Origin of the sequence: Bradyrhizobium erythrophlei (assembly GCF_042430365.1) — a bacterium.
Lineage (GTDB): Bacteria > Pseudomonadota > Alphaproteobacteria > Rhizobiales > Xanthobacteraceae > Bradyrhizobium > Bradyrhizobium erythrophlei.
In genome coordinates this window covers 1-46,399 of the sequence record NZ_JBHMET010000008.1, presented here as the reverse complement: position 1 = coordinate 46,399, position 46,399 = coordinate 1, and the positions used below count along the sequence as shown (strand labels likewise).

Annotated in this window: 37 protein-coding genes; 16 read left to right on the top strand and 21 right to left on the bottom strand. The window is 65.2% G+C overall.

Translation table 11 applies throughout. The annotated features are described in order from the left end of the window. Positions 1 to 573: 573 nt before the first annotated feature. Entirely contained in the window at positions 574 to 1,464 is an 891-nt protein-coding gene (locus ACFFWD_RS01005) for a sigma-70 family RNA polymerase sigma factor (protein WP_376960521.1), read from the bottom strand. Between the two features lie 19 nt (positions 1,465 to 1,483). After that, complete coding sequence (locus tag ACFFWD_RS01000; RefSeq protein ID WP_376960519.1) at positions 1,484 to 1,792, bottom strand: hypothetical protein; 309 nt, start codon at positions 1,790 to 1,792, stop codon at positions 1,484 to 1,486. Between the two features lie 181 nt (positions 1,793 to 1,973). Here ACFFWD_RS01000 and ACFFWD_RS00995 point away from each other — a divergent pair, with 181 nt between their 5' ends. Further along, positions 1,974 to 3,407, top strand: a complete 1,434-nt coding sequence (locus ACFFWD_RS00995; protein WP_376960517.1) for a DHA2 family efflux MFS transporter permease subunit — start codon at positions 1,974 to 1,976, stop codon at positions 3,405 to 3,407. A gap of 105 nt (positions 3,408 to 3,512) precedes the next feature. Beyond that, the gene (locus ACFFWD_RS00990; RefSeq protein WP_376960515.1) at positions 3,513 to 4,787 is read left to right on the top strand and encodes an NAD(P)/FAD-dependent oxidoreductase; all 1,275 of its coding nucleotides are present in this window, start codon (positions 3,513 to 3,515) and stop codon (positions 4,785 to 4,787) included. Positions 4,788 to 4,891: 104 nt separating this feature from the next. Here ACFFWD_RS00990 and ACFFWD_RS00985 read toward each other — a convergent pair whose 3' ends face one another. From ACFFWD_RS00985 to ACFFWD_RS00970, 4 genes are all read right to left on the bottom strand, one after another. After that, complete coding sequence (locus tag ACFFWD_RS00985; RefSeq protein ID WP_376960513.1) at positions 4,892 to 6,721, bottom strand: caspase family protein; 1,830 nt, start codon at positions 6,719 to 6,721, stop codon at positions 4,892 to 4,894. Positions 6,722 to 6,940: 219 nt separating this feature from the next. Next, on the bottom strand, positions 6,941 to 8,152 hold the full coding sequence (locus ACFFWD_RS00980) for an ABC transporter substrate-binding protein (protein ID WP_376960529.1): 1,212 nt from the start codon (positions 8,150 to 8,152) through the stop codon (positions 6,941 to 6,943). Between the two features lie 89 nt (positions 8,153 to 8,241). Beyond that, positions 8,242 to 8,565 (bottom strand): 2Fe-2S iron-sulfur cluster-binding protein, encoded by a 324-nt coding sequence (locus tag ACFFWD_RS00975; RefSeq protein WP_376960511.1) that lies wholly within the window; start codon positions 8,563 to 8,565, stop codon positions 8,242 to 8,244. An 11-nt stretch (positions 8,566 to 8,576) separates the two neighbouring features. Continuing rightward, a complete protein-coding gene (locus ACFFWD_RS00970) occupies positions 8,577 to 9,794 on the bottom strand; it encodes a cytochrome P450 (RefSeq protein ID WP_376960509.1) in 1,218 nt (405 codons plus the stop codon). A gap of 82 nt (positions 9,795 to 9,876) precedes the next feature. Between ACFFWD_RS00970 and ACFFWD_RS00965 the strand changes: the two genes are divergently transcribed. Continuing rightward, positions 9,877 to 10,401: a MarR family winged helix-turn-helix transcriptional regulator gene (locus ACFFWD_RS00965; RefSeq protein WP_376960507.1), complete on the top strand. Its 525-nt coding sequence runs from the start codon at positions 9,877 to 9,879 to the stop codon at positions 10,399 to 10,401. 503 nt (positions 10,402 to 10,904) lie between these two features. Here ACFFWD_RS00965 and ACFFWD_RS00960 read toward each other — a convergent pair. Beyond that, entirely contained in the window at positions 10,905 to 12,767 is a 1,863-nt protein-coding gene (locus tag ACFFWD_RS00960) for a feruloyl-CoA synthase (protein ID WP_376960505.1), read from the bottom strand. A gap of 230 nt (positions 12,768 to 12,997) precedes the next feature. On the opposite strand from ACFFWD_RS00960, the gene ACFFWD_RS00955 reads away from it, so the two are divergent. Together ACFFWD_RS00955 and atzF are read left to right on the top strand one after the other, a co-directional pair. Further along, positions 12,998 to 13,456 (top strand): MarR family winged helix-turn-helix transcriptional regulator, encoded by a 459-nt coding sequence (locus ACFFWD_RS00955; protein ID WP_376960503.1) that lies wholly within the window; start codon positions 12,998 to 13,000, stop codon positions 13,454 to 13,456. 226 nt (positions 13,457 to 13,682) lie between these two features. After that, entirely contained in the window at positions 13,683 to 15,476 is a 1,794-nt protein-coding gene (atzF, locus tag ACFFWD_RS00950; RefSeq protein ID WP_376960501.1) for an allophanate hydrolase, read from the top strand. 166 nt (positions 15,477 to 15,642) lie between these two features. Here the strand turns inward: atzF and ACFFWD_RS00945 are convergent, their stop codons facing one another. From ACFFWD_RS00945 to ACFFWD_RS00900, 10 genes are all read right to left on the bottom strand, one after another. Then, positions 15,643 to 16,380: a GntR family transcriptional regulator gene (locus ACFFWD_RS00945; RefSeq protein WP_376960499.1), complete on the bottom strand. Its 738-nt coding sequence runs from the start codon at positions 16,378 to 16,380 to the stop codon at positions 15,643 to 15,645. A 16-nt stretch (positions 16,381 to 16,396) separates the two neighbouring features. Continuing rightward, positions 16,397 to 16,789, bottom strand: coding sequence for an oxalurate catabolism protein HpxZ (gene hpxZ / locus ACFFWD_RS00940; RefSeq protein WP_376960497.1), 393 nt, complete (start codon positions 16,787 to 16,789; stop codon positions 16,397 to 16,399). A gap of 2 nt (positions 16,790 to 16,791) precedes the next feature. After that, entirely contained in the window at positions 16,792 to 18,189 is a 1,398-nt protein-coding gene (locus ACFFWD_RS00935) for an AtzE family amidohydrolase (RefSeq protein ID WP_376960495.1), read from the bottom strand. A 7-nt stretch (positions 18,190 to 18,196) separates the two neighbouring features. Then, complete coding sequence (locus tag ACFFWD_RS00930) at positions 18,197 to 18,376, bottom strand: DUF4089 domain-containing protein (protein WP_376960493.1); 180 nt, start codon at positions 18,374 to 18,376, stop codon at positions 18,197 to 18,199. Between the two features lie 18 nt (positions 18,377 to 18,394). Continuing rightward, on the bottom strand, positions 18,395 to 20,215 hold the full coding sequence (locus tag ACFFWD_RS00925) for a dipeptide ABC transporter ATP-binding protein (RefSeq protein WP_376960491.1): 1,821 nt from the start codon (positions 20,213 to 20,215) through the stop codon (positions 18,395 to 18,397). Positions 20,216 to 20,237: 22 nt separating this feature from the next. Next, positions 20,238 to 21,137: an ABC transporter permease gene (locus ACFFWD_RS00920; RefSeq protein WP_376960489.1), complete on the bottom strand. Its 900-nt coding sequence runs from the start codon at positions 21,135 to 21,137 to the stop codon at positions 20,238 to 20,240. A gap of 10 nt (positions 21,138 to 21,147) precedes the next feature. Continuing rightward, a complete protein-coding gene (locus tag ACFFWD_RS00915; RefSeq protein ID WP_376960487.1) occupies positions 21,148 to 22,161 on the bottom strand; it encodes an ABC transporter permease in 1,014 nt (337 codons plus the stop codon). Positions 22,162 to 22,500: 339 nt separating this feature from the next. Continuing rightward, positions 22,501 to 24,123 carry an ABC transporter substrate-binding protein gene (locus ACFFWD_RS00910; RefSeq protein ID WP_376960485.1) on the bottom strand — a complete coding sequence of 541 codons (1,623 nt, stop codon included), beginning with the start codon at positions 24,121 to 24,123 and terminating at the stop codon, positions 22,501 to 22,503. A 247-nt stretch (positions 24,124 to 24,370) separates the two neighbouring features. Then, on the bottom strand, positions 24,371 to 25,648 hold the full coding sequence (locus ACFFWD_RS00905) for a 2-hydroxycarboxylate transporter family protein (protein ID WP_376960527.1): 1,278 nt from the start codon (positions 25,646 to 25,648) through the stop codon (positions 24,371 to 24,373). Between the two features lie 323 nt (positions 25,649 to 25,971). Then, positions 25,972 to 27,486 (bottom strand): porin, encoded by a 1,515-nt coding sequence (locus ACFFWD_RS00900; RefSeq protein WP_376960483.1) that lies wholly within the window; start codon positions 27,484 to 27,486, stop codon positions 25,972 to 25,974. A gap of 442 nt (positions 27,487 to 27,928) precedes the next feature. Here ACFFWD_RS00900 and ACFFWD_RS00895 point away from each other — a divergent pair, with 442 nt between their 5' ends. The 3 genes from ACFFWD_RS00895 to ACFFWD_RS00885 are packed head-to-tail and all read left to right on the top strand — an operon-like array spanning position 27,929 to position 31,075. Beyond that, the gene (locus ACFFWD_RS00895) at positions 27,929 to 28,606 is read left to right on the top strand and encodes a response regulator transcription factor (protein WP_376960481.1); all 678 of its coding nucleotides are present in this window, start codon (positions 27,929 to 27,931) and stop codon (positions 28,604 to 28,606) included. Further along, positions 28,587 to 29,966, top strand: coding sequence for a sensor histidine kinase N-terminal domain-containing protein (locus tag ACFFWD_RS00890; RefSeq protein ID WP_376960479.1), 1,380 nt, complete (start codon positions 28,587 to 28,589; stop codon positions 29,964 to 29,966). Before ACFFWD_RS00895 ends, ACFFWD_RS00890 begins: the two co-directional genes overlap by 20 nt. Beyond that, positions 29,963 to 31,075, top strand: coding sequence for an ABC transporter substrate-binding protein (locus tag ACFFWD_RS00885; RefSeq protein ID WP_376960477.1), 1,113 nt, complete (start codon positions 29,963 to 29,965; stop codon positions 31,073 to 31,075). The genes ACFFWD_RS00890 and ACFFWD_RS00885 overlap by 4 nt, the downstream gene beginning before the upstream one ends. Positions 31,076 to 31,080: 5 nt before the next feature. Here ACFFWD_RS00885 and ACFFWD_RS00880 read toward each other — a convergent pair whose 3' ends face one another. Both ACFFWD_RS00880 and ugpB read right to left on the bottom strand, forming a co-directional pair. Then, the gene (locus tag ACFFWD_RS00880; protein WP_376960475.1) at positions 31,081 to 32,034 is read right to left on the bottom strand and encodes an aminoglycoside phosphotransferase family protein; all 954 of its coding nucleotides are present in this window, start codon (positions 32,032 to 32,034) and stop codon (positions 31,081 to 31,083) included. 118 nt (positions 32,035 to 32,152) lie between these two features. Next, the gene (gene ugpB, locus ACFFWD_RS00875) at positions 32,153 to 33,463 is read right to left on the bottom strand and encodes a sn-glycerol-3-phosphate ABC transporter substrate-binding protein UgpB (protein ID WP_376960474.1); all 1,311 of its coding nucleotides are present in this window, start codon (positions 33,461 to 33,463) and stop codon (positions 32,153 to 32,155) included. 193 nt (positions 33,464 to 33,656) lie between these two features. On the opposite strand from ugpB, the gene ACFFWD_RS00870 reads away from it, so the two are divergent. The 6 genes from ACFFWD_RS00870 to ACFFWD_RS00845 all read left to right on the top strand — a co-directional run bounded on the left by ACFFWD_RS00870 (position 33,657) and on the right by ACFFWD_RS00845 (position 43,155). Then, positions 33,657 to 34,652 (top strand): TRAP transporter substrate-binding protein, encoded by a 996-nt coding sequence (locus tag ACFFWD_RS00870; protein WP_376960472.1) that lies wholly within the window; start codon positions 33,657 to 33,659, stop codon positions 34,650 to 34,652. A gap of 58 nt (positions 34,653 to 34,710) precedes the next feature. After that, entirely contained in the window at positions 34,711 to 36,741 is a 2,031-nt protein-coding gene (locus ACFFWD_RS00865; RefSeq protein ID WP_376960525.1) for a sensor histidine kinase, read from the top strand. Continuing rightward, the gene (locus ACFFWD_RS00860) at positions 36,711 to 38,459 is read left to right on the top strand and encodes an ATP-binding response regulator (protein ID WP_376960470.1); all 1,749 of its coding nucleotides are present in this window, start codon (positions 36,711 to 36,713) and stop codon (positions 38,457 to 38,459) included. Before ACFFWD_RS00865 ends, ACFFWD_RS00860 begins: the two co-directional genes overlap by 31 nt. After that, a complete protein-coding gene (locus ACFFWD_RS00855; protein WP_376960468.1) occupies positions 38,456 to 39,193 on the top strand; it encodes a response regulator in 738 nt (245 codons plus the stop codon). Before ACFFWD_RS00860 ends, ACFFWD_RS00855 begins: the two co-directional genes overlap by 4 nt. A 133-nt stretch (positions 39,194 to 39,326) precedes the next feature. Then, positions 39,327 to 42,362 carry a DNA polymerase I gene (gene polA, locus ACFFWD_RS00850; protein WP_376960466.1) on the top strand — a complete coding sequence of 1,012 codons (3,036 nt, stop codon included), beginning with the start codon at positions 39,327 to 39,329 and terminating at the stop codon, positions 42,360 to 42,362. A gap of 157 nt (positions 42,363 to 42,519) precedes the next feature. Further along, a complete protein-coding gene (locus ACFFWD_RS00845) occupies positions 42,520 to 43,155 on the top strand; it encodes a LysE family translocator (RefSeq protein ID WP_376960464.1) in 636 nt (211 codons plus the stop codon). Between the two features lie 113 nt (positions 43,156 to 43,268). On the opposite strand, the gene ACFFWD_RS00840 is transcribed toward ACFFWD_RS00845, so the two are convergent. After that, positions 43,269 to 43,895, bottom strand: a complete 627-nt coding sequence (locus ACFFWD_RS00840) for a glutathione S-transferase family protein (RefSeq protein WP_376960462.1) — start codon at positions 43,893 to 43,895, stop codon at positions 43,269 to 43,271. Between the two features lie 188 nt (positions 43,896 to 44,083). Between ACFFWD_RS00840 and pyrE the strand changes: the two genes are divergently transcribed. After that, a complete protein-coding gene (pyrE, locus tag ACFFWD_RS00835) occupies positions 44,084 to 44,647 on the top strand; it encodes an orotate phosphoribosyltransferase (RefSeq protein WP_376960460.1) in 564 nt (187 codons plus the stop codon). A gap of 258 nt (positions 44,648 to 44,905) precedes the next feature. Next, positions 44,906 to 45,676, top strand: coding sequence for a DUF2865 domain-containing protein (locus ACFFWD_RS00830; protein ID WP_376960523.1), 771 nt, complete (start codon positions 44,906 to 44,908; stop codon positions 45,674 to 45,676). A 13-nt stretch (positions 45,677 to 45,689) separates the two neighbouring features. On the opposite strand, the gene ACFFWD_RS00825 is transcribed toward ACFFWD_RS00830, so the two are convergent. Next, positions 45,690 to 46,121, bottom strand: a complete 432-nt coding sequence (locus tag ACFFWD_RS00825) for a hypothetical protein (RefSeq protein ID WP_376960458.1) — start codon at positions 46,119 to 46,121, stop codon at positions 45,690 to 45,692. Positions 46,122 to 46,399 lie beyond the last annotated feature (278 nt).

The following is a 46,399-nucleotide window of genomic DNA, read 5'->3' as shown; positions in this document are numbered from 1 at the left end:
AGGGAAAGCCGGGTGCCGATCGCACCCATGGGTCCCGTGCAACAAAAAGCACGGGGGTAGAACCACAGGTGAGGCGCCGATCGCACCCATGGGTCCCGTGCAACAAAAAGCACGGGGGTAGGACCACAGGTGTAACCGGAATCCCGGCTTTCCCTGCGCGATGGTTTTACGGTTTCCTTCGTGCTCTCCCCGGCGAGACCGGGCTTGTTTGTCACCGTCTTCGCAAGGACTTCGCGTCTTGCGAGGAGACACCAACCACTGGGGCGTCAGGACCACACGACTTCGCCGTCCGCGTCACGCGCACACGTCAGTTGCGCATTCCGCGGCCACCGCATCTCACCGCAACACTCGTGACGATCGCGACGCGCCCCTCAATCGGGTGAGACGGCAAATTCATACACCGATTCTCATTTCTAAAAAACCGAAATATTTCTTTCGCGAGACCTTGCGCCGTCGGGCAAATCAGTGCCAAGGCGGCCGGGGCCGTAGGGCGGGTTAGCGTCAGCGTAACCCGCCATTCTTGGTCGACGCGAACGCGGCGGGTTACGCTGACGCTAACCCGCCCCACAAATCTCACCCCTCATCCACCACGCATTCGGCGCCGTCGATGACATACGCCGCGTGGCGGAAGTCCCTGATGGTGGCGAGCTTGTCGGCGGACCAGTCCAGCAGCATGAAGTATTTCGGCGGCCCGTTCGCCTCGTTCGGATCGAACACCAGGATCGCGGGACGCCCCTCCACCAAACCCGCCACCAGGTGCCAGTCGCTGACCTTGGCGTAATTGCCAAAGTAGCGCGACACCTCGGTCTTGCCGTTCAGCCTGGTGCGGTTGACGAGCTCGAGCCTGACGTCGTCGGCGATCATCGTGCGGATGGCGTCGAAGTCGCGGGCGTTGAAATGGCTCACATAGGCATTGAGCCTGACCCGGTTGGCCTCCGACAGGCTTGGCCGCGGCACATCGTCGGGCTCTTCGGCAAAGGCGCGCAGCTGGCTGCGCCCGCGATGCAGCGCGGCCTTCACCGCCGGCAGGCTGAAGTCCATGATGTCGCAGACCTCGGCCAGCGAACAGCCGAGCACATCCATCAGGATCACGCTGGAGCGCTGCGCGACCGGCAGCCGCATGAAGGTGCGCAGGCTGGTCGCCGCGATCTGCCGGCTCTCCACCTCATCAAGCTGGTCGGCAATCATCTCAACCTCCTCAGCCGAATGCAGCGCCTGCTGCCGGTTGCGGCGGCGCAGGAAATCCAGCGCGGTGTTGTGCGCGATGCGGAACAGCCAGGCCTCCGGATTGAGCACCGGCGCGACCGATTGCAGCGCTTCCACCGCCTTGATCAGCGCATCCTGCAGCACGTCCTCGCCGTCGATGACCGAGCCGACCATACGGGCGCAATAGCGATGCAGCTTCGGCCGCATCGCCGCGAGCAAGGCATCGACATCGATGGCGGCCAGTGAGTCGGGTGGCATTTATCCTCCGCCTGAACAGTCAGGACTCGTCCAGCATACGGTAATTGCCGACGATCCGCGCCTCACGAACCAGCGGCGGCTCGGCGCAACGGTCGCGAATGCCGTCCTGGAACGCCTGAAACGCCTTCAGCTTCGGGATCGGGCTCGAGCCGTCCTCGGCCGCGGCCTCGACGAAATGGATGAAGGTGTCGTCCTCCAGCCGCAGCGTAAGATAGCGCACGCCGCCGGGATTTGCCGCCTTCAGTTCCGCAAACACCGCCGCAACCAGCTCGGCGTTCCGATCGGCCAGCTCCGGCTTGGCCTTATACCTGATCAGGGTCCGTCTCATCCTGTGCTCCTTTGGCTCGTTCAGCGGCCGAACACCGCCGCGTCACCCCCAAGGACGTTTGCCGGCCGGTAAAGGATGCGGTCCGGCAAAAAATATTTCGCTCCGCATCCTTTGCCCGTCCGGTTTCGTCCTGGCCTGCGACGCGCGCCGCAACGGGCGGCGCGACAGACGGAGAACGACCATGCAGGCCCTTAAGCCTCGCGCCGAGCAGCGCTGGGTGCTCGGCATCACCGCGCTGGCATCCTTCATGATGGCGCTGGACGCCATGATCATCACGACCGCGTTCGCGACCATCCGCGCCGATTTCGGCAGTCCGGTGGAAACGCTGCAATGGACCGTTAATGCCTTCAACCTGACCTTCGCGGTGCTGCTACTGACCGGCGCCGCGCTCGGCGACCGGTTCGGGCGCCGGCGGATGTTCGCAACCGGGATCGCCCTGTTCGTGTTGGCATCTGCGGCCTGCGCGCTCGCCGGCAATGCCGCGGCGCTGATCGCCGCCCGTGCTCTGCAGGGCGCGGGCGCTGCGCTGGTGATGCCGCTGGCGATGGCGATCCTGAGCGGCGCCTTCGGCCGCGAGGAGCGGGCGCGCGCGCTCGGCATTTTCAGCGGCATCACCGGATGCGCGCTGATCATAGGCCCCGCGATCGGCGGCCTGATATCAGAACATCTCGGCTGGCGCTGGATCTTCTGGATCAACCTGCCGATCGGCCTGGTTGCGATCGTGCTGGTGCTGGCGCGCTTGCGCGAAAGTTTTGGCCCGGCCGCGCCGCTCGATATCACCGGCCTCGTGCTGGTCGCGATCGCGGCGCTGGCGCTGGTCTGGAGCCTGTTGCGCGGCAACGTGGTCGGCTGGACCAGCGCCGAGGTGATAGGCACGCTCATCGCCGGAATGGTGTTCGCGGCCGGCTTTGTGCTGTGGGAGTTGCGCGCCGCGGCGCCGATGGTGCCGATACGGCTGTTCGGATCGCGCGCCTTTGCTTCTGCCATGACCGCAAGCGTGCTGTTCTACGCCGCAATGTATGGCGTGCTGTTTCTGCTGCCGCAGTTCCTGCAGACCACACTCGGCTTCGATGCCTTCGGTGCCGGGCTCCGCCTGTTGCCCTGGACCGCGACGCTGTTCGTGACCGCGCCGGTCGCGGGCGCGGTGGTGAACCGGCTTGGCGAGCGGCCGCTGGTGGTGACGGGATTGTTCATGCAGGCCTTCGGGCTCGGCTGGATCGCCGTGATCGCGGCGCCCTCGATCGGCTATGCCGATCTGGTCGCACCGCTGGTGCTGGCCGGCGTCGGCGTGTCGATGGCGATGCCGGCGGCGCAAAACGCGATGTTGAGCTCGGTTGTGGTCGCCGAGATGGGCAAGGCATCCGGCATCTTCAACATGGGCCGCTTCCTCGGCGGGATGTTCGGCATCGCGGCGCTGGTGGCGACATTCTCGGCCAATGGCCGGGTCGATAGCGCGGCCCATTTCAGCGACGGATTTGCCGCGGCAATGGGCCTTGCCGCGACACTGTCGCTGGTCGGCGCGACCGCGGGCGCCTGCCTGCCCGGACGCCGGCGCGTCGCGGCTGCCGCCGCGCCGCCGGCGACAATGGCAAAGCCATTGCGCGGGGATGCATGACGATAGGGCTTCGCTATCGACCGATCGGACAATTCGTATTGGATCGGGGGCGCGAATGCCTGCATAATCCTGCGAGGAGCCAATCGAGACCGAGGGCGAATTCGCATGACAGAAGCGCCGGCCAAGCCTCATCGCGTAGTGATCGTCGGCGCCGGCTTCGGCGGGTTGGAAACCGCCTTCGGTCTCAGGGACGTACCGGTCGAAATCACATTGATCGACCGCCGCAACCACCATCTGTTCCAGCCGCTGCTCTACCAGGTCGCGACCGCCTCGCTTGCGACCAGCGAGATCGCCTGGCCGATCCGCTATCTGCTGCGCGACCGGCCCGAAGTGACCACCTTGTTCGCCAATGTCTGCGGCGTCGATGCGGCGGCAAAGCGCGTCGAGCTCGACGACGGCGACAGCATTGCCTATGACACGCTGGTTCTCGCCACCGGCGCGCGCCACGCCTATTTCGGCCATGACGAATGGGAGCCGTTCGCGCCGGGGCTGAAGACGCTGGAGGACGCCACGACCTTGCGGCGGCGGATCCTGGTCGCCTTCGAGCGCGCCGAGCGCGAGCCCGATCCTTCCAGGCGCGCAGCACTCCTCACCTTCGTCATCATCGGCGCCGGGCCGACCGGCGTCGAGATGGCCGGCACGATCGCCGATCTCGCCAAGGACACGCTGCCGCGCGACTTCCGCTATATCGACACGCGCAAGGCGCGCGTCGTGCTGATCGAGGCCGGCCCGCGCGTGCTGGCAGGCTTTCCCGATGACCTCTCGGCCTATGCGCAGCGCTCGCTGGAGAAGCTCGGTGTCGAGGTGATGCTCGGCGAGCCCGTCACCGAATGCTCGGCCGACGGCGTGGTGTTCGGCGGCAAGAAACTGGAGGCGCGCACCATCGTCTGGGCCGCCGGCGTGCGCGCCTCGCGCGCCGCCGAGTGGCTGAACGCGCCGGCCGATCGCGCCCATCGGCTGCAGGTCCAGCCCGACCTCACCGTGCCCGGCCATCCCGATGTCTTCGCGATCGGCGACACCGTCACGATCAAGGGCCCCGACGGCAATCCGGTGCCCGGCATCGCACCGGCCGCCAAGCAGGAGGGGCGCTATGTCGCCGCCCTGATCAAAGCGCGGCTCAAGGGCGAAACGCTGCCGCCGTTCCGCTACAAGCATGCCGGCAGCCTCGCGCAGATCGGCAAGAAAAAGGCGGTCATCGATTTCGGCTGGCTCAAGCTGCGCGGCACGCTGGCGTGGTGGATCTGGGGCCTCGCCCATATCTACTTCCTGATCGGCGTGCGCCACCGCATCGCGGTCGCGCTGAGCTGGCTCTGGATCCACGCCCGCGACCAGCGCGCCGCGCGGCTGATCACGCAAGGCAGCAGCAAGGTGGCGCAGTAGCGCGTCGCGTCATCGGAGCGCGCAGCGCTGGCCAGACGTTTGCGTCGCGCCGTGATGCGCGGCGAGGAGAAAGAAGATCGAGCAGCGGCCTGATGATCGTTGGATCACTTGCAGGTTTCATACTGACTATACAGCGGGTTTCCAGCCCGGCGCGCGGTGGTAATTCTGCATCCCGGCCGAACAGGGCGGCAGCCCGCTTGATCGCAGATGATTTGTCCGGACGCCCGTAGCCTGGTGGGTGCCGCCTCATTGCGCTTGCGTTCTACATCAATTTGGGGAGCGATTTTTTCACGCGACGCGACGGGCCTTTTTCCCAGAGCCTTTTCGCATTCATTGCTGTCGTTGACGCGATACCCGGCACGGCAAGTGATCCTGGTGCAGCGCTCACCATCAGCCCGGAACCCGTGATCGCAAACGAGGGGGCAAACGCGGGACGGTTTGGACTTGATCGCGTCCAGCACATCAGCGCTGGCGAGCTTCACGTCGAACCTGGTGCCTGCGTGTTGGTTGAACAGCATGAGTGAGCGTTGCGAGGCAGCGTTCCACTCACCATCCGCTGCCTCGGTAAGGCAGCCGACGCGGCGCAATTCCGACTGCACGGATTTGACCAGATCAACGCCGGAAGGAGTAGCTGCGATATCTGACAGCGGCGGAAGCGATGCGACCGTTTGCGGCTCCTGCTTTTTCTGGTCCACGGCGCTTTCGGTCCCACCTTGCCTTGCAGCAGGGTCGGTAGCGGCTTGTTCGGCCGCGCGTCGTTCGGCGGCTTTCGCTTCCGCTTCCGCCTTCTCCGAAGCGGCGCGGGTCTCCTCTCCAGCTTCCGCCCTGGCTTGTGCAAGCTGTTTCGCCTTTTCTGCGGCGATCCGGGCTTGTTCCGCCGCTTTGGCTGCTGCTGCGGCCCTTTCCTGCTCAGCTCTCTTCGCGCCCTCCGCAGCGAGCCGGGCCTTCTCCTGCTCTGCAAGCCGTGCTTTTTCCGCCGCTGCCGAGCGCGCTTCCTCCGCTGCAATTTTGTTGAGCTGACCTTTTGCCAGATCGGCATAGAAGCCATCCGGATATCGCGCGAGGAAGGCATTCCATCCATCGCGCGTGTCAAGCTGAAGGGCCAGCTCATAGTCGCGACGAACGGCATTGTCGAGGTTCGGTTGCGGCCCAACAGCGACCGGCTTTGCGGGAACGAGCGGCACATCCTCTCCGCCCAGCGAACCATAGACGTATGGCTCTTGCCTATAGCCGGTCTTCCTCAAAACATCGTCGCGCACGAAGCCGAACGCTTTGCGCAGATCAAGACCGGGTTTCGGAAGATATTCAACAAGGGCGACCGCAAACGGACTGTTCTTGAAGTCGCCGTCGGAGGCAGTAGACCCGGCTTTGGCCGCAAAGGCTATCATCGTGTTGGGGCTGCTGGGTTCGATCTTGGCCAGACCGCCGCCGATCGCGCGCGCAGCAATGGTCCGCTTCATTGTCTTGGCAAACGGATTATCGCGGCAGGCATCGAGAATGATGAGCCGGAGCTTCTTGGCCGGCTCGACCGCAAACATCAGGCGATCTACCGGCACAGTCTCATCGAGAACATCGGCATCGGTCTCGAGCGTAGCATCCGTCGGGATCAGGTAGTTATTGCCATCCAGCTCAATCCCGTGTCCCGCATAATAGATCACGGCGACATCTGCACTTCGTGCGCTCGCACCGAAGTCGCGAAGGGACCTGCGCATGTCGCTTGCATTTAAATTGAGCCGGGTTGTGACTTCGTCGAAGCCGGCTGTCTTCAACATATCCGCGATGAGGATCGCGTCATTCACCGGGTTCAGAAGTCGCGGCGCTTGCCTGTAAGCCGAATTGCCGACGACCAGCGCGATGTGCCTCTCGGCAGAGGCGGCCTCACAGCCGAGGCAGGTGATAAACGCCAACAAAACGACTGTGCGAAATATGCCCATGGCGACCCTCGGGCGTGCACCTTTCAAGATTACCTGAACGTCACTTGCTGCAACAGGCCCTCCCTAAGAGTTACCGCAGCGGCGCAAGCCGCCGATTGTCGAGACGCCGGCCTGGCTGCAGGCACCCACGGCGGTACTTGAGTATAGGCTACGCACGTCGGGATGCGTGGATGCCCGGCACGAGGCCGGGCATGACGGGTCTCTATTGACGCGCTGGGTTTACTTCAACAGCGAGCACCCGCCATCCGCGAGCGGGCGGAACGCCTCCTCCGCCGGAATGGTCGCGATCTGCTTGTAGTAGTCGTAGGGGTACTTCGACTCCTCCGGCTTCTTCACCTCGAACAGATACATCGGGTGGATGACACGGCCGTCCTGGCGGATCGTGGTCGCGCCGAACAGTTTGTCCTTGCCCTTGAAGGTCTTCATCTGCGGCACGACGAGTTTGGCGTCGTCGCTGCCGGCGGCGGCGACCGCGTTGAGATAGGCGAGCGTGGACGCATAGACGCCGGCCTGGTTGCCGCTCGGCATCTTGCCGTTCATGCCGGGTCGCGCGGCAAACCTCTTTGCAAACGCGCGGGTGTCGTCATCCATGTCCCAGTAGAAGGCCTCGAGCAGTTGCAGGCCCTGCGCGACCTTCAGCCCCATGCCGTGGATGTCGTTCACGAACAGCAGGAACGCCACCATGGTCTGGCCGCCCTGCTGGATGCCGAACTCGGCGGCCTGCTTCACCGCGTTGATGGTGTCGCCGCCGGCATTGGCAAGCCCGATCACCTTCGCTTTCGAGTTCTGCGCCTGCAGCAGGAAGGAGGCGAAGTCGGACGTGCCGAGCGGATGCTTGCTCGAGCCCAACACCTTGCCGCCGTGCTTCTCGATGTAGTTGGTCGCTTCGGCTTCGATGCCCTTGCCGAGCGCGTAGTCGACCGTGACAAAGTACCACTCCTTGCCGCCGCGCTGCATCATCGCCGCGGCCGTGGTGTTGCCGGTCGCCCAGGCGTCGTTGACCCACTGGATGGTGTTCGGCGAGCAGGCCTTGCCGGTGAGGTCGGAGCTCGCGGTCGACGATGCCAGGAACGTCATTCTGGTGTCGCGCAGGATGGTGTTGATGGCGAGGCCGACGGCGGAGTTCGGCACGTCGACGATGGCATCGACGCCCTCGACGTCGAGCCATTTGCGCGCGATTGCCGAGCCGACGTCGGCCTTGTTCTGGTGATCGGCGTAGACGATCTCGACCTTGATGCCCTTGTCCCCGCCGTTGAAATCCTCCGCCGCCATGCGCGCGGCCTCGACCGAGCCCATGCCGTTGGTGTCCTGGAAGATGCCGGAAATGTCGTTGAGCACGCCGACGCGCACCACATTGTCGGAAATCTCCGCATGCGCGACCGTAGCGGCGCAGGATAATGCCAGCGCCAGACCAACCCTAAAAGCCCTCATCATCTCCTCCGTGGTGTTCATGTGGACGCCGGCGCGCAGCCGGCGCATGTGTTACGTCAGACCCTTGAATGCGTCAGACCTTGAATGCGTCAGACCTGCCGTTCCGGCAGGCACAGCACGAGGCCGTCGAGCTCGCCCGACAGCTTGATCTGGCAGGACAGCCGGCTGTTGGCGCGGCGGTCGCTGGCGGTGCCGTCGAGCAGCGCGTCCTCGTCGTCATCAATCGCGGGCAGGCGCGCAAGCCAGGCGTCGTCGACATAGACGTGACAGGTCGCGCACATCGCGTTGCCGCCGCATTCGGCGAGGATGCCGTCGAGGCCGTTGCGGGTCGCAGCCAGCATTACGCTCTCGCCGTCAGAGGCCTCGACGCGCGTGTGCTCGCCAGTGGGGTGGATGAAGGTGATGGCAGGCATGGGTATCCTCGTCAGGCCGGCGTGATCGAAATGGGCAAGCTGTCGAGCCCACGCAGCGTGTTGTTGAAACGGCGCTTCGGCTCGCCGGTGATTTCAATTTTGCCGACGCGGCGCGCCAAGGCCGACAGCATCACCTCGCCTTCGAGGCGCGCGACGAGCTGGCCGACGCACATGTGGACGCCGGAGCCGAAGCCGACATGGCCCGAGGTGCGGCGCGTGATGTCGTAGCTATCCGGGTTATCCCAGCGCCTGGGATCGCGGTTGGCGGCGGCCAGGAACATCAGCACCTTCTCGCCCTCGCCGATCCGCGCGCCGCCGAGCTCGACCTCGCGCGTCGTGGTGCGGAAGAAGGTCTGCACCGGGCTTTCGAACCGCACGGCCTCCTCGAACGCGTTGCGCGCCAAGGTCGGATCGCTGCGCAGCTTGGTGAACTGGTCGGGAAAGCGCGCCAGGCAATAGACCGCGGCACCGATGCCGTTGACGGTGGTGTCGAGCCCGGCCGACAGCAGCGAGCGCACCAAAAGCGGCGCCTCGATCGCGGTGATCTCGCCCTCGTCGACGCGGGCATGGATGCAGGCGCCGAAGCCGCCGGGCGCGAGATTCTCGCGCTGGCACTGCTCGGCGATATAGGCCTGGTGCGGCGCGGAGCGCTCGATCGCCTCCTGACGCAACGCGTTCGGCGGGCCGAACGCATTGAACACCAGGCTCGCGTAAGGCAGCAGGTGCTCGCGCCCCTCGGGCCTCAAGCCGAGCGCATCGGGGAAGATCGAGAGTGGATAGGCTTCGGCGAGATCGGCGATCGCATCAAAACTGCGCTTTTCCAAGAGCGTATCGAGGCGCGCTTCGGCGGCGGCGGCGAAGCGGTCGCGGACCTGCTTCATCACCGTCGGCGACAGCACCCGGCTCAGCACCGCGCGGGTGCGGCTATGCGCCGGCGGATCGGCTTCCAGGATCAGGCTCGGCGGCCGCCACGGCTTCTCCCTGGCGAAATCGCTCAGGCCCACGCCGCGGCTGGAACAGAAGGTCGCGGGATCGTTCAACACCGCATGCACCTCGGCATAGCGCGCCACGCCATAGACGTTCCATGTGTCGAGATAGACCACCGGCCCCGCCTCGCGCAGCACCTCGTGGGTCGGATACGGATCGGCGAAGAACTCAAGCGCAAAGGGATCGACGCCAAGATGCGGCACGGACGTGCCGTCGCCGGCGGAGGTAGCTGTTACAGTCATTGGGCCCTCCCGAAGTTTGAACTTGTCAAGAGACGCTGCATGTCTATTGCTCCCAGGCGATTTCGCAGCGATGATTTGGCCAATGAGCAGCAATCCCCTTCCCCGGAAGCCACGCCGGACCAGACCGGTCGACGCCGCAGAGGCCGCCGACGGCCCGCTGCTCGATCTCGACCGCTACGTGCCGGCCTTCATCACGTTCATCGGCAACAAGCTGTCGAACAGCGCGACCGCCTATTATCAGAAGAATTTCGGCATCAACGTCACGGAATGGCGGATCATATCGCAGCTCGCGATCGAACCCGGCATCCCGGCTTCGCGGATCTGCCACGTGATCGGCTTCGACAAGGGGCCGGTGAGCCGCAACCTTGCGGCGATGCAAAAGCGCGGGCTGCTGACGATCCGCACCGCGCCGGACGACGGCCGCACCCATTCGATCTCGCTGACGGCCCGCGGCCGCGCCGTCCACGACAAGGTCATCGTCGCGGCGCTGGAACGCGAGCGGAGGCTGTTGTCCTGCCTGAAAAAGGATGAGCGGGAGATGCTGATCGACCTGCTCCGGCGGCTGCACGAGAATCTCGGCGCCGTGACCGGGCAAAGCCCGAACTGACCGCGCGGCGGCGCCCCGCCGGGACCCGATCGATCCGGCGGCACTCCGCGAACGCATGATTATGTTCCCGATTGCTTGCGCCGTGCTGCGCAACACTGTTCCTCCCTAGAACGCGCGGCCGTTGACCGGCCCTGCTCGCTTGCGGCGAAACTCGCACAGACTAGTTGCCTTGGCAACTAAGAATGCGAGATGCGATGGCGGTAAAACGAAGCGGGATGGGGAACCGGGGCGGACTCGCGATTAAGCCGAAGCGATCTCGATTGAATTGGCGCGTTGGCGGCCGCGAGCTCAGTTCGCCTCTCCCGCTTGCGGGGGTCGAGACGAGCAAGCTCGCTCTTAGGCCGCATCGCATCGTAGATGCGATGCGGGTGGGGGCTCTCTCCACAATACGACTCGCGGAGAGAGCCCCCACCCCAGCCCTCCCCCGCAAGCAAGCGGGAGAGGGGGCGCAGTTCCGATGCGGCCGCGACTCGCGTCCTAACTGCCTGTGTTGATGAGCAATCTCACTCCGCACACACGATCGGCTCGGCGGACACATCATCCTCCAGCACCGCCACGGCTGCCGCGCGGCGGGTCAGCACGGCGCGCTGGTTGATGTAGCCCTTGTCGGTGATCTCGCCGCCGTCGACCGAGGCCGCCTCGGCGAGCAGCAGCGCGCGTGTGGCATGGCCGGAGGAGTGGCCGCCTTGCGCCTTCAGCTTTGCCAGGCCTTGCGCGATCGCGGCACGGACCGCCGGGTGGCCGATCACGTCCTTGACGTCGGCGCTTTCGGGCAATCCTGCCGCGGCGCGGCAGGCGGCGATGTTCGGGAACACCAGGAACCGCACCTCGTCGCGGCCGTGGCCGGTCACGACAATATCCTGCGCCAGCGGCGCCAGCGCCGCGATGCCGGCGACGCGCAGCGTGCCGACGCTGACCCAGGTGCCGGAATTGAGCTTGAAGTCCTCCGCGACGCGGCCATCAAAGAACAGGCCAAGCTCGGGCCTCGCGGGATCGGCGAAGGTGACGGCATCGCCGATCAAATAAAAGCCTTCCGCGTCGAACGCCTGCGCGGTCAGCTCCGGCGCCTTCCAATAGCCCGGCGTGACATTGGGGCCGCGCACGCGCACCTCGAGCTTGTCGCCTGATGGCACCAGCTTCAGCTCGGTGCCGGGGATCGGCACGCCGATATTGCCGGAGCGCTTGGCGAGGAAATGGCAATCGGTCGCGAGGGGCGAGGTTTCGGTCGAGCCCCAGGCCGACACCATCGGCAACCGGCGACCGACGGTCTGAAGCGATAACTCCTCCAGTGCATCCCAGAGATTCTGCGGCAGCGCCGCGCCGGCGTAGAAGGCGAATTTTGTCCCCTCGAAGAATTTGCGGCGCAGCTCCTCATCGGTGCGCAACGCTGAGATCAGCATGTCGAAGCCGCGCGGCACGTTGAAATAGACCGTCGGTACCACGCTGCGCAGATTGGCCAGAGAGGTCGCAAACAGGCCCGGCGCCGGCTTGCCGCCGTCGATATAGAGCGTGCCGCCGTTACGCAGCACGAGGTTGAAATTGTGATTGGCGCCGAAGGTGTGGCTCCAGGGCAGCCAGTCCAGGATCACAAGATCGCTGCTTGCGTCTTCGAGGAACGTCCAGGTCTGCGCCTTGGCCTGCTGGCTCGAGGTCAGCATGCGCTGGGTGTTGATCACCGCCTTCGGCGTGCCTGTCGAGCCCGAGGTGAACAGGAATTTTGCGATCGTATCCGGCGTCACTGCGGCGAAGGCCGTTGCGACGCCTGATGTCTCCGGCGTCGCGGTCACGTCGCGGAACGGCAGCGCGTCGGCATCATCAGGATTGCCGCTGACGACATTGGCGTGGTGCAGCGGCCTGATCGCGGCAAGCGCCGCGGCGAACGGTTTTGTGCTCGTGACATAGATCGCGCCGGGATCGAGCAAGCCGATCATGCTCTTCAGCTTGTCGAAATCCCGGGACATCAGCGAATAGGCCGGCGAGATCGCGGCCGCGGGCACGCCGACATGCTGGGCGGCCAGCGCGAACAGCGCGTGATCGACACTGTTGTCGGAGAGGATGACGAGCGGCCGCTCAGTGCTCAGGCCCCGTGCCAGGATCCAGGAGGCCGCCGCGCGCACGGTTTTCAGCGCATCGCGATAGCTGACGGTGGTCCACGGCGCTTCGGCGCCGGCGCGCTCGCCGAGGAAGATCCGGTCGGGCGCACGCTGCGCCCAATGCTCCAGCCAGTCGCCGATGCAGCGGGCGCTTTCCTTCAGCGGCGTGGTGGAGCGGACAAGGATGCTGCCATCTAGCCTGCGATCGGCGACGATCGCGGGCGTCGCGAACAGGCTCTGCGGATCGTCACCGCTTGGTGCGGCAATCGTCATGGTTTCCTCCTCGCCGTCGCGCACGGAGATCGCGCCGCAACATCGTGCGGCGGCCCCGGCACGGGCTGGTTTGGTGATAATGTTGCGGAGACCAATTGTTGTCGTCAACAACAATCTTTCCCTTGGACGCGCGGCGCGCTACAGTTTGGGCCATGGCGGGGAAGCAACAGGCGGCGCGCAAGGCGACGAAGGCGGGAGCGGCAATACGCCGCCCCTCGGAACGGACGCGAATGGCCGATGGCAACGGACGCGGCGACGCGGCGGACGGCGAGATCGGCCTCGACGCGCTGGTCGGCCATGCCGGTTATGCGGTGCGGCGCTTCCAGCTCTGGATCTTCCAGGACTTCATCAAGACGCTCGCCGAAGTCGACATCCGCCCGACGCAGTATTCCGTGATGACGGTGATCGGCGCCAATCCGGGCCTGAGCCAGATGGCCGTTGCAAAACGGCTCGGGATCGAGCGCGCGCGGCTGGTGCACCTACTCGACAGCCTCGAGCAGCGCAACCTGGTGAGCCGCATCCCGTCCGCCACCGACCGCCGCTCCCATGCGCTGCATCTGACCGCGCGCGGCAAGGCCGCGCTGGCGCAGTTCAAGCGGCTCGCCGCCGAGCACGAGCGGCACGTCGCCGCGAAGATCGGCAAGCAAAACCGCGAACGGCTGCTCGACATCCTCGCCGACTTCACCTGACGGCTCCGGCTGCTCAAAAATCAGGCAAACGCCCTGCCCGGGACCGGTCAAACCGACCCGCGCCATTTTCGAGCGATTACCTAAGCGGCTGAGATCATGCAATAATCAGCCGGGCGGCGGGCGCAGCGCGACTGTACACAATGGCACATCGCTTGCTTCGATCAGGCCAGGATTCCCATCGCGCAAGGCGGCGTCGCCTTGCCGGTCAACGGACGAGGCAAACCACGTGACTGAAACCGTCGCCGCGATATCAGCTGCGCACCGCGCCGGCACCATGACGCCGGCGCAAACCATCGCGCGCAGCTATCAGCGCATCCGCGACCACAACGATCCCGCCATCTTCATCAGCCTGCGCGACGAGAAGGACGCGCTCGCCGAGGCCGAGCGGCTTGCGCGAAAGGACCCGAGGCAGTTGCCGCTGTACGGCGTGCCGGTCGCGGTGAAGGACAATATCGATGTGCAGGGCCTGCCGACGACGGCCGCCTGCCCCGCCTTCTCCTACATGCCGGCGCGCGACGCCACCGCGGTCGCGCGGCTGCGCGCGGCCGGCGCCATCATCATCGGCAAGACCAATCTCGACCAGTTCGCCACCGGCCTCGTCGGCGTGCGCTCGCCCTACGGCATTCCCAAAAATCCGGTGCGCGACGATCTCGTGCCGGGCGGATCGAGTTCAGGCTCGGCGGTCGCGGTGTCCACGGGCCTCGTCCCGCTTTCGCTCGGCACCGACACCGCGGGCAGCGGCCGCGTGCCCGCGATGCTCAACAACATCGTCGGCCTGAAGCCGAGCCTCGGGCTGATCTCGACCGAAGGCGTCGTGCCGGCGTGCCGCACGCTCGACTGCATCTCGGTGTTCTCGCTGACCGTCGACGATGCGATGGCCGCGCTCGGCGTGATGGCCGGCCCTGACGGCGCTGATCCGTTCTCGCGCAACCGGCCGCTCGCCAGCATGACCGCATTTCCGGCCAGGCTGAAGCTGGGCATTCCCTGGAGCGGTCAGTTGATCTTCTTCGGCGACCGCGAATTCGAGAAGGCCTATAGCGAGGCGCTGAAACGCTGGGAAGCGCTCGGGGCCGATCTAGTCGCGTTTGACCTCGAGCCGTTCTACGAGACCGCACGGCTGCTCTATGAGGGACCGTGGGTTGCCGAACGCTATCTCGTGATCCGCGATCTGCTCGCGTCGTCGCCCGAGGCGATCCATCCTGTCACGCGCGAGATCACCGCGGCCGGCGCGCGGCTCACCGCCGCCGACACCTTCTCCGCACTCTATCGCCTGCAGGCGCTGCGCCGCGTCGCCGAGCGCGCCTTTGCCGGGCTCGATGCCATCGTGTTGCCGACTGCGCCGACGGTCTATTCGACCGCGCAGGTGCTCGCCAATCCGGTCGAGCTCAACTCCAGGCTCGGCACCTACACCAATTTCGTCAATCTGCTCGATCTCTGCGGCCTGGCGCTGCCGGCATCGATGCGCGCGGACGGTGCGCCGTTCGGCATCACGCTGCTCGCGCCCGCCGGCTGCGACGGCGCGCTCGCCAGCATCGGGCGCCTGTTCCACGCCGATACCGGATTGCCAATCGGCAGCCAGTCCTTGCGACAGCCGCCGCTCGCGGCCGTGCCGGCGGCAAACGGCGACGAGATCCCAATCGCAGTGGTCGGCGCGCATCTTTCCGGCATGGCACTGAACGGCGAGTTGCAGGCGCTCGACGCGCGGCTGCTGGAAGAGACCGCCACCGCGCCGGACTACCGGCTCTATGCGCTCGACACCACGCCGCCCAAGCCCGGCATGCTGCGTGTCGAGCCGGGAATGGGCACGTCGATCAAGCTCGAACTGTGGGCGCTGTCGCCGGCCGCCTTCGGCAAATTCGTCGCCGCGATCCCGCCGCCGCTGTCGATCGGGACGATCCGGCTCAGGGACGGACGCGAGGCGAAGGGATTCATCGTCGAGCCGGCGGCGATCAACGGCGCGAGGGATATCTCGGCCTATGGCGGCTGGCGCGTGTTCATGGAGGAGAAGGCTGCGGTGTAGCCGTCGTCTTCGTAGAGTGGGCAAGGGCGCGTAAGCGCCGTGCCCACTCTACACGTTCTCCTTACCTCGTCATTGCGAGCGCAGCGAAGCAATCCATGTCTCACCGCGCCGTGAGGTGGATTGCTTCGCTTCGCTCGCAATGACGAAAAAGTAACTGTGCCGCGCCCTACACCGACACCGCATAGATCTCGTACTCCCCGCGCACCAGCTCGATGTGGGCGCGCATCGCGGCTGCGGCGCCGGCCTTGTCGCCGCGCATGATAGCGACGACAACGCGGTCGTGTTCGGCGTGGGATTTGGCGAGACGACCGAGGTTGCGAAACTGGGCGCGGCGGAACGGCTGGACGCGGACGCGGGTTGCGAGCGTGATCTCGGCGATATAGGTGTTTTGCGACCCCGCATAGATCGCGTTGTGGAAGCGCTCGTTCACCTCGTGGAAGCGATCGGGATTGCCGGTGTAGCTCAACACCCGCAGCTCTTCGTGGATCGCCTCGAGGGCGTGGCGCTCCGCCGCCGACATCCGCTCGGCGGCAAGACCGGCGCAGATCCCCTCCAGCTCCGCCATCGCCTCGAACATGCCGGTGAGCCGGTCAAGCGAAGGCTGCGCCACCACGGCGCCGCGATGCGCGCGGGCCTCGACCAGGCCGCTCGCGGCGAGCTGGCGCAATGCTTCGCGCACCGGCGTGCGCGAGACGTTGAAGCGGCGGGCGATGTCGGTCTCGTCGAGCGGCGCACCCGGCGCCAGCGTGCCGCGCACGATCTCGTCGGCGAGTTGCAGGCGGAGTTCCTCGGCGCGGGTAACCTTGTCGGTGAGCTGCGACGGGCGATCGATGCGCCGAATCACCGCCGCGGACCCGGTGCCCTGCGGTTGCGGCGCGCGCGTCGGAACGTCGTCCAGGCTCATGCCTCAGGCACCCTCTTCAAGCGACCTTGGGTTCGTCGATGATGCTGACATGGGCCGCAACGATTCTCCACCCCTCGGGGAATCGAATCCAGGTCTGCATCTGCCGCCCCACCCTGCCCGGCGCGGTCTCGCGATAGAACAGCGTCGAGGCCACCGCGGTGTCGCGGCCATAGGCCGTGATCACGGTCCTGTCCGTCTTGCGCATCAACCCGACCGGCGAACGCGCGGCGCGGAACGCCATGATCTCATCATAGCCGTAGAGATTCTCGCCGATGCCATAGCGCAGCGTGCGGCGGTCGTCGCGGAACAACTCGTCGAGCACGGCGACGTCGTTCGTCACCAGCGCCTTCTCGTAGCGTGCGAACTGCGCCGTCACCTCGGCGACCACGTCGGGAAGATCGATGTCCATTCTCAAATTCCTCTCGGCGTCGGCGCGGCGGCGACGCCCATCTGCTCCAGCGCATAGGCGACCCTGAGCGCGATGTCCTCGCGCCAGGGCGCTGCGATAATCTGCACGCCGATCGGCATCGGCTCAAGCGGCACCGGCACGGCGGCGACCGGCAGGCCGATTAAGGAGATCGGCTGGGTGTGGATGCCGATATTGGGGCGCAACGGAAGCTCGACGCCGTCGAGCTCCAGGGTGGTTTGCCCGAGCTTCGGCGCAACGCAGGGCGTCGCGGGCGCCAGGATCACGTCGACCGAGTTGAACAGCTCGAGCACCTTCGCCCGATACCAGCGGCGGAATTTCTGCGCCTTGTCGACGTAAGGCGCCGGGATCATGGCGCCCGAGATCAGGCGGTCGCGCACCGCTGGATCGAAATCGCGAGCGCGCTTGCGTAAGCGATCGAGATGCAGCGAGGCCCCCTCAGTCGTCGTGATGATGAAGGCCGCCGCGCGAGCGCGCGCGGCCTCGGGGATATCGACCGTCTGCGTCGCACCCAGTGCTTTTGCGACGCGCGCGACCGCTTCGGCGGCCTCGGGCATGACGCCCTTCTGGAAATAGCCGCCGGCGACCGCGATGCGCAAGTCCTCGATCCCTTGCTTAAGCGACGGCAGGGCCGGCTCGACCGGCCGCGTGGTGCAGGCGGCATCACCGCTGTCGGGGCCCTGCATCGCGTCGTAGGCGAGCGCGAGGTCGGTCACGCCGCGCGCGAACGGGCCGAGGTGATCGAGGCTCATCACGAACGGGAACGACCGCGCGCGCGACAGCCGGCCATAGGTGGGCTTCAGCCCTAAGATGCCGCAGAAGGATGACGGCACGCGGATCGAGCCGTTGGTGTCGGAGCCGAGCGCGATCGGCACCAGCGCGCCGCCGACGGCGCTGCCGGAGCCGCCCGAGGAACCGCCGGCCATCCGGGTCGGATCGTGCGGATTGCGTGACGGGCCGTCATGCACGTTCTCGCCGGTGAAGTCGTAGGCGTATTCGCCCATGTTGAGCGCGCCGACCAGCACGGCGCCGGCCGCCTCCATGCGTTCGATCAGCGTGGCGTCGCGCGGCGACGGTGGCAGGTCGCGGTTGATCTTCGAGCCGGCGCGGGTGGCGAGGCCCTCGACGTCGAACAGGTTCTTCACGGCAAACGGCACGCCGGCGAGCGGACCGGCCGGCTTGCCGGCGGCTATCCCGGCGTCGATTGCCTTCGCCCGGGCGCGCGCACGATCGGCGGTGACGTCGGTGAAGGCATTGAGGATCGTGTCGCGCGCGGCGATGCGCGCGAGCGCGGCCTCGGTCGCTTCAAGCGCGGTCATGCTGCGGCTTGCCACGGCCTGCGCGATCGCGGCGGCGGTGAGCCCGTCTGAACTCTCGGACATTGTGACCTCAGGCTGAAAAGATGCTGGCCGGCTCGCTCTCGTCCGGCAGCGGGAATTCGTCGACCAGACGTGCCAGCCGAAGCGAGGCCTCGAGGTTCGCGCGCACCGACGGACGCCAGGCGTCCTCGATCTTGAGCGCCATCGCCGCGGCTACGGTGTTGATGTGGTCGTCGAGGTGATCAGCCATCGTTCTGTTTCCGATTTGTCAGGCCACCGGCAGCGGCGGATGCGGGATCGCCGTCAGCAGCTCCCTAGTATAGGTATCCTGCGGATCGCCCAACACCTGCTCGGATGAGCCCTGCTCCACAATGCGGCCGGCGCGCATCACGATGACGCGATCGCACAGCAGTCGCACCACATTCAGATCATGTGACACGAACAGATAGCTCATCCCCATCGACTGCTTGAGGTCCTGCAGCAGGTTGAGCACCACCGCCTGCACAGACACGTCGAGCGCGGCGGTCGGCTCGTCGAGGATCACGAGCTTCGGATGCAGCGCGATCGCGCGTGCGATGCCGACGCGGGCCTTCTGGCCGCCGGAGAGCTGGTGCGGGAAACGATCCAACAGATTGACCGGCAGGCCGACGAGCCGCGCCAGATCCTCGCAGCGGGCGCGGAGCGCGTCGCGTCCCCTGATGTCGCCGAGCTGCATGATCGGGTCCGCGATCGCGCGCGCCGCGGTGAAGCGCGGGTTGAGGCTGTCGGTCGGATCCTGGAACACCATCTGGATGGCCTTGCGCTGCGGCAGCCGCGCAAACGCGCGCGGCATGATGGCGCCGATGTCCTCGCCGTCGAAGGTGATGCGGCCGGAGGTCTGGTCGAGCAGCCGCATCACCATCATCGACGTCGTTGACTTACCGCAGCCGGACTCGCCGACCAGCCCGACGCTCTCGCCACGGCCGACCTGAAAGCTGATGCCATCGACCGCGCGGAAAATGTCCTCCTCCACCGGCGGCTTGCGGCCGAATAATTTTCCAAGCACGGCGCTCGCGCCCTGGCGGGGATATTCCTTGACGAGCTTTTCGACGAGAAGGAGGGGTTTGAGTTTCTCGTCACCCTCGGGCTTGACCCGGGGGTCCATCGACGAAGAGTCTTGCGAAGCTTGATGGATGGCCGGGCATAGGCGAGCGGAAGCGACGCCGTCCATCGGACGGCTATGCCCGGCCATGACGGGCGTCTGCTGAGGGGACCTTGATGCCTCCTCCTCCGGCAGCAAATCCCTGAGCGACACGCCGAGCCTGGGCGTCGCGCGCATCAGCTTGCGCGTGTAGGCGTGCTGGGGATCGGCGAAGATATCCGCCGACTTCGCGGTCTCGACCACGCGGCCCTTCTCCATCACCACGACGCGGTCGCAATAGGCCGCGGCGAGGCCGAGATCGTGGGTGATCAGGATGGTCGACATCGAGCGGCGCTTGGTCAGCTCGACGATCAGATCCATCACCGCCTTCTGGGTGGTAACGTCGAGGCCGGTGGTCGGCTCGTCGGCGATCAGGAGCTGCGGATTGCAGGCGAGCGCCAGCGCGATCACGACGCGCTGGCACATGCCGCCGGACAGCTCGAACGGATAGGCGTGGTAGCGCTCGCGGGGGCGCGCGATCTTGACCTGCTCCAGCGACTCGATCGCCTTCTCGCCGCGGTCGGCGACCTGCGCCTGCTGGACGTGCTGGCGCAGCACGTCCTCGATCTGGTCGCCGACCTTCCGGATCGGGTTGAGCGCGGCGCGCGGATTCTGGAAGATCATCGAGACTTCGCGGCCGCGCAGGTCGCGCATCTGGCTCTCGGTCGCGGCCTTCACGTCGATGCCGGAAAACATCACCGAGCCCTCGGCGATGCGTCCGGCGCGATCGAGGATGCGCATCACCGCATATGACGTCACCGACTTCCCGGAGCCGGACTCGCCGACGATGCCGACGGTCTCGCCCTTGCCGACGGAGATGTTCACGTGCTGCACCGCCTTGACGATGCCGCGGCGGGTGATGAATTCAACGGTGAGGTCGCGGACGTCGAGCAGCGGCGACGCGGTCATGGGTCGTTTCTCCACCGGCGCATCACGTCCTCCGCTGCGGGTCGACGATGTCGCGCAGGCCGTCGCCGAGCAGGTTGAAGCAGAACACCGCGATCATCAGCGCTAGCCCCGGAAACAGCGCGATCCACCATTCGCCCGACACCATGAAGCCGGCGCCCTCGGCGACCATGATGCCCCACTCGGCGGTCGGTGGGCGCACGCCGAGGCCGACGAAGGAGAGGCCCGCGGCGTTGAGGATGGCGTAGCCCATGGTCAGCGACATCTGCACGATCATGATCGGCATGATGTTCGGGAGGATGTGCACCAGGAGGATGCGGTATTCACCGTTGCCCGACAGCCGCGCCGCCTGCACGAAGCCGGCGTTGCGGCGGACATTGGCCTCGGCGCGCGCGACGCGGGCATAGAGCGGAAAGTTCACGATCGCGGTCGCGATGATGATGTTCTGCACGGTGTTGCCGAGCGCCGCCACGATGCCCATCGCCAGCACGAACAGCGGGAACGCCATGATGGTGTCGGCGATGCGGCCGACGATGCGATCGGTCCAACCGCCGAAGTAACCCGCGGCAATGCCGGCGAGCCCGCCCATCAAAAACACCAGCACCACGGAGGTAACCGCGATGAAGGTGTCGAGCCGGGTCGCGACGATGACGCGGCTGAAGATGTCGCGGCCCAACTGGTCGGTGCCGAACCAATGCGTCGTCGACGGCGGCTTCAGCGCGGCCGCGGTGTCGGAGGCCAACGGATCGTACGGCACGACGTAAGGGCCGAACAGCGCGGCAAACAGGATCAGGATCAAAAGCGCGAAGGCGAAACCGGTGACCTTGTTCTCGCCGAGCACATAGCGCGTGTGCTCGATGATGGCAGATAGTCCCGACGTGCGCGCGGGACCAACGGGTTCGACTGTAGGCGCAACGCTGCTCATAAGCCTACCCCTATCCTTCGAGCCGCACGCGTGGGTCGATCACGCCGTAGAGAATGTCGATCACGAGATTGAGCAGCACGTACATGACCGCCATGGTCAGCACGAAGCCCTGCACCGGCGCGAAATCGGAGGCGATCAGCGCCTCCACCGCGTAGGAGCCGATGCCGGGCCAGGCGAACACCTTTTCGACCAGCACATTGGCGCCCAACAGGAACGAGAACACCATGCTGAGCGTGGTGATGACCGGCAGCATCGCGTTGCGGAAGGCGTAGGTGACGATCACCTTGCCCGGCGACAAGCCGCTGGCGCGCGCGGTGCGGACGAAGTCCGAGGCGAGCACCGCGAGCATCGAGGCGCGCGTCATCCGCGCGATCGGCGCCAGCGAGAAGATCGCAAGCGTCACCGCCGGCAGGATAAGTTGGCTGAGGGCTGAGCGGAACGCCTCGACGTCGCGCGTGATCACGGTGTCGATCAGATAGAAGCCGGTCACCGTGGGCGGCGCGCTATAGAACACGTCGAGGCGGCCGAGCGGCGCCGGCGACCAGCCGAGGCGGAAGTAGAAGACATAGACCAGCACGAGGCCGGTGAAGAAAACCGGCAGCGACACGCCCGCCGTCGTCGTGATGCGACAGAGGTGATCGATCCATGACCCCGGCCGCGTCGCCGCCAGCACGCCGAGCGGGATCGCGATCACGATCGAGACGAAGAGACCGAGCAAGGTCAGTTCGGCAGACGCCGGCAGGCGGTTGCGCAATTCGGTCGCGACCGGCTGGCCCGTGGTCAGCGACGTGCCGAAATCACCGTGCGCGAGATCGTTGGTGTAGCGGACAAACTGCTCGATCAGCGGCTTGTCGAAGCCGAGCTTCTTCCTGATCTGCTCGACCGCTTCCTTGGTCGCGGCGGGGCCTGCGAAATACGCCGCGGGATCGCCCGGCAGCGCGCGCGTCAGCAGAAATGTCACGATCACGACGCCGATCAGCGAGGGAATCGCGAACATCAGCCGCTTGCCGATCATGGTCAGCATGAAGGCCTCGTTGTTTCCGGCTGGAAGGCCGCAACGGGACTACCAGGGCTCCGCGGTGGCGCCGCGAAGGGGCTGGTAGGGCTCCCTCCTCCCTTGCGGGGGAGGGTTGGGGAGAGGGGTGCCGCTTGCTCCGTTGTCAGACGGGATCGATCTCCCATCGAACGGTTCGTGATGTAGAGAAATGGATTGGCGCGATCTCGCTTAGCGTCGTTCTTACGAGTATGCGGCGTACCCCTCTCTCCAACCCTCCCCCGCAAGGGGGGAGGGAGCCTGAGAAGCGTGCTCACCTCACTAACGAGATCGACACACGCGAACACGTTGCGCGCGCTTGCCACGGCCTCACCCCTTCGCCATCGCGCGGTAGTCGAGGCGGCGGTGGAACCAGTATTGGTAGCCTGACACGTTCTTCTGCATCGCGACGTTGACGAAGGGCTGGTAGAGCGGGATGCGCGGGATGTCGGCGAAGGCGAGGTCGACAAAGCCCTTCACGTCGGAATCGTAGGCCGCGGTGTCGCCGCTTGCCGCGGCGGTGCGCGCGCCGTCGATCAGCTTGTCCATCTCCGGCGACTTGTAGCTCATGGTGTTGAAGACGGAATTGTTGCCGTGATAGCACCAGTAGAAGAAGTATTCGGGGTAATCGAGCCAGCCCGAGAACACGTTGGTGAAGAGCGGCATCTCCTTCTTGTTCAACTCGGTGCGCCAGTTGGCGCCGGGCACCTTGTTGATCATGGCCTTGATGCCGAGCTGCGCGAGGCTCTCCTGCACCAGGACGCAGAGCGGCTCGTTGACGCCTGCGAAATTCAGGTCGAACGAGATCGTGGTCTCGAAGCCGTTGGCGTAGCCGGCCTCGGCCAAGAGCGCCTTCGCCCTCTCCATGTCGGTGACGAATTTCGTGGGCTGCGGCCAGGCGACCTCGGTCGGCCTGTCCTTCCGCGCGCCGAACATCGGATTGCCGAGGCCGAACAGCACCGCGTCCATGATCTTCTGGTATGGCATTGCATAGGCCATCGCCTGCCGCACCTTCGGATTGTCGAACGGCGGCCTGGTCACGTTCATGCCGATGTACTGGATGCCGTTGGAGAACGGCAGCGAGACCACGTTGAGCTTGCCGTTCGCCTTCATCTCCTGGAAATCCTTGAACGGCAGCTCATAGGAGATGTCGGCGTCGCCGCGCTCCAAGAGCGCACGGCGGTTGCCGGCCTGCGGCACCATGCGCCAGATCACGCGCTTGATCTTCGGCAGCGGACCACAGACCCAATCGTCGTTGCGCTCCATGATCACTTCGGTGCCGGCGGTCCACTTCGTCACCTTGTAGGCGCCGGAGCCCGCGGTCTGCTGTTTCGTGAACTCGAGCCCCCACGGGTCCTTCTCGCTCGCGTTCTTCTTGACGAGCTCGGAGTTGACGACGCAGGGCACGATCACGGCGAGATCGGGGATCGTCAGCCTGTCCTTCCTGAGGAAGTCGACGCGCACGGTGGTATCGTCGACGACGACGAACTGCTCGGGTTTGGTCAGCGAGCCCGCGCTCATCTGGAAGGTCGGGAAGCCGCCGACCGAGACCGCGCGATCGAGCGACCATTTGACGTCCTTCGCCGTCACCGGCGTGCCGTCATGAAACTTGGCGTTCTTCCTGAGCTTGAAGGTGACCGACATGTCGCCGAGGTTCATGTCCTCGGCGAGCTCGCCCTTGAACTTGTCGCGGTCGTAATAGGGCACGCCGCCGGGGCCGCTCTTCATCTCGTGGCTGATCAGCCGGTCGTAGCAATTCCACGACACCTCGTAGCCGGGCACGTTGGTGCCGACGCCATGGATATCGAGATTGTTGGGGCCGCCTTCCGAGACGATCAGCAGCGTCTCCGAGCGCGCGTCGGCCTTGGCCGGCGAGAAGATCGCGGGCGCGGTCGGCGCCAGCGCGCCCGCCGCGAGCCCGGACACCGATTTGAGGAAATCGCGACGCTTCATGTGATGCTCCAACGCCTTTTGCAAAACGGCTTTGGAACGGAGATCGCAAGGTTCGTGCCAATCCCTAGCGGTGGGCGAACCATTCTCTAAGATACTGACGTTGCTATCGAATTCAGCCAGGAGACAATACAAACGGCACGAGCTTAGTGGCGCTTCCTTGCATACAATGATACAGGTTTGCCTGTTCAATAAGCAGATCGATTCGGGCGCCGTTTCGTGCGGCGCCCGGCGGATTGCGCCGCTAAACTCAGGCGATCCATCGCAACACGACGAGGACGGCGGTGACGGTGATCGCGCCGCCGATGCGGGTCGCGATCTGTGCAAATGGCATCAGCTGCATCCGGTCCGCGGCGGTCAGGATGGCGACGTCGCCGGTGCCGCCCTGTCCGGAATGACAGGCATTCACGATCGCCGTCTCGATGGGATACATGTTCATCATCCGTCCGACCATGGCGCCGGTCACCATCAGCGTGAACACGGTGGCGACAATCACCGTCAGGTTCGTCACCGTGAATGCCGACATCAGCTTGGCCCACGGCGTCAGCGAGACGCCGATCGCAAACAACAGCGGATAGGTCATACCGATCTGGACAAACCGGTAGACGATCAGCCCGCCCGACTGAAGCCTCGGCGAGACCGCGCTCGACACCTTGGCGGCGACCGCAAGAAACAGCATCGCGACCGGCGCCGGCAAGCCGATCAGATGGAAGAGCATGACACCAAGCAAGTAGAGCACGATCGCCGTCAATCCTGCGGCCGCGATGGCGTGAATATCGAGCGAGAAGGATGTGTCGTCACGCGTCTCGATCGCGGCAAGGTCAATGCCGTCGGCGGCGGCGGGTTGCAGCCGGCCCTCTCCCGTCAGATGAGGATATTTCTTGCCGACATAATTCAGCATGCCACTGAACAGGATCGCGGTGAGGCTCCCCAGCATGACCGGCGGCAGCACCTGCGCAAAAAAATCTCCCTGCGACTGGCCGAGGATAGCGGAATATCCGATCGAGAGCGGGATCGCGCCCTCGCCGACGCCGCCGGCCATGATCGGCACGACGATAAAGAAGAAGGTCTTGTAGGCCCCGAGGCCGAGCGCCATGCCGACCAGCGTCCCGACGGTCCCAGCCGCGATGGAGCCGATGCCGAGCGGGACGAAGATCTTCAGAAAGCCCTTGATCAGAACATTGCGGTCCATGCCCAGAATGCTGCCGACGATGATGGCGGCGATATAGATGTAGAGAAAGTTCGTGAACTTGGTGAATTCGACGATCGATTTCTCGATCGGTGCCGGCAGCAGCTTGTAATAGACCAGCGCCGAGGGAATGAAGGTCGCGAAGATCGCAGCCGCGCCGATGTTGCGCAGCACCGGTAACCGCTTGCCCAGCTCCGCGCAGGAAAACCCGCCGAGCACCAGCACCGCGATCATCGTCGGCGCGTCCGGCTTGATCTGGCCTTGCAGCGTCAGGACAGCGAGCAGGGCGACGAGGATGGCGAAGATCGGAAGCGAGATGATTCCGATCTTGAAATCCATGATCCGCCACCAGCCGGTCGGCCAGAATGCTGGCACGCTGGACGTTTCGCGCGCGACTCGTTGATGCCAGGCCGCAGTACCAGATTGGGACTTGTCCAACATTACGCTCTCCCATTGATTTTTGGTCGACGGCCGGAATCGCCTGCACGCCTTTGGCGCGATTGCTCCGATACGGCGCCGAGCGCCGTCGCCTTCTGATGTTTCTCCGATTCCCCTGCCGCGAGCCGTTCGGCAGGGGAATGAGATGTTTCAACGCCGCGCGAGGGGCATCTCTCCGGCGTCACCGCTCCGCGCGGGGCGCGCGAAGCGGCGGGGGCGATCCGCTACCACTTGTAGCGAACGCCGGTCACGATCTCATCGGCCGTATCGTGCTTGTGGGCCTGGCTGGCGCTGTAGCCGCCGGTCGTTTTCAAATGATCGCTTGCGATATAGACGTCGACGTTCGGGATCGGGTGGTACATGAACGACGCATAGGTGGTCATTCTCGTGCCGGTCCCGGTCATGGTAGCGGCGCTGGCGTCCACAAACGGTCTCAGGGTATATCCGGCTCCACTGAGCGCTGCGTTGTGCGCAAAGAAGTCCTGCCAGCCGAGCTCGAAATCGTACAGCTTGGACGGCGTGATCTTGGCTGACACCGTCACGACGTCGTCGTCTCGTGTGCCGACGATGCCCTGATCAGCCGTATAGTGCATGTAGCCGGTGTTCAGCCGAAGCAGTCCGCCGTCCCAGTTACCGCCGATGCCCCAGGACTGATGGATGTGCCCGATGTTGGTCGTGCCGATGGTCGGGATCTCCAGCACGTTGGCGCGCGTGTAGAAGGACGAGATGTGGAACTGACCGATATTGTAGCCGGCAGCCACCGCCGCGGTGCTTCCCTTGTCGAAACCGGCGCCCGGAATCGGGCCGCTGCCCAGCGGTCCGCCCGGACCGTTGGCACTGCCGAAGTTGTAGGCTGCGCCGAGATAGAGCCCGTTGTCGAACACCTTCTTCCAGACCAGGCCCTGGTCGTAGCGTGTGTCGCCCTGACCATTGGCGCCGTTGCCGCCGCTGGTGTAGAAGATGATCTGCTTGAAGTTGTTGTTGTTGGTGAATCCTCCCTCGCCGGTGCTGAGGGCTGAGCTGCCATAGGGATCAGCCCAGATATTCGCGACATCGCGCGGCAGCGTGTTCTGGCGACCGACGCTGAACCTGCCAAGTAGCGGACTGTCGAATCCGACCCATGCGTCGCGGTTGAAGATCACACCGGGCGTATCCATGTTGCCGCTGGGCAGCTCGAATTCGCTTTCCACCTTCGCCAGCAGATTGAAGCCGTATTCAGGGAACACCTTCTGGGTAATGAAGAGGCCCCACCGGTTGCCGCTGAACCATGAAACGTTCAATCCCGCCGTCGAGTGCCCGGCTTTGTCGACATTAGTCACGTAACCCAGCGTCGGCTCGATGATACCGTAAAGCAGCACGTCGGTGCTCTGGGAAATACCGATATGCACGGGCCTGCCGTTGATGAAGCTGTCCCAGGGCCCGGTCTTGGTCGGCATCGGACCGGGCGGCGGGGCCGCGGCGTTCGCCTCCTGCGCCCGCTCCACCTGCTGGACCCGATCGTCCAGCTTCTTGACCTTCTTCTTCTGCTCTTCCATGTCGGTCAGGCGCTTGTTAAGCGCTCTGATCTCAGCCTTCAGCTCGGCGATATCGTCTGCCTTCACCGGCGTCGCGACCACCGATGTGATCGCAGCAAGCGTTGCGCCGATCAGCAGATATCGCGCGGCCTTGTCCGGCGCGCACCGTCCGGTCAAGGCCGTGCCCGACAGCCACTTGTGCTGGAATTGCCTTGTTCGTGTCATATCGCCCCCCTTGAGAGAATTGTTGGTTCGCTCGGGGAAACTGGCGGCGAGAGCTGTCAGAACCCTGTCATCTCCGAACAGCAGACGATCGGAACGGTGACCGTTGCGCGATCACCACACCTCGGAGAGCAGACGGAAGGTTCCATGTTGTGATGGATGAGCACTGGCGTCACGACGCCATCTCGCGGGCAGCTGCGTCGGAACGCGCTGCGGACATCCGAGAACACTTGACCAAATTGTCGCACCTGATTTAGTGGAGCGAAATTCCAAGAACGCGCACCAGCAAATGGCGCCACGGACAACGGGTTCCGGGTCGGGTGGCCCGCGCGCCTTTCAAGAGGAAACGACAGGCTGCGACAGCAATCGCCGCTGCCGAACATGAGGACGCGACGCGCGTCTTCGAGGGGACGCGTGACATGCGCGACAGGTCTTGCGTGCGCTTTTGATCGAGGATACCGCGGATCTCGGCGCGGCAATCGTCGCGCGCCTGCGCGGCCAGGGGCACGCCGTCGAATGGCTGACCGACGGCGGACATGCATCGCGGCGCCTTCAGGAAGACCCATTCGACCTGATCATTCTCGATCTCATGCTGCCGGGCATCAACGGCTCGGACCTGCTCAAGCTGGTGCGGAGCCGGCGCATTCATACCCCCGTCCTCGTCATCACCGCCCGGGGTGACCTCGGCGACAAGATCAACGTGCTCGACATCGGAGCCGACGATTATCTCGTAAAGCCGTTCGACCTGCGCGAGCTGGAAGCCAGAATGCGCGCCGTCGTGCGGCGGCACAGCGGTATGCCGACGAGCCGGATCGAAATCGGCGACGTGACGGTGGATATCGCCGCACAATCGGTGATCGCGGCCGGCACGCGGATAGAGCTGACCCGGCGCGAGTTTCGCTTGCTGGAGCTACTGGTGCTCTCGCCCGGACAAGTCGTACCCAGGGAACGTCTGATGGATCAGCTGTTCGGTTACGAGAATGCCGTCAACCCGAACGCCCTCGAGCTCTACATCTCCCGCATTCGGCGGAGATTGAAGCCAACCACGCTCCGCATCCAAACGGTGTGGGGCACCGGCTATGTCGCGAAGATCGACGATGCGGATGCGCCAGACCTCCATTAAGCGCGATATTCTGCTGGGCGCGATCTCCCTGCTCGCGATCCTCGGCATCGGCCTGTTCCTCTACGTACGCAATTTCTCGCTGAACGCAGCGGACACCGCGTTCGATCGCGTCCTTGCGGCGTCGGCGCTGTCGATCGCCGACAGCATCAGGGTCGAGGACGGAAATCTCACCGTTGAACTGCCGCTGGCGTCGCTGGAGATTCTGGGCGCCGCGCGCGAGACACGGGCGTTCTATGCGGTCCGCGCGCCGGATCATTCCCTCATCACCGGCTATGCCGATCTGCCCCAAGCGAAGCGAGATGACCGCGACCGGTCACCGACCTTCTTCGACGCGACCTATTCGAACGATGCGGTCCGCGTCGGAACGGTCTGGCGCTACATCGACTTCGGCGAGAAGTCCGGCTGGGTCAGCGTCACCGTGGCCGAGACGCGGGAAGCGCGCACGCAGCTGGCGTCGCATATCCTCAAGAACTCGTTTGCGCCGATGGCGCTGGCGGGACTGGTCATGTGTCTTCTGATTTCGAAGGGCCTCAACCGCGCCTGGGCTCCCCTGGTGTCGCTCGAGGCGGAATTGACCGGGCGCGAGCCCGCCGACCTCACCCCGATCCGGACGTCAGTGCCGAAAGAAGTGACCTCGCTGGTTTCCAGCCTCAACGTGTTCATGCAGCGGCTTGACGGCGTGCTGAGCACATTGCGTCGCATCGCCGTCGACACCACCCACGAAATGCGCACCCCCCTTGCCTCGATCCGAGCGCTCGCGGAGGTGGCTGCCGCCGAAAAGGACCCTGCCCTGCAACGTAGTTATGTCGACCGCATCCACGCCAATGCAGTCGATGCCACACGGATCGTCAACCAGTTGCTGGCCGAAGCCGCGATCGCCCATCACATCGAGACCTCCAGCAATCCGCGCTGCGATTTCCTGGAGCTCTATCTGCAGGCCGTCGAACGTCTGCCGGCGCACAGCATGCAGCGCTGCCGGCTGACCGATCTTTCGACGACCCATGACGACTTCCTGGTTTGCGGCGCGCCGCTGGCGTTTCGCGAACTGATCGACAATCTGCTCGACAATGCGCTGAAATACGCGCCGGCCGGCACGATCGACGTCGATTTGCGGACCACGCCTGACGGATCGACCATTCTGTTTGACGTCGCGGACCGCGGTCCTGGCATTCCCGACGCGGAAAAGGCGGTGGTGCTGGAGCGCTTCCGGCGCGGCACGGCTGGGGCCGAGATTGCCGGGACCGGGCTCGGCCTCAATATCGCGAAAAGCGCCGCGGTGGCGGCTGGCGGCGATCTGTCCCTGCTCGATCGCCCCGGCGGCGGTCTTGTCGCGCGCGTCACCCTGCCGAGGGCGGCATGATGGGCGATCGTCGATATCCGGTGGCGCGATGCGCCGCACGTTTCGCGACGTTGGTCGCGGTACTGCTCCTCGCCTGCGTGGACTGCCGCGCCGATCAGTCAAAATCCGCCAACAAGATGATGGTCTTTCCTGCGCCCGCCGGCACCGCCGCAACGCTCCTGATTCATGGCACGGCCGATATTGCCCCGATGGGTCCCGTCATCGAAGGTTTCCAGAAACAGCATCCCGAGATCGAGGTCCGCTATCGCCTCTACGAGACGGTGCCGCTCTATCAGGATGCCGTGATGACCTCCAAGGACAAGCCCCTCGCTGACCTCCTGATCAGCTCGGCGATGGACCTTCAGGTCAAGCTTGCCAATGACGGGCACCTGCAGCAGGCCTCGATCGCGGCCCGCGGACTTCCCGATTGGGCGATCTGGCGCAACGAGATATTCGGCTTCACGTTGGAGCCGGCGGTAATCGTCTACAACAAGGCCGCGCTCGACCGTGACGAGATCCCCAAATCGCACCAGGATCTGATCCGGCTATTGGAACGATCGCCCGAGCGGTTTCGCGGAAAGGTCGCGACCTATGACATCGGCGTCAGCGGCGTCGGGTATCTGTTTGCGACCACCGAGTCCATGCTGTCGGCGAATTTCTGGCGCTTGGCCCACGCACTCGGGGTCGCGAAGGCCCAGCTTTTCTGCTGCACCCAGGACATGCTCGACTCGCTCATCCGCGGCAACACGCTGATCGCCTATGACGTGCTCGGCTCCTATGCGCTCCGTCAGACGGAACTGCAGGGCAACATCGGGATCGTCGTGCCGGAAGACTACGTCGTGGCGGTATCGCGGACCATCGTCATCCCGCGCAGGGCGCGGCGGCCGGACCTCGCCCGCCTGTTCGTGGACTATATTCTCTCCGAGGCTGGTCAGACAGTGGTTGCCGATGCGTTTGGGCTTTCGATCGCGGGATTGGGCACCGATCGCGAGCAGATGAAGGCGCGATATCTCGCCGAGAAGCCGGGCCTGCTCAGTTTCCCGACCCTTGGTCTGCCGGCGCTCACTTACCTCGACGTCGTCAAGCGCGAGCAGTTCGTGAAGACCTGGCGACAGATCGTATCGCCCTAGCGGAGTCAATCCGGCCAGATCAGCTCCTGCAGCCCGACGAGGTCGTCGACCTTGTCCGGCCAGCCCGCGATGCAGATGCTGTTGAGCGGATCGGAGAAGCGATGCAGCAGCATCAGCGCCATCAGCCGCCGCTTCAGCGCGAAGGTGACGTCCGCGCGCGCGATGCCAAAACCCCCGAACAGGCTGCGCACCCGGCGCAGATGGCCGGCGGCCATGAAGGCGCTGAGACCGAGCAGGTCGTATTCGCCCCACCCTGTCCGCACGTCGCCGAAGTCGATCAGCCCGGCGAGACGCCATTGGCTGCCGCGGCGCTCAAGCAGGAAGTTTTCCGGGATGTATTCGCCGGTCAGGATCACCGGCGACGCGGCCATCGGGATCAGCGCCTCGGCGTCGCGCAGGAGATCGTCGAGCCCGTCGAGGAATTTTTGCGGCAGTCCGAGCCGCTGATGCCGCGCGCGGCACTGCGCGATCTGACCGCGCATGAGGACATCCCACCGCGGCTCGATCGCCAGCAGCGCGCCCGGCGGCACGCGCTGCACCTCTGATATCACGGCGCCGATCTCGGCCAGAACGAGCTCCTTTTGCGCTTCCGGCAGCGTCGGCCAGGCGTCGCTGCCGAGCACGCCCGAAAGCCGCGTGATGACAAGATAAGGCCAGCCGTCGCGCTCGCCCTGCGCGACGATCTCCGGGATCGGAATGCCGAGCCGGCCGCGCAACGCCACCAGCGCGGCATGCTCGGAGACGAATTGCGGGCGCAGAAATGGCGGGAAGATCTTCAGGATCAGACCGTCGTCGAGCCCGATGACGAGATTGGTGCCGGTTGCGAACACATGCAGCGCGTCGCAGGCGAGCCCGTGGCCGTCAGCAATATCGCGCGCGACCGGCAGCCAGCGCGAGGTGTCGCCGCGCCAGGCGCGGTAGGTGTCGTAGTCGGTGATGGATGGAAGGGAAGCGGTCATGTGCGGTGGTCAAGGAGCGGATTCGTAGCCCGGATGGAGCGCAGCGCAATCCGGGGATTCCCGTCCGCTTGCAAGACTGGTCCCGGATTTCGCTTCGCTTCATCCGGGCTACGCAGCCTCACCGGTCCGGATTGGCGCGCTCGAACTGGCGCAACAGGCGGTTGCCGCGCTCCACCGCCATGTCCAGTGCGACCTGCGCCGAGCGCTTGCCGGCAAAGGCCTGCTCGAGCTCTTCCTCGATCACGTCGCGGATCAGAACGAACGAGCCGAGGCGGATGCCGCGCGAATTGTCGGTCGGCGGCTTCAGCGTGACTTCTTCAATTGAAATGGAGGCGCCGGGATTGCGATCGTAGAAGCCCTGCGTGCGGGAGAGATCGAACGCGGCGCGGGTGATCGGCAGATAGCCGGTGTTCTGGTGCCAGGCGGCCTGCACCTCCGGCCGCGACAGATAGGCGAAGAATCTTGCGACCCCGGCATATTCGACGCGCGGCCGGTCGCGCAACACCCACAGCGTGGCGCCGCCGATGATCGAGTTCTGCGGCGCGCCAAGCACGTCGGGGTAATACGGCATCATGCCGTAGCCGACCTCGAATTTCGAGTTGGCCTTGATGTCGGCGCGCGTGCCCGAGGAGCCGATGAAGATGCCGCACTCGCCCTTCTGGAAGCGCGGCTCGGCCGCCTGCCCGCGGCCGCTATAGTCGAAGATCTTGGTCGTCTGCCAATCCGCGAGCTGGGCGATGTGGCGCACCATCAGCGGGTGGTTGAAGATCAGCTGCGCATCCAGCCCACCAAAGCCGTTGGCCTTGGTCGCGATCGGCAGATTGTGGAAGGCGGAAAAATTCTCGACATTGATCCAGGACGGCCACGACGTCGTCACGCCGCACGGCGCGCCGGCTGCACGCAACCGCTTCGCGGCCGTGCCGACCTCGGGCCAGGTCTTCGGCGGCACGTCCGGATCGAGCCCGGCGGAACGGAACATGTCCTTGTTGTAGTAGAGGATCGGCGTCGAGGCGTTGAACGGGAACGACAACATGTTGCCGGCGACGTCGGCGTAATAGCCGGCCACCGCGGGCAGATAGGCCGACGGCGTGAACGCCTCCGACTGATCCCGCATCAGCTCGAACACCGGATAGATCGCGCCGCGCGCCGCCATCATGGTCGCGGTTGCGATCTCGTTGACCTGCACGATCGCCGGCTGGCTGCGCGAACGGAACGCGAAGATCGCCGCGGTCACGGTCTCGGTGTAGTTGCCCTTGTAGGCCGGCACGATCCGGAAATCGGCCTGCGCGGCGTTGAAATCGGCGGCGACCTTCTCGACCTGCTTGCCGAGCTCGCCCGACATCGCGTGCCACCACATGATCTCGGTCGCGGCCCGCGCCGGCGACATCAGGAGAAGGACCGCGGCGGCGGCCGACTGCAGGACTTTCAATCCAAACTTCACAACGCGACGTCCCCCTCCTGGCGAGGTGCCGTCATAAGGCCCCACAACCGCAGTTTCAATCCGCCCCCGCTGGTTGCAGCGCGCAAATTATCTATTTCGCCGATGGCGAACCATCCGCGTTCTGCTAAAATTGTGTTGAACCTTTTCTTCCCGCCCTGGACTCAAATCACAAGGGGATTTGTTGCCTGTGTACCGCCGCGCCGGCCTTTCGCGGACCATAACGCTTGTCGTCGCGCTGTTGTGTACGGCGGTGTCGGCGAGCGCGTTTGCGCGCGAATTCCGGGCCGCCGACACCCAGAGCGAGGATTATCCGACCGTCCAGGCGCTGCGCTATATGGGCCGCCTGGTTGCTGAGCGGAGCGGCGGCCGGCACCAGATGCAGGTCTTCCACTCGCGCCAGCTCGGCGAGGAGAAGGAGACGCTGGAGCAGACCCGGGCCGGCGCGATCGACCTCAACCGCACCAATGTCGCGCTGATCGGGACGATGGTGCCGGCGGTGAACGTGCTGGCGATGCCGTTCCTGTTTCGATCGGTTGAGCATCTGCAAAAGGTGCTGGACGGACCGATCGGCAACGAGATCCTGGCCAGCTTCGAAGCCCATGGTTTCGTCGGCCTGGCGTTTTACGATTCCGGGGCGCGTTCGATCTACAACAGCGTCCGCCCGGTGCGGTCGCTCGACGACCTGAAAGGCCTGCGCGTGCGTGTCCAGCAGTCCGAACAGATGTCCGCCATGATGCGCGCGCTCGGCGCCGAGCCGGTCGAGCTGCCCTACGGCCAGGTGCTGACCGGGCTTGCCAACCGGCTGATCGACGGCGCCGAGAACAACTGGCCCTCCTTCGTCACCACCGATCACTACAAATATGCCGGCTACTACACGCTGACCGAGCACACGGTCAGCCCCGAAGTCCTCGTGATGTCGCAAAAGGCATGGGCCAGCCTGTCGCCGGAGGACCGCAAGATCTTTCGCGAGGCCGCGCAGCGCTCCAGCGTCTACATGCGCGAGAAGTGGAAGGACCTCGAGGACCGGTCGCGCAAGCAGGCCGAGGACGTCGGTGTGAAAATCGTGACCGCGTTCGACCGCAAGCCGTTCGAGGCCGCGATGGCCGGCATCTATGCCAGGGCCGGCCGCGAGCCTGATATCGCGGCCCTGATCGAACGCATCCGCAAGGTGGAGTGACCGGATCTTGGGAGCGCCCCAACAGGACGGGAATGGAGGACGGCCGCAGGGCTTCGCGGTGCGCGGCCGTTTCCACATCGTCCAGTGGCTGCGCGCGGTCCCGATCCGCTGGCGCATCCTGTCGATCGCGCTGCTCAACTCCGCCGTCGTGATCGTGCTCGCCGTGCTGATCTGGAATGGCTCCAAGGTGCTCGGCTCGGCCTGGGAGGACGTCCGCCAGGTCCGCGAGTCCGACAAGATCCTGGCCAAGCTCGAAAGCGAGACCAGCCGGCTGCAGAACCTGATCCACCGCTACATCAACCAGCCGAGCCCCGATTTGTTCGCGGAGATCCTGCTGTTGCGCGAGGCGGTGCTCGGCACGCTGACCACGCGCGCCTCGACCGACCCGATGCTGTCGGGCTCGGTGGAGCAGCTCGAGCGCGTCACCAGCCGCTTCCTCGACGGCTTCGGCGAGTTGCGCGCGGTGCAGGCGACCATCTCCAAGACCTATAACGAGCAGGTGCTGGCTCCCACCAAGGACATGGCCGGGCTCTACTCGATCATCGAGGGCGCGACCGGGCATCGCGACGCGCTGATCTGGCCCTCGCTCGGCAAGTCGCGCGAGGCCTTCACCTCGCTCCTGGTCGCCGCCAACGCCTATTATCTGTCGCTGGACTCGGCGTCCGCGGAAGAAGCCCGCCGCAACACCGATACGATCGAGAAGACCATTCCGGTCATGACTGATCTGGCCGAGAACGACCTGCAGCGCATGGCGCTGGCGCGGCTCAAGACCAAGACCGCGGAGCTGCGCGACGGGCTCGCCAAGCTGAGCGAGCAGCTCGCCAGCCGCACCGACCTGTTGCGCAACACCATCGACGCGAGCCAGGCCGACGCGATCGGCGCGATCGACGAGCTCTCGGTCAAGATGCGCCAGCGCGAGCTGAAGGCGCAGGAGACGTTCGACAAGACGCTGAGGGACATCTCGCGCCGGGTGCTGTCGATCGCCGTGATCTTCCTCGGCATCATCATGTCGGCCGGCGTCCTGATTGCGCTGTCGATCCGCCTGCCGCTGGCGCAGATCATGGCCTCGATGCGCGCCATCACCTCGGGCGACTACGATCGCGCGGTGCAAGGCATATCGGCCAAGGACGAGGTCGGCGCCATGGCCCGCGCGGTGGAGGTGTTCCGCGAGAACGCGGTCGCCAAGCGCAAGACCGAGGACGAGCTGCGCACCGCAAAGGAAAAGGCCGAAAGCGCGCTGCTCGAACTCAACACCGCGCAGCAGAACCTGATCGACGCCGAACGCCTCGCCGCCCTCGGCGGGCTCGTCGCCGGCGTCGCCCACGAGGTCAACAACCCGATCGGCATCAGCCTCACGGTCGCCTCGAGCTTCGCACGCCGCGCCGAGATGTTCGAAAGCGATCTGAAGACGGAGCCATTGCGCCGCTCCAAGCTCGACGAATTCGTCCGCACCTCGCGCGACGCCGCGCAGCAACTGGTTGCGAACCTGACGCGGGCCGGCGAGCTGATCCAGTCGTTCAAGCAGGTCGCCGTCGACCGCTCGCACGCCGAACGGCGGCAGTTCAGCCTCGGCGAGTCGACCGACCAGATCGTCGCGAGCCTGCGGCCGGTGCTGAAGAAGGCCGCCATCACGCTGACGGTCGACGTGCCGGAGGGGCTCTTGATCGACGGCTATCCGGGCGCCTACGGCCAAATCTTAACCAATCTTTTCCTCAACGCCGTCAATCATGCCTTCGCCGACGGCCGTTCCGGCGCGATCTCGATCTCGGCGCGGGCGCGCGGCACGGACGATGTCGAGATCATCTTCGCCGACAACGGCGCCGGCATGACGCCGGACGTGCAGCGGCAGGCGTTCGATCCCTTCTTCACCACGCGCCGCAACGAAGGTGGTACGGGCCTGGGCTTGCATATCGTCTATAACCTTGTCACCCAGCAGCTCGGCGGCCGCATGATGCTGGAGTCAAGGGTAGGACAAGGAACGACTTTTCGCATTATCATGCCCAGGATCGCCAAGGGCCAACCCACCATCACTGACGCAGCAGCCGACGGAACCAGTCAATGGCCGAACAGGACGATGTCCTCCACCTGATCGACGATACCGAGAGCGCCTCGGAGGATTCATCGGCGCGGAAATGGAAGATCGCCGTCATCGACGACGATCATGCGGTGCATGAAGGGACCCGCTTCGCGCTGAGCGACTACAATCTGAACGGCGCGACGCTGGAAATCCTGTCGGCTTATTCCGCGGCCGAAGGTCGCACGCTGATGCGGGACAACCCCGACATCGCCGCCGTCCTGCTCGACGTCATCATGGAGACCGACATCGCCGGCCTCGAGCTCGTCGAATATATCCGCAACGAGATCAAGAACGAGACCGTCCGCATCATCCTGCGCACCGGCCAGCCGGGCCAGGCGCCGGAGCGGCGCGTCATCGTCCAGTACGACATCAACGACTACAAGGCGAAGACCGAGCTTACCGCCGACAAGCTGTTCACCTCCCTGACCGCAGCGCTGCGCAGCTACCAGCAGCTCGAGCGCATGGTGCAGACGCGGCGCGGGCTCGAGATCATCATCGATGCCGCCTCGACCCTGTACGACTTCAAGTCGATGCAGCGGCTCGCCGAGGGCGTGCTGACCCAGCTCGCTTCGCTCCTCAACGTCGATTGCGCTGGAATCCTGGTGCTGCGCGACGACGGCAACGCCGCCGCCGCCGATTTCTCGGTGCTGGCCTGCTCCGGCTGCTACAGCCGCTTCATCGGCACCACCTCGTCGAGGGCGCTCGATCCGGATCTGCGGTCGATGGTGGAAGCCGCCTTCCAGCGCCGCAAGAACGAATTCGCCGACCACCGCAGCGTGCTTTATTCGCGCACCGGCAGCGGCCGCGAGGTCGTGGTGCTGCTGCAGGCCGAGCGCCAGCTCTCCGACACCGACCGCGCGCTGGTCGAGATCTTCTCGAGCCGCCTGTCGATCGCGTTCGACAACGTGATCCTGTACCAGCAGCTCCACGAGGCCAACACCCAGCTCGAGGACCGCGTCGCGCAGCGCACCCGCGCGCTGATGCAAGCCAACCGGCGGCTGTCGGCGCAGTGGCTGCGGCTGCAGCGCGCCAACGGCTTCAAGAACGAGATCCTCGGCACCGTCGCGCACGATCTGAAGAATCCGCTCGGGGTGATCCTCGGCCGCACCGAGATGCTGACCGAGCTGATCAGTGCCGGCTCCCCGAAGGAGAACGTCACCGCGCAGGTCGAGCATATCAGGGACGCCACCAGGCGCCTGACCTCGATGGTCGACCACCTGATCTCGGACGCGATGGCCGACGCTTTCGACATCACCATCCGCCGCGAGCCGGTCGACGTGTCGGCCCTCGTCAACGAGGTGACCGAGGCCAACCTGCCGCTGGCGGTCAACAAGCAGCAAAGCATCTCCGTTTCGGCGCCGCCACAATTCGTGACCATGTGCGATGCCGACCGGATCCGCGAGGCGATCGACAATCTGGTCTCGAACGCCATCAAATATTCGCCGATCGGCGGCAAGATCACCGTCCTGGTCAACCACGAGGGCGAGAACACTGTGATCCGCATCACCGACCAGGGCGCCGGCCTGAGCCCAGAGGACCTCGGACGGCTGTTCGGCCGGTTCCAGCGGCTGTCCGCCAAGCCGACCGCCGGCGAAAGCTCCACCGGCCTCGGCCTGTCCATCGTCAAACGCATTATCGATATGCATGGCGGCCATGTGACCGCCGAAAGCGCCGGACCCGGACAGGGGGCGACCTTTACGGTTACATTGCCCGCGACAGAGACATCATGAGCCAGAACCCGCATATCTTCATCGTCGACGACGAGGCGCCTGCCCGCGAAATGGTCGGCGATTACCTCAAGATGCATGGCTTTGGCGTGACGCTGTGCGACGGCGGAAAAAGCCTGCGCAAGGAGATCGAGACCAGCGTGCCCGATCTCGTGGTGCTCGATCTCAACATGCCCGAGGAAGACGGGCTGTCGATCATCCGCGACCTCAAGAGCAAGATCAACGTCCCCGTCATCATGCTGACAGCAACTGCCAGCCCGATCGACCGGGTGGTCGGGCTCGAGCTCGGCGCCGACGATTACGTGGCAAAACCCTGCGAGCTGCGCGAGCTGATGGCCCGCATCCGCTCGGTGCTGCGGCGGAGCGGGCCGGCAAAGGCCGCGGCGTCGGAGCCCGCGAACGCCAAGGCCGAGAAGGAGCAATTGGTGCGGTTCGGCACCAAATGGCTCGATCTCGAGGCTCAGGCGCTGCGCGACGACGAAGGCAACGAGCACCCGCTGACCGCGTCCGAATTCGGCCTGCTGAAGGTGTTCGCGGCCAACCCGAAGCGCGTCCTGTCGCGCGAGCGGCTCTTGGAACTCGCCAATGCGCGCGACGCCGAGGCGTTCGACCGCGCGGTCGACCTGCGCATCATGCGCATCCGGCGTAAGATCGAGATCGATCCGACCAAGCCCGCGGTGATCCGCACCATCAGGGGCGGCGGCTATTTGTTCTCGCCGGCCGGGGATAAGGCTTAGCCAGCCTCTCGATGTCGTCCCGGCCTAGTGCGCAATTGCGCACGGGGCCGGGACGACAATTGGTTGTGCGGCACGCGCGGATTCATCGACACAGAGGCTGTCAATCCTGCGCAAAAATCCCTAAATTTCGGCCATGCCTAAAACAGCCTCCAAAGCCCCCGCCAAGCCAGCACCGAAGACCGCACCAAAGCCCGTCGCCGCCAAGGCCACGGCGAAGGGCGACCACGTCTTCCTGGTCGACGGTTCCTCCTACATCTTCCGCGCCTACCACGCGCTGCCGCCGCTGAACCGCAAGTCCGACGGGCTGCAGGTCAATGCCGTGCTCGGCTTCTGCAACATGCTGTGGAAGCTGCTCCGCGATATGCCCGCGCAGGAGAAGCCGACACATCTGGCGATCGTGTTCGACAAGTCGGAGATCACCTTCCGCAACAAGCTCTATCCCGACTACAAGGCGCACCGGCCGCCGGCACCCGACGACCTGATCCCGCAATTCTCGCTGATCCGCGAGGCGGTGCGCGCCTTCGACCTGCCCTGCCTCGAGCAGGCCGGCTTCGAGGCCGACGACTTGATCGCGACCTATGCGCGGCAGGCAAGCGAGCGCGGCGCCACCACGACCATCGTGTCCTCCGACAAGGACCTGATGCAGCTCGTGAACGACAAGATCACGATGTTCGACACCATGAAGGACCGCCGCATCGGCGTTCCCGAGGTGATCGAGAAATTCGGCGTGCCGCCGGAGAAGGTGGTCGAGGTGCAGGCGCTGGCCGGCGACTCCACCGACAACGTGCCCGGCGTGCCCGGCATCGGCGTCAAGACCGCGGCGCAATTGATCGTCGAGTATGGCGATCTCGAGCAGCTCCTGTTCCGCGCCACCGAGATCAAGCAGCCGAAGCGGCGCGAGGCCCTGCTCGAGAACGCCGAGAAGGCGCGCATCTCAAGGCAACTGGTCTTGCTCGACGACAAGGTCGACCTTGAGGTACCGCTCGACGAGCTTGCGGTGCAGGAGCCCGACGCGCGCAAGCTGATCGCCTTCCTGAAGGCGATGGAGTTCTCGACCCTGACCCGTCGCGTCGCCGAGTATGCGCAGATCGACCCGGCCAATATCGAGGCCGATGCCGGCAACAAGAGCGGCGCTGCCACGAAGCCCGCGGCCGAGGGCCCGACCAAGGCGAAGCCGGCAGGCACCTCCGGCGACCTGTTTGCAAGCGCAGCGCCGCCCACAAGGAGCGGCGGCAAGGAAGACAAGTCCGCGAGCTTCAAGGGCACGCCGACCGCCCTGACCGATGCGCGCGCGGATGCGATGCGCAAGCTGCCGTTCGATCGCAGCAAATACCAGGCGATCCGCAGCCTCGATGCGCTGAACGCATGGATCGCCCGCGTCCCCGACGTCGGCCATTTCGCGATCGAGGTGATGAGCGATTCGATCGACCCGATGCAGGCGGAGATTTCAGGCGTCGCTCTTTCGCTCGCGCCCGGCGACGCCGGCTATGTCCCGCTCGGCCACAAGCAGGCCGGCGGCGGCGCTGGCCTGTTCGATGCGGGACTCGCGCCCGACCAGATCAAAGCTCAAGACGCGCTCGCCGCGCTGAAGCCGCTGCTGGAATCCGCAGGCATCCTCAAGGTCGGCTTCAACGTGAAATTCTCTGCCGTGCTGCTCGCCCAACACGGCATCACCCTGCGCAACAGCGACGATGCGCAGCTGATGTCCTATTCGCTCGATGCCGGCCGCGGCTCGCACGCGCTGGAAGCGCTCGCCGAGCGCTCGTTCGGCCACGCCATGATCGCCTATGGCGGCCTGATCGGCAGCGGCAAGGGCAAGCTCTCTTTCGACCAAGTGACGATCGACAAGGCGACCGAATATTCGGCCGAAAGCGCCGACGCCACCTTGCGGCTGTGGCGCATCCTGAAACCGCGCCTCGTCGGCGACCGCATGGCGACCGTCTATGAGACGCTGGAGCGGCCGCTGGTCTCGGTGCTGGCGCGGATGGAGCGGCGCGGCATCTCGATCGACCGCCAGGTGCTGTCGCGGCTGTCGGGCGATTTCGCCCAGACCGCCGCGCGGGTCGAGGCCGAGATCCAGGAGATCGCCGGCGAGCCGGTCAATGTCGGCAGCCCCAAGCAGATCGGCGACATCCTGTTCGGCAAGATGGGTTTGCCCGGCGGCGCCAAGACCAAGACCGGCGCGTGGTCGACCACCGCGCAGGTGCTCGACGACCTCGCCGAGCAGGGCCACGAGCTGCCCAGCAAGATCCTGGAGTGGCGCCAGGTCTCCAAGCTGAAATCGACCTACACCGATGCGCTGCCGACCTATGTCAATCCGCAGACCCACCGCGTCCACACCACCTACGCGCTGGCGGCGACCACTACGGGCCGGCTGTCGTCGAACGAACCGAATTTGCAGAACATCCCGGTTCGTACCGAGGACGGCCGCAAGATCCGCCGCGCCTTCATCGCGACGGCGGGCCACAAGCTGGTCTCGGCCGACTACTCCCAGATCGAGCTCAGGCTGCTCGCCGAGATCGCCGACGTGCCGATGCTGCGGCAGGCGTTCCGCGACGGGCTCGACATCCACGCGATGACCGCCTCCGAAATGTTCGGCGTGCCGATCAAGGACATGCCGAGCGAGGTGCGCCGCCGGGCGAAAGCAATCAACTTCGGTATCATCTACGGCATCTCGGCCTTCGGCCTCGCCAACCAGCTCGGCATCGCGCGCGAGGAAGCCTCGGCCTATATCAAGAAATACTTCGAGCGCTTCCCCGGCATCCGCGCCTATATGGAAGACACCAAGGAGTTCTGCCGCAGATACGGCTATGTCACCACGCTGTTCGGGCGCAAGTGCTACTATCCAGAGATCAAGGCGTCGAACGCCTCGCACCGCGCCTTCAACGAGCGCGCCGCGATCAACGCGCGCCTGCAAGGCTCGGCCGCCGACATCATCCGCCGCGCCATGATCCGGATGGAAGACGCGCTCGCCGAGAAGAAGCTGTCGGCGCAGATGCTGTTGCAGGTGCACGACGAACTGATCTTCGAGGTGCCCGACAACGAGGTCGCGGCGACACTGCCGGTGGTGCAGAAGGTGATGCAGGATGCGCCCTTCCCCGCCGTGAGCCTGTCGCTGCCGCTGCAGGTCGACGCCCGCGCCGCCAACAATTGGGACGAGGCGCATTGATTGAACTCCAGAGCGAGCTTCGCTCGTCTCGACCCCGCGAAGCGCGGGGCGAGGGAGCAGGCCGCCGCAGCAGCGACATTGCTCCGAGAGCAATTCTGGGATCGCCCCGCGGTGCACGACACGCTAGAAGTGTGCATTCCCTCACGAGTCCTGTTCGATGCCCCACACATCCGCCTTGCTCGGCTTTGCGCTCGTTTCCTTCGGCATGGTGCTGACGCCCGGGCCGAACATGATTTATCTGATCTCGCGCTCGATCACGCAGGGGCCTTCGGCCGGCATCGTCTCGCTCGGCGGCGTGGCGCTCGGCTTCGTGTTCTACATGCTGTGCGCGGCGTTCGGCATCACCGCGCTCCTGTTCGCGATCCCCTACGCCTATGACGCGCTGCGCTTTGCCGGCGCGGCCTATCTGCTCTGGCTCGCCTGGCAAGCGCTGAAGCCCGGCGGCCGCTCGCCGTTCCAGGTCAAGACACTCAAGGTCGACGGCCCGCGCAAGCTGTTCGCGATGGGCTTCGTCACCAATCTGCTCAACCCGAAGATCGCGATGCTGTATCTGGCGCTGCTGCCGCAGTTCATCGATCCCGCCGGCGGCAGCGTGCTGACGCAGTCGCTGATGCTCGGCTCGATCCAGATCGCGATCAGCGTCAGCGTGAACGCGATGATCGCGCTCGCCGCGGGTTCGATCGCCGTCTTCCTCGGCACCCGCCCGACCTGGCTTCTGGTGCAGCGCTGGCTGATGGGCACAGTGCTGACCGGGCTTGCGGTGAAGATGGCGTTCGAGGCGAAGCGGGCGTAGCCGCTGTCAGGCCCCGCGAAAGCGGGGCATCCAGTACTCTGAGGCGCTTCCGTCAACAACAAAGGTCACGGCGTACTGGATCACCCGCATTCGCGGGTGATGACGGAATCACCTCAGTCCAGCTTCGCCTCCATACCGCGCCGGGTGGCCGGGCGCGCCATCAGCGCGTCGTACCAGCGCTTGACGTTGGGGAAGTCCGCAAGCTCCACCTTGTGGCGCGGATGACGCCAGGCCCAGCCGAGGATGGCGAAATCGGCCACCGAAAGATCGCCGGCAACGAACTCGCGGCCCTCGAGGCGGCGGTCAAGCACGCCGTAGAGCCGGCGCGTCTCGGCCATGAAACGCTTCAGCCCGTAGGCCCGGTCGTGCTCATTCTCGAGCGCGATGAAATGGTGCACCTGGCCCGGCATCGGGCCGAAACCGCCCATCTGCCACATCAGCCATTCATAGACCGGAATCCGCTCCGCGAGCGGCTTGGGCAGGAACTTGCCGGTCTTCTCGCCGAGATAGAGCAGGATCGCGCCGGACTCGAAGATGCTGACGCGCTTGCCGCCGGGGCCGTCGGGGTCGACGATCGCGGGAATCTTGTTGTTCGGGCTGATCGCGAGGAAGCCGGGCGCCATCTGCTCGCCCTTGGTGATATTCACCGGGATCACCTTGTAGGGCAGCCCCATTTCCTCCAGCGCCACCGAGATCTTGCGGCCGTTCGGCGTGTTCCAGGTGTGCAGCTCGATGGTCATTTCCGCTTCCCCCACAAGTATTTTCCGCTTGATTAGGCGGAACCGGAAGCCGGCACAACCCGCGCTTTCCGCAGCCGTGTCAGCCGAAAATCGCGGCGTGGGCGCTGTTGACGGCGTAATATCCGCGCTGGCATGTGCCCGAGGGCGCCGATAGATTGCGCGCCGCCTCAAACCGACAGAGAAAAGCCTTGTCCAAATCAGCCTCCCGTGCCCGCCTCGCCGAGATCATCCGCAAGCGTTCGTTCGGGCGCGGCGAGATCACGCTGGCCTCGGGCCGCAAGAGCGACTTCTATTTCAACCTGAAGCCGACGATGCTTGACCCCGAGGGCGCCGCGCTGCTCGCCGAACTGACCTATGACGCGCTGAAGGACGACAATCTCGACTACGTCGGCGGGCTGGAGATGGGCGCGGTGCCGCTCGCCGGCGCGATCGCGCAGCTCTCCTGGTTGAAGGGGCATCCGATCGCGGCGTTCTTCGTGCGCAAGAAGCCGAAGGAGCACGGCGCAAAGCTCTCGGTCGAGGGGCTCGCCAAGGGCGAAACGCTCGCGGGCAAGCGCATCGTGATCGTCGAGGACGTCACCACCACCGGCGGCTCGGCGCTGAAGGCGGTGGAAGCCGTGCGCGAGGCCGGCGGCGAGATCGCGCTGGTCTTCACCATGGTCGACCGCGAGGAAGGCGCGACCGAAACCTTTGCCGAGGCCGGTCTGCCGTTCCGCGCGCTCTACAGGGCCGGCGAGTTCTTGAAGGACTGATCAAGCTCTCTTGTCCCGGACGCGGTGCAGCGCGTTCACGCGCGTCTGCGACGCGCTATGGCGATGTGCCGCAGAGCCGGGGCACGAAAGCATCGCGCGTTGACGCTTTCTCCCCGCAGTTCCCCGCCCGATCAATCGCTCGTTTACCATCCCGCATTATGGTGAATGCGCCGCGACACCTGTCGCCGCGGCGTGTTGCGTCGGGTGGAGTTCGAGTTGCGTACAGAGTTGAGTGATCGGCGTGTGCGGCGCCGCGTGATGCTTGTCGCCGCAACGCTTGCGGGCTCGATTGTGGTGATGCCCGCCCCTGTTTCGGCCGAAGGTTTGTTCGACCTCTTTTTCGGCGGCGCGCCGAAGCAGCAATCGCGTCAGGCGCCGCCGCAGGCGAATTTCTTCGCCGACCCGTTCGGCTTGAACCAGCAGCCGCAGCCGCCGGTCTCGGCGCCGGCACCGCGCGTCGCCGGATCGGGACCGGCGTTCTGCGTGCGTAGCTGCGACGGCAAGTATTTTCCGCTGACCATGCGCGGCAACGCCACGCCGGTCCAGATGTGTCAGGCGTTCTGTCCGGCGAGCCCGACCAAGGTCTATTTCGGCAGCAATATCGACGGCGCGTCGTCGAGTAGCGGCGAGCGCTACGCCGACAGCGAAAACGCGTTCGCCTACCGCAAGGCGCTGCGCGCCGACTGCACCTGCAACGGCCGCGATCCCGCCGGCCTCGCGCCGGTCGACCTTGCGCTCGACACCTCGCTGCGCGCCGGCGACGTGATCGCCACCACCGACGGCCTCGTCGCTTACACCGGCATCCGTGTCGGCAACGAGCAGGCCTTCGACTTCACCCCGATTGCCTCTTATCCGGGGCTGACGGCAGCGATCCGCGCCCGGCTGGGCGAAATGAAGGTCGCGCCCGTCACCGCCGACATGGCCAGCGATGCCCCGCTGCCGGAAACTACCCGCGACGTCGCGACGCCGACCACAATGGTGCCGAAGACGTCCACGCCGAAGCCCGCCAAGCGCGCCGACGCGAACTGACGGCCTACAAGTTTTAGCGCCCGACGATCACGCCGATCACGTTCGGCGCGGCCAGGTATTTTTCCTCGATCGCCGCGCGTGCCGCGGCGCGGTTTTCCGGATTCAGGAGGCCGCGCTTCTCGGCGAGGATCATCCAGCAATAGCCCCACCAGTCCGTCAGCATGCCATGATCGTCGACAAGGTCGTAGCCCTGCTCGCCCGCGAAGATCCGTGCATGCGCCTCATCGAGCGAATCGAGCCAGGCGTGGTCCTCCGCCGAGAACAGCGCGTCGCTGAAATCATCCGTGGTGTAGCCCCAGATCGACATGCAGACCGCGTTGAACTCGCGGTCGATCTGGTCGTCGTCGATCGGCTGCCGTCGCGAGGCCAGATGCAGCCGCGACAGCGAGCGCGCGAAATCGGCAATGCGGGTGAGAGCGAACTGATCGAAGGCGATGGTGGACATGTAGTCCTCGCGGAGACTGGAGACCATAGATATTGTGTGGCACTAGCGCCGAATCACAATGATATATCAAAGACTTGCTAAAGTGTTCTTAATTTGTTCCGATGATGCATACCCCATCAAGGGACGTCGTCCTGGCGAAACAGGCCGTGCAAAAAAACCACGCTCTGATGTTGGATTTGTGAGGCAGAGACTGATTCGGGGACAGGATGGCACACGTTATTGGCCAGTCGCGCTATCAGGCGACACTGTATCCAGAGACGTTGGACGAGGTGATCGCG

Excerpts from the sequence above, each read along its gene's own strand:
- ACFFWD_RS01005 (WP_376960521.1), bottom strand. The coding sequence starts at position 1,464 with ATGCCACCCGACTCACTGGCCGCCATCGATGTCGATGCCTTGCTCGCG.
- ACFFWD_RS01000 (WP_376960519.1), bottom strand. The coding sequence starts at position 1,792 with ATGAGACGGACCCTGATCAGGTATAAGGCCAAGCCGGAGCTGGCCGAT.
- ACFFWD_RS00995 (WP_376960517.1), top strand. The coding sequence starts at position 1,974 with ATGCAGGCCCTTAAGCCTCGCGCCGAGCAGCGCTGGGTGCTCGGCATC.
- ACFFWD_RS00990 (WP_376960515.1), top strand. The coding sequence starts at position 3,513 with ATGACAGAAGCGCCGGCCAAGCCTCATCGCGTAGTGATCGTCGGCGCC.
- ACFFWD_RS00985 (WP_376960513.1), bottom strand. The coding sequence starts at position 6,721 with ATGGGCATATTTCGCACAGTCGTTTTGTTGGCGTTTATCACCTGCCTC.
- ACFFWD_RS00980 (WP_376960529.1), bottom strand. The coding sequence starts at position 8,152 with ATGAGGGCTTTTAGGGTTGGTCTGGCGCTGGCATTATCCTGCGCCGCT.
- ACFFWD_RS00975 (WP_376960511.1), bottom strand. The coding sequence starts at position 8,565 with ATGCCTGCCATCACCTTCATCCACCCCACTGGCGAGCACACGCGCGTC.
- ACFFWD_RS00970 (WP_376960509.1), bottom strand. The coding sequence starts at position 9,794 with ATGACTGTAACAGCTACCTCCGCCGGCGACGGCACGTCCGTGCCGCAT.
- ACFFWD_RS00965 (WP_376960507.1), top strand. The coding sequence starts at position 9,877 with ATGAGCAGCAATCCCCTTCCCCGGAAGCCACGCCGGACCAGACCGGTC.
- ACFFWD_RS00960 (WP_376960505.1), bottom strand. The coding sequence starts at position 12,767 with ATGACGATTGCCGCACCAAGCGGTGACGATCCGCAGAGCCTGTTCGCG.
- ACFFWD_RS00955 (WP_376960503.1), top strand. The coding sequence starts at position 12,998 with ATGGCCGATGGCAACGGACGCGGCGACGCGGCGGACGGCGAGATCGGC.
- ACFFWD_RS00945 (WP_376960499.1), bottom strand. The coding sequence starts at position 16,380 with ATGAGCCTGGACGACGTTCCGACGCGCGCGCCGCAACCGCAGGGCACC.
- hpxZ (WP_376960497.1), bottom strand. The coding sequence starts at position 16,789 with ATGGACATCGATCTTCCCGACGTGGTCGCCGAGGTGACGGCGCAGTTC.
- ACFFWD_RS00935 (WP_376960495.1), bottom strand. The coding sequence starts at position 18,189 with ATGTCCGAGAGTTCAGACGGGCTCACCGCCGCCGCGATCGCGCAGGCC.
- ACFFWD_RS00930 (WP_376960493.1), bottom strand. The coding sequence starts at position 18,376 with ATGGCTGATCACCTCGACGACCACATCAACACCGTAGCCGCGGCGATG.
- ACFFWD_RS00925 (WP_376960491.1), bottom strand. The coding sequence starts at position 20,215 with ATGACCGCGTCGCCGCTGCTCGACGTCCGCGACCTCACCGTTGAATTC.
- ACFFWD_RS00920 (WP_376960489.1), bottom strand. The coding sequence starts at position 21,137 with ATGAGCAGCGTTGCGCCTACAGTCGAACCCGTTGGTCCCGCGCGCACG.
- ACFFWD_RS00915 (WP_376960487.1), bottom strand. The coding sequence starts at position 22,161 with ATGCTGACCATGATCGGCAAGCGGCTGATGTTCGCGATTCCCTCGCTG.
- ACFFWD_RS00910 (WP_376960485.1), bottom strand. The coding sequence starts at position 24,123 with ATGAAGCGTCGCGATTTCCTCAAATCGGTGTCCGGGCTCGCGGCGGGC.
- ACFFWD_RS00905 (WP_376960527.1), bottom strand. The coding sequence starts at position 25,648 with ATGGATTTCAAGATCGGAATCATCTCGCTTCCGATCTTCGCCATCCTC.
- ACFFWD_RS00900 (WP_376960483.1), bottom strand. The coding sequence starts at position 27,486 with ATGACACGAACAAGGCAATTCCAGCACAAGTGGCTGTCGGGCACGGCC.
- ACFFWD_RS00890 (WP_376960479.1), top strand. The coding sequence starts at position 28,587 with ATGCGCCAGACCTCCATTAAGCGCGATATTCTGCTGGGCGCGATCTCC.
- ACFFWD_RS00885 (WP_376960477.1), top strand. The coding sequence starts at position 29,963 with ATGATGGGCGATCGTCGATATCCGGTGGCGCGATGCGCCGCACGTTTC.
- ACFFWD_RS00880 (WP_376960475.1), bottom strand. The coding sequence starts at position 32,034 with ATGACCGCTTCCCTTCCATCCATCACCGACTACGACACCTACCGCGCC.
- ACFFWD_RS00860 (WP_376960470.1), top strand. The coding sequence starts at position 36,711 with ATGGCCGAACAGGACGATGTCCTCCACCTGATCGACGATACCGAGAGC.
- ACFFWD_RS00855 (WP_376960468.1), top strand. The coding sequence starts at position 38,456 with ATGAGCCAGAACCCGCATATCTTCATCGTCGACGACGAGGCGCCTGCC.
- polA (WP_376960466.1), top strand. The coding sequence starts at position 39,327 with ATGCCTAAAACAGCCTCCAAAGCCCCCGCCAAGCCAGCACCGAAGACC.
- ACFFWD_RS00845 (WP_376960464.1), top strand. The coding sequence starts at position 42,520 with ATGCCCCACACATCCGCCTTGCTCGGCTTTGCGCTCGTTTCCTTCGGC.
- ACFFWD_RS00840 (WP_376960462.1), bottom strand. The coding sequence starts at position 43,895 with ATGACCATCGAGCTGCACACCTGGAACACGCCGAACGGCCGCAAGATC.
- ACFFWD_RS00830 (WP_376960523.1), top strand. The coding sequence starts at position 44,906 with ATGCTTGTCGCCGCAACGCTTGCGGGCTCGATTGTGGTGATGCCCGCC.
- ACFFWD_RS00825 (WP_376960458.1), bottom strand. The coding sequence starts at position 46,121 with ATGTCCACCATCGCCTTCGATCAGTTCGCTCTCACCCGCATTGCCGAT.